The 55,610-nt window shown below is 66.6% G+C and carries 50 protein-coding genes, 1 tRNA gene and 10 pseudogenes (2 of these 61 running past the window's edge); 33 read left to right on the top strand and 28 right to left on the bottom strand.

Annotated features, from left to right (window positions below):
* Positions 1–1,135 carry the 5' portion of a TIGR03862 family flavoprotein gene (locus K6K41_RS03270; protein ID WP_261403886.1) on the bottom strand. 128 nt of this gene lie to the left of the window's left edge, so the window shows 1,135 of its 1,263 coding nt (coding positions 1–1,135); the start codon lies at positions 1,133–1,135; its stop codon lies beyond the left edge, outside the window.
* A 201-nt stretch (positions 1,136–1,336) separates the two neighbouring features.
* Here K6K41_RS03270 and K6K41_RS03265 point away from each other — a divergent pair.
* A pseudogene (locus K6K41_RS03265) lies at positions 1,337–3,483 on the top strand (GGDEF/EAL domain-containing response regulator).
* 265 nt (positions 3,484–3,748) lie between these two features.
* Complete coding sequence (locus tag K6K41_RS03255; RefSeq protein WP_261403884.1) at positions 3,749–6,052, top strand: hybrid sensor histidine kinase/response regulator; 2,304 nt, start codon at positions 3,749–3,751, stop codon at positions 6,050–6,052.
* Between the two features lie 60 nt (positions 6,053–6,112).
* On the opposite strand, the gene K6K41_RS03250 is transcribed toward K6K41_RS03255, so the two are convergent.
* The gene (locus K6K41_RS03250; RefSeq protein WP_315855132.1) at positions 6,113–7,132 is read right to left on the bottom strand and encodes a crotonase/enoyl-CoA hydratase family protein; all 1,020 of its coding nucleotides are present in this window, start codon (positions 7,130–7,132) and stop codon (positions 6,113–6,115) included.
* Positions 7,133–7,451: 319 nt separating this feature from the next.
* On the opposite strand from K6K41_RS03250, the gene K6K41_RS29240 reads away from it, so the two are divergent.
* Together K6K41_RS29240 and K6K41_RS29235 are read left to right on the top strand one after the other, a co-directional pair.
* Positions 7,452–8,045, top strand: coding sequence for a hypothetical protein (locus K6K41_RS29240; RefSeq protein ID WP_315855131.1), 594 nt, complete (start codon positions 7,452–7,454; stop codon positions 8,043–8,045).
* Positions 8,046–8,050: 5 nt separating this feature from the next.
* Entirely contained in the window at positions 8,051–8,719 is a 669-nt protein-coding gene (locus K6K41_RS29235; RefSeq protein ID WP_315855130.1) for a phytanoyl-CoA dioxygenase family protein, read from the top strand.
* A 71-nt stretch (positions 8,720–8,790) separates the two neighbouring features.
* On the opposite strand, the gene K6K41_RS03240 is transcribed toward K6K41_RS29235, so the two are convergent.
* Positions 8,791–9,381: a TetR/AcrR family transcriptional regulator gene (locus K6K41_RS03240; RefSeq protein ID WP_261403883.1), complete on the bottom strand. Its 591-nt coding sequence runs from the start codon at positions 9,379–9,381 to the stop codon at positions 8,791–8,793.
* Between the two features lie 122 nt (positions 9,382–9,503).
* Between K6K41_RS03240 and K6K41_RS03235 the strand changes: the two genes are divergently transcribed.
* A complete protein-coding gene (locus tag K6K41_RS03235) occupies positions 9,504–10,721 on the top strand; it encodes an MFS transporter (RefSeq protein ID WP_261403882.1) in 1,218 nt (405 codons plus the stop codon).
* A 25-nt stretch (positions 10,722–10,746) separates the two neighbouring features.
* On the opposite strand, the gene K6K41_RS03230 is transcribed toward K6K41_RS03235, so the two are convergent.
* Positions 10,747–11,166 (bottom strand): VOC family protein, encoded by a 420-nt coding sequence (locus K6K41_RS03230; RefSeq protein ID WP_261403881.1) that lies wholly within the window; start codon positions 11,164–11,166, stop codon positions 10,747–10,749.
* A gap of 38 nt (positions 11,167–11,204) precedes the next feature.
* On the opposite strand from K6K41_RS03230, the gene K6K41_RS03225 reads away from it, so the two are divergent.
* The 5 genes and pseudogenes from K6K41_RS03225 (at position 11,205) to K6K41_RS03205 (ending at position 14,810) form a co-directional block, all read left to right on the top strand.
* The gene (locus K6K41_RS03225) at positions 11,205–11,966 is read left to right on the top strand and encodes an SIR2 family NAD-dependent protein deacylase (RefSeq protein WP_261403880.1); all 762 of its coding nucleotides are present in this window, start codon (positions 11,205–11,207) and stop codon (positions 11,964–11,966) included.
* A 178-nt stretch (positions 11,967–12,144) separates the two neighbouring features.
* A pseudogene (locus tag K6K41_RS03220) lies at positions 12,145–12,737 on the top strand (cold-shock protein).
* Between the two features lie 11 nt (positions 12,738–12,748).
* Positions 12,749–13,225: a DUF192 domain-containing protein gene (locus K6K41_RS03215; protein ID WP_261403879.1), complete on the top strand. Its 477-nt coding sequence runs from the start codon at positions 12,749–12,751 to the stop codon at positions 13,223–13,225.
* 7 nt (positions 13,226–13,232) lie between these two features.
* On the top strand, positions 13,233–13,634 hold the full coding sequence (locus K6K41_RS03210; RefSeq protein ID WP_261403878.1) for a DUF2177 family protein: 402 nt from the start codon (positions 13,233–13,235) through the stop codon (positions 13,632–13,634).
* A 747-nt stretch (positions 13,635–14,381) separates the two neighbouring features.
* On the top strand, positions 14,382–14,810 hold the full coding sequence (locus tag K6K41_RS03205; protein WP_261403877.1) for a GlcG/HbpS family heme-binding protein: 429 nt from the start codon (positions 14,382–14,384) through the stop codon (positions 14,808–14,810).
* Positions 14,811–14,864: 54 nt separating this feature from the next.
* Here the strand turns inward: K6K41_RS03205 and K6K41_RS03200 are convergent.
* The 7 genes from K6K41_RS03200 to K6K41_RS03170 form a co-directional block, all read right to left on the bottom strand.
* Positions 14,865–14,941: transfer RNA gene (locus K6K41_RS03200), tRNA-Arg, on the bottom strand.
* Positions 14,919–16,115 (bottom strand): tyrosine-type recombinase/integrase, encoded by a 1,197-nt coding sequence (locus tag K6K41_RS03195; protein ID WP_261403876.1) that lies wholly within the window; start codon positions 16,113–16,115, stop codon positions 14,919–14,921. Before K6K41_RS03195 ends, K6K41_RS03200 begins: the two co-directional genes overlap by 23 nt.
* 698 nt (positions 16,116–16,813) lie before the next feature.
* Complete coding sequence (locus K6K41_RS03190) at positions 16,814–17,278, bottom strand: hypothetical protein (protein WP_261403875.1); 465 nt, start codon at positions 17,276–17,278, stop codon at positions 16,814–16,816.
* A 107-nt stretch (positions 17,279–17,385) separates the two neighbouring features.
* Entirely contained in the window at positions 17,386–17,625 is a 240-nt protein-coding gene (locus tag K6K41_RS03185; RefSeq protein WP_261403874.1) for a hypothetical protein, read from the bottom strand.
* Positions 17,626–17,657: 32 nt separating this feature from the next.
* Positions 17,658–18,506 (bottom strand): hypothetical protein, encoded by an 849-nt coding sequence (locus K6K41_RS03180; RefSeq protein ID WP_261403873.1) that lies wholly within the window; start codon positions 18,504–18,506, stop codon positions 17,658–17,660.
* Positions 18,507–19,096: 590 nt separating this feature from the next.
* Positions 19,097–19,333: a hypothetical protein gene (locus K6K41_RS03175; protein ID WP_261403872.1), complete on the bottom strand. Its 237-nt coding sequence runs from the start codon at positions 19,331–19,333 to the stop codon at positions 19,097–19,099.
* Positions 19,334–19,550: 217 nt separating this feature from the next.
* The gene (locus K6K41_RS03170; protein WP_261403871.1) at positions 19,551–20,399 is read right to left on the bottom strand and encodes a hypothetical protein; all 849 of its coding nucleotides are present in this window, start codon (positions 20,397–20,399) and stop codon (positions 19,551–19,553) included.
* Between the two features lie 551 nt (positions 20,400–20,950).
* On the opposite strand from K6K41_RS03170, the gene K6K41_RS03165 reads away from it, so the two are divergent.
* Complete coding sequence (locus tag K6K41_RS03165) at positions 20,951–21,373, top strand: hypothetical protein (protein WP_261403870.1); 423 nt, start codon at positions 20,951–20,953, stop codon at positions 21,371–21,373.
* Positions 21,374–21,396: 23 nt separating this feature from the next.
* Here K6K41_RS03165 and K6K41_RS30140 read toward each other — a convergent pair whose 3' ends face one another.
* Positions 21,397–21,756, bottom strand: coding sequence for a hypothetical protein (locus K6K41_RS30140; protein WP_378146608.1), 360 nt, complete (start codon positions 21,754–21,756; stop codon positions 21,397–21,399).
* On the opposite strand from K6K41_RS30140, the pseudogene K6K41_RS03160 reads away from it, so the two are divergent.
* A pseudogene (locus tag K6K41_RS03160) lies at positions 21,689–21,850 on the top strand (ATP-binding protein); the annotation flags it as partial. The gene K6K41_RS30140 and the pseudogene K6K41_RS03160 overlap by 68 nt on opposite strands.
* A gap of 144 nt (positions 21,851–21,994) precedes the next feature.
* A complete protein-coding gene (locus K6K41_RS03155; protein WP_261403869.1) occupies positions 21,995–22,429 on the top strand; it encodes a DUF1612 and helix-turn-helix domain-containing protein in 435 nt (144 codons plus the stop codon).
* A gap of 8 nt (positions 22,430–22,437) precedes the next feature.
* Here K6K41_RS03155 and K6K41_RS03150 read toward each other — a convergent pair whose 3' ends face one another.
* The 5 genes from K6K41_RS03150 to K6K41_RS03130 all read right to left on the bottom strand — a co-directional run bounded on the left by K6K41_RS03150 (position 22,438) and on the right by K6K41_RS03130 (position 24,706).
* Positions 22,438–22,605 carry a hypothetical protein gene (locus K6K41_RS03150; protein ID WP_261403868.1) on the bottom strand — a complete coding sequence of 56 codons (168 nt, stop codon included), beginning with the start codon at positions 22,603–22,605 and terminating at the stop codon, positions 22,438–22,440.
* Entirely contained in the window at positions 22,590–22,820 is a 231-nt protein-coding gene (locus K6K41_RS03145; RefSeq protein ID WP_261403867.1) for a hypothetical protein, read from the bottom strand. The genes K6K41_RS03150 and K6K41_RS03145 overlap by 16 nt, the downstream gene beginning before the upstream one ends.
* Before the next feature lie 49 nt (positions 22,821–22,869).
* Complete coding sequence (locus tag K6K41_RS03140) at positions 22,870–23,910, bottom strand: HigA family addiction module antitoxin (protein WP_261405623.1); 1,041 nt, start codon at positions 23,908–23,910, stop codon at positions 22,870–22,872.
* An 84-nt stretch (positions 23,911–23,994) separates the two neighbouring features.
* Positions 23,995–24,309 carry a hypothetical protein gene (locus K6K41_RS03135; RefSeq protein ID WP_261403866.1) on the bottom strand — a complete coding sequence of 105 codons (315 nt, stop codon included), beginning with the start codon at positions 24,307–24,309 and terminating at the stop codon, positions 23,995–23,997.
* Between the two features lie 214 nt (positions 24,310–24,523).
* Positions 24,524–24,706, bottom strand: a complete 183-nt coding sequence (locus K6K41_RS03130) for a hypothetical protein (protein WP_261403865.1) — start codon at positions 24,704–24,706, stop codon at positions 24,524–24,526.
* 29 nt (positions 24,707–24,735) lie between these two features.
* Between K6K41_RS03130 and K6K41_RS03125 the strand changes: the two genes are divergently transcribed.
* From K6K41_RS03125 to K6K41_RS03090, 8 genes and pseudogenes are all read left to right on the top strand, one after another.
* Positions 24,736–25,710, top strand: a complete 975-nt coding sequence (locus tag K6K41_RS03125; RefSeq protein ID WP_261403864.1) for a multiubiquitin domain-containing protein — start codon at positions 24,736–24,738, stop codon at positions 25,708–25,710.
* Positions 25,668–26,378 carry a HesA/MoeB/ThiF family protein gene (locus tag K6K41_RS03120; protein ID WP_261403863.1) on the top strand — a complete coding sequence of 237 codons (711 nt, stop codon included), beginning with the start codon at positions 25,668–25,670 and terminating at the stop codon, positions 26,376–26,378. Before K6K41_RS03125 ends, K6K41_RS03120 begins: the two co-directional genes overlap by 43 nt.
* Positions 26,339–26,830: a ThiF family adenylyltransferase gene (locus K6K41_RS03115; RefSeq protein WP_261403862.1), complete on the top strand. Its 492-nt coding sequence runs from the start codon at positions 26,339–26,341 to the stop codon at positions 26,828–26,830. Before K6K41_RS03120 ends, K6K41_RS03115 begins: the two co-directional genes overlap by 40 nt.
* Before the next feature lie 40 nt (positions 26,831–26,870).
* Positions 26,871–27,056, top strand: a pseudogene (locus K6K41_RS30925) (hypothetical protein); the annotation flags it as partial.
* Between the two features lie 258 nt (positions 27,057–27,314).
* The gene (locus K6K41_RS03105; protein ID WP_261403860.1) at positions 27,315–27,701 is read left to right on the top strand and encodes a hypothetical protein; all 387 of its coding nucleotides are present in this window, start codon (positions 27,315–27,317) and stop codon (positions 27,699–27,701) included.
* A gap of 36 nt (positions 27,702–27,737) precedes the next feature.
* On the top strand, positions 27,738–27,932 hold the full coding sequence (locus K6K41_RS03100) for a hypothetical protein (RefSeq protein ID WP_261403859.1): 195 nt from the start codon (positions 27,738–27,740) through the stop codon (positions 27,930–27,932).
* Between the two features lie 332 nt (positions 27,933–28,264).
* Positions 28,265–29,170 (top strand): DNA-processing protein DprA, encoded by a 906-nt coding sequence (locus K6K41_RS03095; RefSeq protein ID WP_261403858.1) that lies wholly within the window; start codon positions 28,265–28,267, stop codon positions 29,168–29,170.
* Positions 29,142–29,813: a hypothetical protein gene (locus K6K41_RS03090; protein WP_261403857.1), complete on the top strand. Its 672-nt coding sequence runs from the start codon at positions 29,142–29,144 to the stop codon at positions 29,811–29,813. Before K6K41_RS03095 ends, K6K41_RS03090 begins: the two co-directional genes overlap by 29 nt.
* 50 nt (positions 29,814–29,863) lie before the next feature.
* On the opposite strand, the pseudogene K6K41_RS03085 reads toward K6K41_RS03090, so the two are convergent.
* A pseudogene (locus K6K41_RS03085) lies at positions 29,864–30,580 on the bottom strand (SOS response-associated peptidase); the annotation flags it as partial.
* Positions 30,581–30,846: 266 nt separating this feature from the next.
* Between K6K41_RS03085 and K6K41_RS03080 the strand changes: the two are divergent.
* A complete protein-coding gene (locus tag K6K41_RS03080; protein WP_261403856.1) occupies positions 30,847–31,032 on the top strand; it encodes a hypothetical protein in 186 nt (61 codons plus the stop codon).
* Positions 31,033–31,071: 39 nt separating this feature from the next.
* On the opposite strand, the pseudogene K6K41_RS03075 reads toward K6K41_RS03080, so the two are convergent.
* The 3 pseudogenes from K6K41_RS03075 to K6K41_RS03065 all read right to left on the bottom strand — a co-directional run bounded on the left by K6K41_RS03075 (position 31,072) and on the right by K6K41_RS03065 (position 36,516).
* Positions 31,072–34,335 (bottom strand): annotated as a pseudogene (locus K6K41_RS03075) (error-prone DNA polymerase).
* Positions 34,332–35,851 (bottom strand): annotated as a pseudogene (locus tag K6K41_RS03070) (Y-family DNA polymerase). Before K6K41_RS03070 ends, K6K41_RS03075 begins: the two co-directional pseudogenes overlap by 4 nt.
* A pseudogene (locus tag K6K41_RS03065) lies at positions 35,766–36,516 on the bottom strand (ImuA family protein). The pseudogenes K6K41_RS03070 and K6K41_RS03065 overlap by 86 nt, the downstream one beginning before the upstream one ends.
* Before the next feature lie 176 nt (positions 36,517–36,692).
* Between K6K41_RS03065 and K6K41_RS03060 the strand changes: the two are divergent.
* Both K6K41_RS03060 and K6K41_RS03055 read left to right on the top strand, forming a co-directional pair.
* A complete protein-coding gene (locus tag K6K41_RS03060) occupies positions 36,693–37,043 on the top strand; it encodes an HNH endonuclease (RefSeq protein WP_261403855.1) in 351 nt (116 codons plus the stop codon).
* A gap of 94 nt (positions 37,044–37,137) precedes the next feature.
* Positions 37,138–38,399, top strand: a pseudogene (locus K6K41_RS03055) (DUF763 domain-containing protein).
* A gap of 82 nt (positions 38,400–38,481) precedes the next feature.
* On the opposite strand, the gene K6K41_RS03050 reads toward K6K41_RS03055, so the two are convergent.
* Positions 38,482–39,369, bottom strand: coding sequence for a LysR family transcriptional regulator (locus tag K6K41_RS03050; RefSeq protein WP_261403854.1), 888 nt, complete (start codon positions 39,367–39,369; stop codon positions 38,482–38,484).
* Between the two features lie 142 nt (positions 39,370–39,511).
* Here K6K41_RS03050 and K6K41_RS03045 point away from each other — a divergent pair, with 142 nt between their 5' ends.
* Positions 39,512–40,609, top strand: coding sequence for an NADH:flavin oxidoreductase (locus K6K41_RS03045; protein ID WP_261403853.1), 1,098 nt, complete (start codon positions 39,512–39,514; stop codon positions 40,607–40,609).
* A gap of 32 nt (positions 40,610–40,641) precedes the next feature.
* Complete coding sequence (locus K6K41_RS03040) at positions 40,642–41,025, top strand: RidA family protein (RefSeq protein WP_261403852.1); 384 nt, start codon at positions 40,642–40,644, stop codon at positions 41,023–41,025.
* Between the two features lie 65 nt (positions 41,026–41,090).
* Here the strand turns inward: K6K41_RS03040 and K6K41_RS03035 are convergent, their stop codons facing one another.
* Positions 41,091–41,858 carry an SDR family NAD(P)-dependent oxidoreductase gene (locus K6K41_RS03035; protein WP_261403851.1) on the bottom strand — a complete coding sequence of 256 codons (768 nt, stop codon included), beginning with the start codon at positions 41,856–41,858 and terminating at the stop codon, positions 41,091–41,093.
* Positions 41,859–42,019: 161 nt separating this feature from the next.
* The gene (locus K6K41_RS03030; RefSeq protein ID WP_261403850.1) at positions 42,020–42,571 is read right to left on the bottom strand and encodes an NADPH-dependent F420 reductase; all 552 of its coding nucleotides are present in this window, start codon (positions 42,569–42,571) and stop codon (positions 42,020–42,022) included.
* A gap of 92 nt (positions 42,572–42,663) precedes the next feature.
* Here K6K41_RS03030 and K6K41_RS30135 point away from each other — a divergent pair, with 92 nt between their 5' ends.
* The 4 genes from K6K41_RS30135 (at position 42,664) to K6K41_RS30130 (ending at position 45,606) form a co-directional block, all read left to right on the top strand.
* The gene (locus K6K41_RS30135; protein WP_428978563.1) at positions 42,664–42,924 is read left to right on the top strand and encodes a helix-turn-helix domain-containing protein; all 261 of its coding nucleotides are present in this window, start codon (positions 42,664–42,666) and stop codon (positions 42,922–42,924) included.
* Positions 42,866–43,576 (top strand): substrate binding domain-containing protein, encoded by a 711-nt coding sequence (locus K6K41_RS03025; RefSeq protein WP_261403849.1) that lies wholly within the window; start codon positions 42,866–42,868, stop codon positions 43,574–43,576. Before K6K41_RS30135 ends, K6K41_RS03025 begins: the two co-directional genes overlap by 59 nt.
* 152 nt (positions 43,577–43,728) lie before the next feature.
* Complete coding sequence (locus K6K41_RS03020; RefSeq protein WP_261403848.1) at positions 43,729–44,532, top strand: NADPH-dependent F420 reductase; 804 nt, start codon at positions 43,729–43,731, stop codon at positions 44,530–44,532.
* A gap of 78 nt (positions 44,533–44,610) precedes the next feature.
* Positions 44,611–45,606: a LysR family transcriptional regulator gene (locus K6K41_RS30130; protein ID WP_428978562.1), complete on the top strand. Its 996-nt coding sequence runs from the start codon at positions 44,611–44,613 to the stop codon at positions 45,604–45,606.
* Positions 45,607–45,940: 334 nt separating this feature from the next.
* On the opposite strand, the gene K6K41_RS03005 is transcribed toward K6K41_RS30130, so the two are convergent.
* Positions 45,941–46,345, bottom strand: a complete 405-nt coding sequence (locus K6K41_RS03005; protein ID WP_261403847.1) for an SDR family oxidoreductase — start codon at positions 46,343–46,345, stop codon at positions 45,941–45,943.
* Between the two features lie 262 nt (positions 46,346–46,607).
* A pseudogene (locus K6K41_RS03000) lies at positions 46,608–48,028 on the bottom strand (amidase).
* 102 nt (positions 48,029–48,130) lie between these two features.
* On the opposite strand from K6K41_RS03000, the gene K6K41_RS02995 reads away from it, so the two are divergent.
* Together K6K41_RS02995 and K6K41_RS02990 are read left to right on the top strand one after the other, a co-directional pair.
* Positions 48,131–48,694, top strand: a complete 564-nt coding sequence (locus tag K6K41_RS02995; protein ID WP_261403846.1) for a TetR/AcrR family transcriptional regulator — start codon at positions 48,131–48,133, stop codon at positions 48,692–48,694.
* A gap of 288 nt (positions 48,695–48,982) precedes the next feature.
* Positions 48,983–50,059 (top strand): PD-(D/E)XK nuclease family protein, encoded by a 1,077-nt coding sequence (locus tag K6K41_RS02990; protein WP_261403845.1) that lies wholly within the window; start codon positions 48,983–48,985, stop codon positions 50,057–50,059.
* Positions 50,060–50,602: 543 nt separating this feature from the next.
* Here the strand turns inward: K6K41_RS02990 and K6K41_RS02985 are convergent.
* Together K6K41_RS02985 and K6K41_RS02980 are read right to left on the bottom strand one after the other, a co-directional pair.
* Positions 50,603–53,785, bottom strand: a complete 3,183-nt coding sequence (locus tag K6K41_RS02985; protein ID WP_261403844.1) for an AAA family ATPase — start codon at positions 53,783–53,785, stop codon at positions 50,603–50,605.
* Positions 53,782–54,921 carry an exonuclease SbcCD subunit D gene (locus K6K41_RS02980; RefSeq protein ID WP_261403843.1) on the bottom strand — a complete coding sequence of 380 codons (1,140 nt, stop codon included), beginning with the start codon at positions 54,919–54,921 and terminating at the stop codon, positions 53,782–53,784. Before K6K41_RS02980 ends, K6K41_RS02985 begins: the two co-directional genes overlap by 4 nt.
* Before the next feature lie 79 nt (positions 54,922–55,000).
* On the opposite strand from K6K41_RS02980, the gene K6K41_RS02975 reads away from it, so the two are divergent.
* Positions 55,001–55,610 carry the 5' portion of a WYL domain-containing protein gene (locus K6K41_RS02975; protein ID WP_261403842.1) on the top strand. Its footprint extends 200 nt past the window's final position, so the window shows 610 of its 810 coding nt (coding positions 1–610); it begins with the start codon at positions 55,001–55,003; its stop codon lies off the right edge, out of view.

The following is a 55,610-nucleotide window of genomic DNA, read 5'->3' as shown; positions in this document are numbered from 1 at the left end:
CGACAAACAGGCCGGGCCGGGCGCGCGACATGAAGGACGCGTCGAGCCCGTCGAAGCCGACCCCGCCCGCCGTCGAGATCGCGCGGTCGATCGGTTTCGGCGCGCGGAACCGCAGCGTCGTCGCCTTGATGGCGTGGGCGAGCGCTTCCGGATCGGATCGCGGCGGGCCGGCTTCGCGCAGCAGCGCGATCGCGACCTGCGAAAGGCCCACGGCCTTTGCGAGATGCGTCGAGAGCGAGCGCTTGCCGCGAGGTTGGGCGAGTTTGCGCGCCAGCGCGGCGGCGTCGAGGTCGGGGCGGAGGTCGAGCGCCGCCTCCACCCCCTCATCCGCCGCGCCGCGCGCGATCGCGTCCCTCAGCCGGGCCGAGAGCGCGTAGATCATTCCGCCCTCGAGGCCGTCCGCCGCCGCCACCGCCTCGCCGCGGACCGTCACGCCCTCGAAAGTCAGCGCGGCGCGCTTGATCGGCGCTCCGGCGAAACGGCCCGCGAAAGCCGGAGACCAATCGACGATAAAGCCGCAATTTGCAGGCCTTAGCGGGGAGACCGGCAGGCCGGCGCGTCCGAGCTCCTCGGCCCACGTCCCATCGGAGCCGAGCCGCGGCCAGCTCGCGCCGCCGAGCGCCAGCACCACCGCGTCGCCCGCCGCCTCGCGCGCGCCCTCCGCCGTCTCGAAGCGCGCCGCGCCGGCCTCGGAAAATCCCGTCCAGAGATGGCGCGGATGGATCCGCACCCCCTGTCGGGCGAGGCGCCCGAGCCAGGCGCGCAGCAGCGGGGAGGCCTTGAAAACGCTCGGAAAAACGCGCCCGCTGGTGCCGACGAAGGTGTCGACCCCGAGCTCCGAGCTCCAGGCGCGCAGCGCCTCCGGCGGGAAGGCGCGGATCGCCGCGCCAAGCGCCTCCCCGGCTGCGCCATAGCGACAGAGAAAGCCCTCAAGCGGTTCGGAATGCGTAAGATTCAGCCCGCCGCGGCCTGCGAGCAGGAACTTGCGGGCGGGCGAGGCCATGCGCTCGAAGACGTCGACCGCGCATCCGGCCGCCGCCGCGCGTTCAGCCGCGGCGAGGCCCGCGGGCCCTGCGCCGACGATGACCACTTTTGGTTGAGCGGCCGCTGGGGCTAATCTTATCGCGTCAGACATGCGCTGCTGAATAATAAGCTTTTAGACGATTGAAACCTTAAATCAGACTCACGTCTCGCCATTCTCCGGGATTTTCGTTTCCTTAAGCCGCGCTTGCTACACCTTCGGGAAAGGATCGGGCCAGTCGCGGCCGGTCGAAAGAGCGCCTTTGTTTCGCACGTCATCGGACTGCCGCGACGAACCGAAGTTCCGTGAGAGCACATGGCGCTCATCTGCATTCTCGACGATCGAGTCACCAACCGGAACATTTTCGCGCGGCTCGCGGCCACGATCGAACCGGACGTGGACGTGCGCGCTTTCGGCAATCCGCTCGAGGCGCTCGCCTGGATGGCGGACAACACGCCCGATCTCGTCGTCACAGACTTCAAGATGCCGGACATCGACGGCGCGGAGTTCACGCGCCGGTTCCGCCAGCTCGCCGGCTGCGACGACGTCCCGGTGGTGGTGCTCACGGTCTATGAGGAGAGGTCCTTCCGCCTGAGCGCGCTCGAGGCCGGCGCGACCGACTTCCTTCAGAGCCCCGTCGACCACCACGAGTTCCTCACCCGCGCCCGCAACCTCCTCAAGATGCGCCGCCAGCAGCTCTTGATCGCGAGCCGGGCGATGACGCTGGAGCACGAACTGAGGACCAGCGAGCAGTCGCGCGCCCAGGCGCTGCGCGACTCGACGGAGCGCCTCGCCCAGGTGATCGACACCGTGCCCGCGATGATCAGCGCGGCCGACCGGCAGGGGCGCTGCATCTTCGTCAACGCGCATCAGGCCGCGGTCAAGGGCGTCGAGGCCGCTGACCTTCTCGGGCGCACCGCCGTCGATCTCTTCGGCGAGGAGCAGGGCGTCCGCAGCGCCGCGCTCGACCGCCTGATCTGCGAGAGCGGCACGGGTCTTCCGAGCTTCGAGGAGGAGATCACGGGCCTCGACGGCGAGACCCGCTACGTGCTCACCACCAAGGCGCCGCTGCGCGACGCGAACGGCGAGATCGTCGCGGTGCTCACCACCTCGCTCGACATCACCGACCGCCGCCGCGCCGAGCGGCATCTGCGCCACCTCGCCCATCACGACACGCTGACAGACCTGCCGAACCGCGCGCTGCTGCACGAGCGCGTGCGCCACGAGATCGCCCAGGCGCGGCGTTCTGACCGCAAGTTCGCGCTGCATCTGTTCGACCTCGATCGCTTCAAGGGCATCAACGACGTCCTTGGCCATCATTTCGGCGACCGCCTGCTGCGCGCCGTCGCCGACCGTCTTCGCGCGACCGTGCGCGAGAGCGACACGGTGGCGCGCCTCGGCGGCGACGAGTTCGCGATCCTGCAGTCGAACGTCGCGACCCCCGAGGACACGGCCGAGCTCGCGCGTCGCATCCGCGAGGCGCTTTCGGCGCCCTTCCGCTTCGACGGCGAGGAGGTGCTGACCTCGGCCTCGATCGGCATCGCGATCTTCCCGGACAACGGCTTCGACGTCGACGACCTGCTGAAGAACGCGGACCTTGCGATGTATCGGGCCAAGGCCGACGGCCGCGACGGCTTCCGCGCCTTCGCCGCCGACATGGACACCAACGCCCGCGCGATCACGGTGCTCGAGAGCGATCTGCGCCGGGCGCTGTCGCGCAACGAGTTCGAGCTGCATTACCAGCCGCAGGTCGCGCTTTCGACCGGCCAGATCGTCGGCGCCGAGGCGCTCATCCGCTGGCGGCGCGAGAACGGCGACCTCGTCTCTCCGGGCGAGTTCCTGCCGCGCGCGGAAGAGAACGGCCTCATCGTGCCGATCAACAACTGGGTGCTGCGCGAGGCCTGCCAGCAGGCCGCCGCCTGGAGCTCGGAAGGCCTTCCGCGCCTGCGCGTCGCCGTCAATCTGTCGGGGATGCAGTTCATCAAGACCGACGTCGAGGCGCTCGTGCTCGAAGCTCTCGAAGAAAGCGGCTCGCGCCCGATCGCCTGGAGCTCGAGCTGACCGAGACGATCCTGCTCCAGGACACCGGCGCGGTCGTGCGCCAGCTCGAGGCGCTGCGGGCCCGCGGCATCACCTTCTCGATCGACGATTTCGGCACGGGCTATTCGTCGCTCGCCTATGTGAAGCACTTCCCAGTCGATCGCCTCAAGATCGACAAGAGCTTCATCGCCAACCTCAAGAACGACGCCAACGACGCCGCGATCGTGCGCGCGATCGTCAGCCTCGGGCACAGCCTCGATCTCGACGTCATCGCCGAGGGCGTCGAGACCGCCGCGCAGGTCGCGCATCTGCGCTCGGAAGGTTGCGACGAGGTCCAGGGCTTCTATTTCGGGCGCCCGATGCGCTCGGACATGTTCGTCGATCTCGTTCGCCGCGAGATGCTGCTGGTGCGCTCCGCATGAACCGTGAAACGCTCGGGCGCATCGCGCGCCTCGACGACGTCCGCCGGACGCTTTCGAACCGGCCGGACGGCGAGCACGAGATCGTGCTCAACCGGTTGACGATCTCGACGCTGCTGCTGCTCTACCTCATCGGCGCGGCCGCCTATGACGGCGCGCCGCTCGGCGCAGCCTTCACCACGGCGCTGGTGTTCGCGGTCGGCGGCTGGATGTTCTTCGCCCACATGATGCTCCGCCCGGCGTCTCCCGCTGGCGGCGCTCGCTCGCGATGGTGTTCGACCTCACGGCGCTCTCGGTCGGCATGCATCTCGGCGGAGAGGTCACGGCGATCCTCTACCCCGCCTATCTCTGGATCATCTTCGGCAACGGCTTCCGCTTCGGCATCCCCGCGCTGCTCGCGGGGTCTGCGATCGGCATCGCGGGCTTCTCCGCCATGGTGGCCTCGACGCCCTATTGGCTCGAGCACATCCGTCTCTCCTACGGCCTGCTGCTCGGCCTGCTGGCGTTGCCGGCCTACGCCGCTACGCTCATCAAGAAGCTCGAGCGCGCCCGCATCGCGGCCGAAGAGGCGAGCCGCGCCAAGAGCCTGTTCCTCGCCAGCGTCAGCCACGAGCTGCGGACCCCGCTCAACGCCGTCATCGGCATGACCGACCTGCTCGACCAGACCGAGCTCGACGCCGAGCAGCGCGACATGGCGCGAACCGCCGGCGCCTCCGGCCGTTCGCTGCTCGGCCTGATCGACGACCTCCTGAACTTCAGCCGCCTTGAAGCCGGCAAGATGCCGATCAACCTCGTCGACTTCGACCTCGCCGAAGCGCTTGCGACCGTGCGCGGCATGCTGACGGCGCAGGCGCGCGAAAAGAGGCTGAGGCTGGCGCTTCACGTGACGCCGCGCACGCCTTTGATGCTGCGCGGCGACGCGCGCCATGTGCGGGACGTGCTGGTCAACCTCATCGGCAACGCGGTGAAGTTCACCGAAGCCGGCGGCGTCGCGATCTGCGTCGATCGCGTCGGCGGCACGGCGGCCGCGCCGCGGCTGCGCTTCGAGGTGGCGGACACCGGCATCGGCATCGCGCCCGAAGCCCGCGCGCCCGCATCTTCGAGAGCTTCACCCAGGCCGACGAGACCATCATCAAACAGCCATGGCGGAACCGGTCTCGGGCTTGCGATCTGCCGCCAGCTCGTCGAGCTCCATGGGGGACGCATCGGGGTCGACAGCGAGCAGGGCGTCGGAAGCACCTTCTGGTTCGAGCTCGATCTCGAATCGGCGGCGACGGCTCCGGCCCGGCCCGCAGGCGACGTTCATGTCGTGGCGCTCGCAGCCGACGAGGAGCGCGCCGAGGCGCTGGCGGGCCGCCTCCTCGCGCTCGGCTATGCGGCCGAGGCGGCTTTCGACCTCCGCGGCGCGCTGCGGCTGCTCGCGAGCGATCCGGCAGGCGCCGGGCGCCGGGCCGTCGCGATCGACGCGCGCGGCGGGCGCGCGTCCGGCGAGGACATCGCTTTCGCGCTGCGCGCCGCCGACGACAGCGGCGCCGTCGAGATCGCGCTGATCGATCCGAACGCCCCCGAGGGGCTGCCGGAGCCGGAGATCCGCCATGCGGTGGCGGCCTGCGCGGCCGATCCTGACGATATGGCGCTCGCCGCGATGATGAAGATCGCGAGCGTCGGCGCGGTCGGCCGCGCGGCGGCGGTGGCGAAGGCCGCGCCCGCCGGGGAGGTGGGTCGCCGCCTGTCGATCCTCGTCGCCGAGGACAACCGCACCAACCAGAAGGTCATCACCAAGATCCTGGAGCGGGCCGGCCACGAGGTCTCGATCGCGGCGAACGGCGAGCTCGCGCTTGACGCGCTCACCGAGCGCGCCTTCGACCTCGTGCTGATGGACGTCAACATGCCGGCGCTCGACGGGGTCGAGTGCACCAAGCTCTACCGCTTCGCCTCGATCGGGAAGCCGCGCGTTCCGATCGTCGCGCTCACGGCCGACGCCACCCCGGAGGCGCGCGAGCGTTGCCTCGAGGCCGGCATGGACGCCTGCCTGACGAAGCCGATCGAGCCCGAGAGGCTGCTCGGTCTGATCGCCGAGATGTGCGGGGCCGGCGGCGCCGGCGAGGCGGTGGCGGCGGCGGAGAAGGCGGCGGTCGAGGCGGGCGTGGTCGACGACGAGATCGTAGCCAACATCGCCCGGCACCCGAACTATCGCCCGGCCACGCGCGCGGTCGTCGACCGCAACACGATCGCCGAGCTCGAAACGCTTGGCGGGGAGGACTTCGTGGCCGACCTCGTGGACGAGTTCATCGGCGACGCCGCCTCCGTGCTGCGCAGCCTGCATGAAGCGGTCGACGGACGCGAAGCCTCGACGTTCCGCGAGCAGGCCCATGCGCTTCGCAGCGGCGCGGCCAATATCGGCGCGCGCGGCATGTACGAGATCTGCCTGTCCTACCGCAACGCCGACGCCCACGACCTCGCCATCAACGGCGCGGAGCACATGCGTCGGCTGGAGAGCGAATTCGACCGCGTGCGCAAGACCTTGCGCCAGCGTTTTCCGGAACGCTCGGAAGGCCCCAAAAGGGCGTGAGGCGCCGGGACCGCGAGATCCCGACGCCTCGCTGAGGCCCGGCAGGGCTCAATCGGTCGTTCAGAGAGCGCCGGCGGCGCGGCGCACGTCGTCGCTCATCACGGAGCTCGCGATCAGGCGCTTGTCCTGCGCGGAGGTCAGGCGCTCCATCTTGCGCAGGTCCTGCTCCTCGAGGTTCAGCGCGGCGTCGACCCAGATCTCGGTGATGTCGAGCAGCTCCTGATAAGGGATCGGAGCGGCGCGGCGGCCGGCGCGGAACAGCGCCGAAAGCCCGTTGTGGCGGCGCTGGTTGCGGGTCAGCAGCCGATGGGTCTCGGCGACGCCCTGGCCCGGCTCGGCGAGCACCTGCACGAGGCCGAGGGCGTGGAGCTCTTCGGCCGTGTAGAGCTTGCCGCTTGCGATGAAGCGCTCGGCCTGGGCCCCGCCGAGGCGGCGCGCCAGAAGGCTGTAGGCGCCCATTCCGGGGAAGAGGTTGAAGAGGATCTCGGGCAGGCCGAACTTCGAGCCGCGCTCGGCCACGATGACGTCGCAGGACAGCGCCGCCTCAAAGCCCCCGCCAAGCGCGTCGCCCTGGACGAGCGCCACGGTGATCACCGGCTTGTCGAAGGCGATCTGGTTCTCGTGCAGCACGTCGATGCAGGCGCGAGCGTAGGTGGCGAGGCCCTCCCGGTCGCGGTTGCGGATCCAGCCTGCGAAGAGGCCGAGGTCGCCGCCGAGATTGTAGATGCCCGGAAGGCGCGAGGCGAACACTGCGTGCTTGATCGGCGCCGGCGCGTCCGCGGAAGCGGTGTCGAAGGCTTCGCGGATCAGCCGCTGGTGGGCCGAGAGATCCCGCAGCAGGCCGGGCGTGAAGCTCGGCGCGCCGATCGGGTTCATCCAGCACCACGACGTCTCGAGCGCGGCGTCGTGTTCGATCTCGATCTCGGCGTAGGTCTCGAGCGCGAGCCGCTCTCCCGCCGTGGTCTCGGCGTCGGCTTCCGCGCGCCGAGCCGGCGGCGCGAAGGCCGCCTGCAGACGCCGCCTCGCCTCGCTGAGCCGCATGAAAGGCGTCGCCTCCGGCATCGTCATCGTAATCGACATGCGACCGCTCCGATCGGAGCCGCCACCCGCCGCTCCGGTTGGAAATAAGAATTAATTGTTTGTTTACCATTGGCAAGTGGACGATTTTTGCCGGTAAGAAACGGCCTCGACGTTAACTCTGATTTGTCGAGGAAATAGATTCTGGCGCGCCAGGGAGAGTTTGTCTCAAACTGAGATGTGCCAGTTTATTGTAGTTAATTTTTTTATGGACTGAGAAAAAGACCTGAAAAGATTCGGGCGCGTTGCGTCGATCTGGCTAAGCCCTTGATTGCACTATTGTCTAAGGCGCGTGGTTCATTCAGCCTAAGAGCGCTCAGTCTTGCCGGCCGAGATCTCCCGGCTCGAAATGATCGACCCGCTGTCTTTCTCGGCCGTCGAGGCGGTGTGCAGATACGTAGTCAGGCCCTCAGGTGCGACCGTCCGTCACATTCTCGTCAGCGGTTCTGACAAGGCGTGGACGCGGGCCGCGACACGGGCGACGTGGCGCGCTAGTGGTGGCGCAAAGGGCGGCGCGCTCGGATGCGCCTGCCGAAAGGGAGCCGCCAAGATGACGACAGCGTTGCGCTGGTTGCTGGCCCCGGTCTGGGCCGCGCAGATCTTCACGGGCGCCAAGTCGTTCTGCGACAATCGCATTCTTGGCGACGTCAGGCTCAATGAGCGCGGGCTCCATGTCTGGCGCGTGCGGCTCGCGAATCGCATGGCGGAGGCGCGCCGCGCCAAGCTCGCCTCACGGCTTTCGCCCGAGGACCGGGCGGAGTTCGCCGCGAACGGCTTTATTCTGAAGCGCAACTTCCTGCCCGAAGATCAGTTTCGCGCGCTCGTCGACGAGATCGGCCGCACAGAAGCCCCGGTCCGCGAGATGAAGCAGGCGACGCCATCACCCGCCGGATCGCGCTCGATCCGCAAATCCTGAAGAAGATGCCGGCGACCGACAAAGCGGTGAACGGCGACGCCTTCCAGAACCTCGTGCGCTACGTCTCGACCTATGACGCCGAGCCGATCGTCTATGTGCAGACGGTGTTCGCGCAGGTCGACAGGTCCGCGACCGACCCGCAGACCTCGGTGCACGCCGACACGTTCCATCCGACCATGAAGGCGTGGCTGTTCCTCCATGACGTCGAGGAGGATCTCGGGCCGTTCGTCTACGTTCCCGGCTCCCACCGCCCCACCAAGCGGCGGCTCGCCTGGGAGCGGCGAATGAGCGTCAACGCCTCGAAGCTCGACCGGCTGTCCTCGCGCGGCTCGTTCCGCGTCACCGCGCGGGACCTGAAGCGCATGGCCTTGCCCGCGCCGCAGAAATTTGCGGTGCCGGCCAACACGCTCGTCGTCGCCGACACCTCCGGCTTCCACGCTCGCGGCGCGAGCGTTCGGCCCTCGACGCGCGTCGAGATCTGGGCCTACGCGCGGCGCAACCCGTTCCTGCCCTTCGTCGGGCTCGACCCGTGGGCGCTCTCGCCGCTGAAGGGCCGGCAGGCGCCGATCTTCTGGGCGCTGCTGGACCGGCTGGAGAAATTCGGCCTCGGCAAGAGCCCGTGGCGCGCGGCCGGCACCGTGACCGCCGCCACGCCGCCCTCCGTCAAGGCGTGAGGGCAGGGGCGGCGCTCTTCTCTCGAGGCGCCGATTTGGAGCGGGGCTGCGGGCAGCGGCTCCGCCAGGCGTCAGTCGGCTCTTCTCAGCCCGTCCAGCATGGCGCGTAGCGCCGCGACCGCCTTGGCGGACACGCCCTCCGGGTTCTTGGCGTTCGCGATCCACTGGGCGGCGTCGCTGGTCGCGCCGTTGAGGAGCCGCGCGGCCGCTTCCGGATCGACGTCGGACAGGACGCCGGCGGCGCGGCAGGCCTCGACTTGCCCGGTGACGAAGGCGATGCAGGCGCTGGCGTTCGGCCAGCTCGACGGATCGCCGAGCACCGCCGGACCGTCGCGAAACATGATCCGCTGGACCTCGGGCTCGAGCGCCATCTGGACATAGGCGACGCAGCTTTCGACGAGCGCCTCCCAGGGCGAGGCCGCTCGGCTTGCGAGGGCGTCGAGCCGCTCGGTGATCTCGTCGTCGATCTGCATCGCGACGGCCTCGAACAGGCCGGTCTTGCCGCCGAAGTGATGGTAGAGCGCGCCGCGCGTCAGCCCGGCGCTCGCGGTGAAGTCGTCCATCGAAGCCTCGGCGTAGCCCTGCTCGGCGAAGGCGTGTCGGCCGGCCGCCAGCAGCTTCGCGCGGGTCTCCGCGATCATTTCCTTGCGGGTCTTCGACATCACGCCCTCGACGGAACTCACATACGCCATGCACGCCAATTGACATACGCAATGTATGTCCCTACGTCTTCGCGCATACGGCTCGTATGTAAGAGCTCTGCGCCAACGAGACGAGGATTCTCATGCTCACCGCCTATGGCGAGATATTTCAAGCGCCTGGCGCGAAAGGCTTCGCGGCCGCCGGCTTCGTGGCGCGTTTGCCGGTCGCCATGGCGCCGATCGGGATCGTGACGATGCTGTCGCAAACCCACGGGGCCTATTGGCTCGCCGGCGCGGTCGCCGCCACCTTCGCGCTCGCCAACGCGCTCATCGCGCCTCAGATCTCGCGGCTCGTCGACAAAGCGGGGCAGACCCCCGTGGTCGCGCCGGCCACCGTGGTGTCGGTCGCAGCCTTTGCGATGCTGGTCGCGGCGGCGCATTTCCGCTGGCCGGTCTGGACGCTGTTCGCCGCAAGCCTGTTCGCGGCCGCGATGCCGAGCGTCCCGGCGCTCGTGCGGGCGCGCTGGACGGCGCTGTTCCGCGACCGGCCGGCGCTCGCCACGGCCTTCGCGTTCGAATCTGCGGCGGACGAATTGGTCTACATCGCGGGCGCCTCGCTTTCCGTGGCGATCAGCGTCGCGCTGTTTCCAGAAGCAGGCGTCGCCGTCGCGGCGGTCATGCTTGCGCTCGGGGTCACGGCCTTGCTTCTCCAGCGCTCCACGGAGCCCCGGCCGGCGCCCGTGCGCGGCGGACGTTCGACCTCGGCCATCCGGCTGCAGTCCGTGCAGGTCGTCACGCTCATCTTGATCTTCATGGGCGTCATCTTCGCCGCCACCGAGGTCGGCGTGGTGGCGCTGACGAAGGCGTTCGGCGCGCCCGGGGCGGCGAGCGCCGTGATCGGCGTCTATGCGGTCGGATCGTTCGTGGTGGGCGTGGCGCTCGGCGCGGCGCGCCCCGAGATGGCGCTCCACCGCCAGATCGTGCTCGCGACGGCGATCGTCGCGCTGACCCAGCCGCCGCTTTTGTTCGCAGGCGGCGTCGCGCAACTCGCCGTCTTCGTGTTCCTGAGCGGCGTCGCGGTGTCGCCGACCTTCATCACAGCCTTCGGCATCGTGGCGGGTCGCGTTCCGGCCCACATGCTGACCGAGGGCGTCACCTGGGTGATGACGGGCCTCGGCGTCGGCATGGCGTCGGGCGCTTTCCTCGGCGGTTGGGCCATCGACCTCTGGGGGTCGCATGGCGCCTTCGCGGTGTCGACGTTCGGCGGCCTCGCGGCGGTCCTGACGACGGCGCTCGGGCGGCGGATCCTCGCGGAGGACGATCGCCCGAGCGCCGCCGGCGCGGCGCAGTGCGCGGCCTGAGCCGCGTCGGCTCAGGCCGTCGAGCTCACCACTTGCCGGTGTTCTCCATCGACGTCCACGGCTCGGCCGGCTCCTTGGCCGAGCCCTTCTGGAGCAGCTCGATCGAGATGTTGTCGGGCGAGCGGATGAAGGCCATGCGCCCGTCGCGCGGCGGGCGGTTGATGACGACGCCGGCCTTCATGAGGCGGTCGCACGTCGCATAGATGTCGTCGACCTCATAGGCGAGGTGGCCGAAATTGCGGCCCTCGCCATAGGCCTCGGGATCCCAGTTGTAGGTCAGCTCGACCTGGGCCTCGCGCTGGCCGGGCGGGGCGAGAAAGATCAGCGTGAAGCGGCCCTTCTCGTTTTCCGTGCGCCGCACCTCTTCAAGCCCGAGCTTGGCGCAATAGAAATCCAGCGAGGCGTCGACGTCGCTTACGCGGACCATGGTGTGCAGATATTTCATCGTCGCCTCCGGCGCTTGAGCAGTCGCGGGATGCAAGTATGAGCCAGGACGACGATCGCAAGGACGACGACCGCAAGATCGCGGCGCTCGACGCGCTTATCCGCGGCGCGCGCTCAGCGGTCGTCTTCACGGGCGCTGGCGTCTCGACCGGCTCCGGAATCCCCGATTTTCGAAGCCCCGGCGGGCTTTGGTCTAAGAATCGCCCGATCGATTTCGACGATTTTTATTCTTCCCTCGAGATGCGCCGCGAGGCGTGGCGGCGCAAATTCACGATGGACGACGCGACCCGCGGCGCGGCCCCCAACGCCGCCCACCGGGCGATCGCGCGCTTCGTGCGGGAGGGCAGGGCCTCGGTCGTCGTCACGCAGAACATCGACGGCCTGCACGAGGCCTCGGGCGTTCCGCGCGACCGGCTGATCGAGCTGCACGGCAACGGCACCTACGCCGCCTGCCTTGACTGCCGCGCCCGCCACGAACTCACCGAGGTGCGCGCGGTCTTCGAGGCGAGCGGCGACCCGCCAGACTGCCGCGTCTGCGGCGGGCTCGTGAAATCCGCCACGATTTCGTTCGGCCAGGCGATGCCGGTCGAGGCGATGATGCGGGCCGAGGCCGCGGCGCGCGAGGCCGATCTCTTCCTCGTGCTCGGGTCGTCGCTCGTGGTCTATCCCGCGGCGGCGCTTCCCGTCGCGGCCAAGCGCGCGGGCGCGGCCCTCGTCATCGCGAACCGCGAACCGACCGATCTCGACCCCTACGCCGACCTGTTGCTCAGAGGCGACCTCGTCGAGATTTTCGGTCCCTAGCGATCGCTTCGATGTCCAGATTGATTTCATTCAAGCCCTCGTCGGTCGACCCGAACGAGATGGTCGCGGACTTCCGGCCGCCATCCTTTCCGTTTGCGGTTCTCGATGATATCGTTTCAGTCGAACGAGTCGGACGCGGCTCCCTTCCGTCGGTGTAAGTTGCGGGCAGGCGGTTCGTATGAGTGAAGAGCGGGCGAAGGGCGCGGCGTCTCTGACAGAGACGAGGCCAGGACATGCGGCGGAGGTCGACCCTGTCGATCTCTACGAGGTGTCCGGCGTGATCAAATGGTTCGACGTCGCCAAGGGCTATGGCTTCATCGTGCCGGACGACGGGGGACCCGACGTCCTGCTGCACGTCACCTGCATGCGCCGCGACGGCTTCCAGACCGCCAACGAGGGCGCCCGCATCGTCTGCGAGGCGCAGCTGCGTCCCAAGGGCGCGCAGGCCTTCCGGGTGCTGTCGCTTGACGATTCCACCGCCCGCCATCCGGGCGAGCTTCCGCCGGCCCGCACCATGTCTCGGTGACGCCGACGAGCGGGCTCGAGCTCGTTGAGGTGAAGTGGTTCAACCGCCTGCGCGGCTTCGGCTTCCTGACCCGCGGCGACGGATCCGAGGACATCTTCGTCCACATGGAGACGCTGCGCCGCTTCGGCATCATGGAGCTCAGGCCCGGCCAGAAGGTGTTCGCGCGCTTCGGCAACGGGCCCAAGGGCCTGATGGCGGCGGAGGTCCGGCCGGACGGACCCGGCGGCGGGCCGTCGTCGCACTGAGCGCCGCGCAGATGCGCGCAGCCGCAGTCGCCTCCCTCACTCTCGCACGTCTCGCGGCGTTCGCCGTCGTGATGACGGTCGCGCTCGTCTCCGCCGCGCTTGCGGCGGCGAAGCTCGAGCCGCTGACCTTCGAGACAGCCGGTGGGGCGAAGACTTTCCAGATCGAGGTCGCCGACACGCCGAAGCAGCGCGAGGTCGGGCTGATGTATCGCCGCTCGTTGCCCGAGGACCACGGCATGCTGTTCGATTTCGGGCAGCCGCAGGAAATCTCGATGTGGATGCAGAACACCTATGTGTCGCTCGACATGGTGTTCGTGGGCGCGGACGGACGCGTCCTGCGCGTCGCCGAGGACACCGAGCCGCTTTCGACCCGCATCGTCTCCTCGCAGGGGCCGGCGCGCTACGTGGTCGAGCTGCTCGCGGGCTCCGCGAAGCGCATCGGGCTGAAGCCGGGTGACAGAGTGGTCCATCCGCGCATCGGCGCGTAATGGCCTCATGAAGATTTATCTCGTCGCCTACGCGGCTGCGGCCGCGGCGTTCCTGGCCGCCGACGCGATCTGGCTCGGCTTCGTGGCGCGCGAGTTCTACCGCGTCCAGCTCGGCGAGCTCATGGCGCCGGACCCGAACCTCGTCGCGGCCGCGGCCTTCTATCTGCTCTACGTCGTCGGCGTGGTGTATTTCGCGATCTCGCCCGCGCTTGCGAGCGGCCAATGGACCACGGCGCTTGTCTCCGGCGCGTTGTTCGGGCTCGTGGCTTACGGAACCTACGATCTTACGAACCTCGCGGTGACGCGGGGCTTTCCGATGACGATGGCGATCGTCGACATGACGTGGGGCGCGATCCTCACCGCCTTCGCCGCCACCGTCGGCTTTTTCGCCGCGAAGGCGTTCGGCTGACGGCGTCGCCGGCTTGGCGACCCGGCTCGCCTAAGCAGACGCTTCGTAACCTTGCGCCAAGAATGGACCCCCCGGGACGAGCCCGACGGACTGGTCCGGCCGTCCGTCCTCGCCCGTGGCGTCGCCGCTCTCCGGGAACAAAAAAGCCCGCCTTTGAGGGCGGGCTTGCTTGGAGTGGAGGGCCGGCGTCAGCCGATCATCTGAATGATGATCTCGCGCATTCGGCGCGTGAGATGGCGCTCGGTTCCGGCTTCCAGGCCTTGGTCCGCTTTGCGGCGACCGCCGTGCGGATCTGGTTCGGCGCCTGCCGCGCGACGGCGGGGCGGGCGTGGGTATGCTTCTTCATCGTTTCCTTAAGGCCTTGGCGGGACTTCGCTGTCGCAGCGAGAGCGGCGCGCAAGGCGGCAATGCGAGTGTTGAGATCCGACTGCCTGCGGCGCGATCCGTATCGGCGGCGCCGCCACCGGCCTGTCGGTGTTTGTCATATAGGACGCCATCAAGGCCGATTGAAGGCCCGGCTCGAAACGGCGACCTCCAAGCGACCGCCCCGCCGCCATGACATGACGCCGGACCGGTTGCGCTGCGACAGGGGCGACGAAGGCCAGCGGCCTGGCGCGCTCGCATGATCGAGCGGCGAGCCGAGGGGGAGCATCAGCTTCGCGGCGGAGTATAACGGGTCGCAGGCGCGTCTTCCCATCGCGTGCGGCGCTCGCGAACGCTTGGAAAAAAAAAAAGGGCTCGAACCGCATGACGGAAGCCGCATTCACCCGCCCGAGGCTGGCGCTCACCCACGCCGCGGCGCTGCGCATGATCGCCGCAGCCTCCCAGAAGGCCGAGGAGATCGGCGCGCCGCAAAACGTCTCGATCGTCGACGAGGGCGGAAACCTGATCGCTTTTCTGCGCACCGACGGCGCCAAGCTGCTGTCGCGCGAGACCTCTCTGGCCAAGGCGGTCACGGCGGCTTCGCACCGGCAACCGACGGGGCGGTTCAACGCGGAGATGGAGCCACGGCTCGCGAGCGCCACCGGCGGCCGCCTGACCAATCTCGCGGGCGGCTTGCCGATCCTGTTCGACGGGCAATGCGTCGGCGGGATCGGGGTCGGCTCGGGCTTGCCGGATCAGGACGTCGAGGTCGCGCGCGCAGGCCTCGCGGCGATCGGGGCGGACGCGGTCTGACGGCCAGGGGGAGGCCCGACCGTCGAACCGCGCGCTGAAATCTCGAGAAGGTCTTGGCGACCCCGGCTGGATTCGAACCAGCGACCATCAGCTTAGAAGGCTGGTGCTCTATCCAACTAAGCTACGGGGCCGTTTGAGTTTTTTGACCGCCGGAGCACCCTCGGTGGGACTCTGGTGGGAATTCTTGCGGCGCTCATGGTCGGCGCGACGGGCCCCTTCGTCCTCGGCCTGACGGGCCAGGGCGGCGCGGACGTCGTCGTCATTGATGTGCGCGTACTTCATCGTGGTCGTGATCGACTTATGGCCCAGGACCTTCTGGACCGCCTTCAGATTGCCCGTAGACCGCAGGAGCCGGGTCGCGCTGGTGTGGCGCTCGTCGTGCCGCCGGAAGTCCGCGACCTTGGCCTTGGAGCAGACCCGGCGGTGGTAGGTCAACCACCCGGCCGCCGTGATCGGATAGCGCATTCCGGCCTCAATCTCGCGTCCAGTGCGCGGCTCGCGGCGCGTCTTCTGGGCGGTATAGAGGAATACGGCGTCCTGCTCAGGATCGCGCGTGATCCAGAGCCGACGGAGCAGCTTCTCGACCTCGGGATGCATCGGGATCGAGTGCGGGTCGTCGCCCTTTTGAGTCACGTGGATCTTCTGGGTTCCGAAGTCGACCTGGTCCCAGGCGAGCAGGCACTCGGACGACCGCAGGCCGGTCTTCTGGGCGAACCGACGCAGGTCCGTGAACTCGGGAAGCTCGACGGCCTCGAGGCGAGCCTCCTCGTCGAAGGTCAACTCGCGGACGCGCTCCTTCGGCTCCTTCAGGATGTGAGAGCTCCAGCGCAACTCCTTGAGCGGGATCTCCCAGTCGAGCGACGCCCGCTTGAGCACCCGCCGGAGCGGCATCGTCAGCGAGCGGTTGACGGTGGAGGCAGACACCAGGCCGAGCGTGGGGCGGCCGTGGCGGAACTCACCCCGGCGCCGGGCGACCAGGCCGGCGACCATCTCGTTGGTGATCTGGGAGAGCTGGGTCGCCGCGCCGATCCACTCGACTAAGCGAGCGAGGTTCGCCTCCAGGTCCGGCTCGCTGGCGTGTTGGCCGACCTCGATCCAGTAGCGATCGACGGCCGCGTCGATCGACATGGTCGGCGTCGGATCGGCGGACGCAGCCTCGGACTTTACGCGCTGCTTTTCGCGGCGCTCGAAGGCCTCTGCCGCTCGGCGATCAGAGCATTCCGTCGAGCCAGAAAACCGACGACCTTTCCAGACGAAGTCGTAGCTGTAGTGGTCCGCGCTGGGGGTCTTCTTGTAGACGGACACGGCGCGCTCTGGTGCTGGTTCTGGAGAAAGCAGGTGACGTCGGACAGGCGGAAAGCATGCCGGCGCTTAACGGCTCCGACCCCGACATTGACGCTTGTAATGTTCCCGGCCGCAAGATGCCGGCGCAGGGTCTTCCCCGACATGCCAAGCAGTCTGGCGGTGTCGTCGAGCGGCCGCAGGGGCCGATAGGAGAAGGCCTCAACGAGGGCCTGAGGAATCGGAACTTGGACGCTCATGCGAATCAGCATGGCGCATCCGAAATCCATTGCAAGCCCATGATTTCACTATCGGATTTGCCCCATAGATTTGACGGACTTTCCCTCGAACTTCCCCATGCCCATGTGGAAATCGATGGGGAAGTTCGTCAAAATTGTGGGGGAGTTCGGGGGCCCAGACGAGCAATCCTTGCCCGTTAACCCAGTTCCGAGGTCGCTCCTGCAGCTTTTGCGATACAATCCTGTCCCCAGAGGCCGTTTTTGTAGCCTATGGTGGTGGTCGAGCATGGTTCGGAGGCCGAGAATGGACCCGAAAACGATTTCCCCCACAGAGCTCTCAACCCGAAACTCTCAACGGCTTGAGGCTGAAATGCGAGAGCGCGGGCTGCTGAAGGAGCCGGATCCGGAGCCAGCCGACGGCGGCTACACGTCCGAGAACATCGCTGTGCTGGCGGGGCTGGATCAGGGCAGGCGCCGGCCGCGCTAACGCAGGCCCAGCCTTCGCTGCCGGTTGTAGACCGTCCGCTCGCCGACGCCGGCCCTAAGCGCGATCTCGCCCCTTGGCGTTCGAGCGCGAGTGAGCCGCTCGACAATCTCGTCCAGCTCCAGCTGACGCTCATTGGCCGCCGATCCTGGCTTCCCGCCGCGTCCGCCAGGACGTCGGAACATGTGCGGCCGCGCCGGCAGGCCCATCGCCTCGACGCGCATACGGACGATGGTAGAGGTCGTCCGGTCGGCCTGGACGATCTCCCTCACCGGGACGTCGGTCTCCCACATCTGCCGGATCTCGTCGTCCGAGAGGTGCGACGCCGGCATCGCGGCCGCCATGATCGTGCGGCGCTGGCGGCGATCCCGGGACGGCAGGCCGAGCGCTGCGGCACGCTCTTTGACCTTGGGGATCGACCGATCGTCGGCGATCGAAATCTCCAGCAGAGGCCAGGGCCGCACCCAGGCGGCGCGAAAATCGTCGTTACTCAGACGTTTTGTCAACATTACTAAGTGTATGTTTCACAAGGTGTTTCACGGCCCATAGGTCAGATTAATCTACGGATGACCTACTGATAGGTCACGCTGGATTTGAGGCCCTTTGGGCCCGCTGCAGCGCCGAGCACACGGCCGCGGGCGAGACGCAGTGCTGGAGCGCTATCGCGGCCTGGCTCCGCCTTCCCATCGCGTCGGATGCTCCGCTCGAGGAGGCCGTCCTTGACCAGATAGCGCTGGATCGCGTTCTCGGTGACGCCGAAGATCTTCGCGATCTTGGACTTGGTGGATCCCGCGCGGAAAAGCTGCGCCATCCGGGTGCGGTCGACGCGATGCCAGGCGTTCACTACGTCAGCCTCCGCTTGTCGGATCGCTCCGCGCTCAAGCGCGCGATCAGGCCCTTGTCATTCGGGTTCGACTCGAAACCCGGCCTCATCCACTCCGGCTCGCCGTCGTCCTCGGCCGGCGCAGGCGTCGACGGCGCCAGCGGCACGATCACGCCCCTCGGCTCGGTCAGCGGGCGCGGCGGCTTCGGCAGTCCGATCCTGAGCGGGTTGACCCACGGATCCTCGCAAGCGCCCTCGTCAGCCAGAGCGACCTCGCCCGGTTCCATCAGCGCCTCCTCGTCGGAGATTACCGGCTCCGCATAGGCGTCGGGGATGACGTCCGCGTCTTCACTGGTCTCGGTCTCCGCCTCGACGGAGCCGACGGCGGCGAGGAGCTTCTCGAGCTCGTCCTGGGTTTGCCTCGGGCGCTGGGGCGCTGCGGTCGCGGCGGCCGCCTGCACGATCGCGTCGGTCGTCACCGCCCGCGGCTGGGTGGCCGGCGGGCGCATAACGCCGGGGCGGCGGACGGCGATGACGGGCGGCTTCAGAGCCTCAGGTGCGGGCTCGGGCTCGGAGGCCTTCACAGGTTCCGGCTCGGGAGCAGGCGCCGGGGCGGCCGTCGCGCGCAGCCGCGCCTTAAGTAAAGAGTACGTCTCGCTGTGGCCGACGCCGAGGTCGATCTGGGCCAGCACGCCCGGTACCGCCTCGAGGGCTGCCACCAGCGCCGCGGCGAATGCCTCGTAGTCGATCGCCTCCCGCGCGGGCGCGGACGCTGCAGGAGCGGCTTCCGGCTTCTCAGCCTGGACGGGCGCGGGGGCCGGAGAAGTGGTCTCAGCGGGCGGAATGAAAGCAGGAGGGCGACGCAGCATCTCGAATCCAAGTGGATCAACTGTTGATCCATTCAGGATTCCACAAATCCGCGATCCGGCAAGTGCCCATGAAGGATTGAGTCGGCGTCTGAGCGCCGCTCGACATGGATTTCGGGTCCGCATGCCACCCAATGAGCGCCGGCCGGCAGGCCGATGACGGCCAATTCTTGGCTATTCGACGCCTATTCGTGGATTGTGCATTGCTGGGAGATGGATTCGGATGGGCATAGAAGGCGCCTGGAGGCGCTCTGGAGGGTCCAATGCGTGTCAGTTGGTGGAATTGGGTTTGGCCAAAACGGGCCATGAAATCGAACCCAGCGAGCTCTCAGGCCTATCCTCGTCCGGAGTCGGTGACCGGTTGGGAGCGCCGATCGCCGGCTCAGGCGGCCGTCTCGGTCACCCGTCCGGCGGCCCGGCCGACTCATAGTGCCGCACCGACGATCAGCGAGATCATCGCGGCCGACCTCGCGAGGCTTGAGGCGATAGGGCGGCCGGCGGAGAAGCCAGTGCGGCCGATGACGAAGCGCCGGGCAGCAGAGGTCAGCGCGAAGTCAGACGCAGAGATCGTGGCGGCGATCCTACGCAGGTGATCAAGCGCGGCCGGCGGCCTGGTTGCGGATGATGGCTTCGAGCCGCCGAATGTACTCTGCTTGGCTTTCGACGGTCGACTGGGCCGCCTCCCAGGCCTGATAGTTGTGGGCGCTGATCCTGAGCGCCTCGTCACGCTGCGCGCAGGCCTGATCGACGACCTGCTGAGCCAAGGCGCGCTCGCGGCGCATCCGATCGCCGGCGCCGAGCAGAAAACCGGTCTCTTCGTAGCTGAGCATCTCACGCCCTCCATGCCCGGGAATCCGGGCCGACTCCCCAACCTACATCTCGACCTGTGAGCGTCGGCTTTCGGCGATCGCTAAAATGCGTCCGATCTGTCGATTCCGCTCCAGACGCGCCAAGGGCCGCAACCAGTGATTGGCGCGGCCCCCGAAAACCCCAAGAGCGGTGGGGTGCCGTATTTCCGACAGGAAATACACCTTTTTGTTGTGTCCGTCAAACGCCGGCCCTGGTCGCCCGCTCGCGGCGCAGCCGGGCCTTCCTGTCTCCCATCACCGCCGAATGCGTCTTTTCCCTGCGGCTCTTGGCTGTCGAGATCTCCACCGCCAGCCCGACGAGCTTGACGCCGCGCTTGATCGACACCCTTTCGAAGCGCCAGTTCCGCCACAGCGAGGGGGCGTTGAGCTCGTCCAGCGCCCGGCTCAGGTGCTTGGCTGCGAACACCGCGAACGACCCCGGCGCGGTGATCTCCGCCATCTCCCCGGTGATCTCGATCTCGTTCATGGGGTCCGTCATCCCAGGCCGGCTCAGCCCAACGAAACCAACGGCTTTCATCGCCAGCAGCACCGACGTCTTCTGGCCGAGCTGCTGCCACCAGATGCGCGGAACCTCCACCCGGGGGCCGTCCAGAAGTCGGCCAAACGCCGGATCGAGCACCACCTCGATGATCCCCGGCCGCCTCTTTCCGACCGGCCCGCCATAGCCCGGGGTGACCGTGATCGAGATGAACAGCCGCTTCCCGTGGAGCTCCGGATTGGACGGCGCATAGACCTCGCTGCCTTCGACCACCTCCTGCATGGCCGCCTGGAGACTGCGGACCTCGCGCCCCGAGGCGTCCATCAGATCGGCCGTGAAAGCGCTCCAGTTCTTGGGGACGGCGCGCCTCATCACCGCGATCAGGGACCATGCGCGGTGGGCGGCCGGACCGCTCAGGCCGAGCAGAGCGATCTCCCGCGCGGCAAACTCGGGGAACGAAATCACGGAGCCGTCGAAGGGCTGCGACGGCTTCAGATGGCCCAGCGGCGACGGGGACTTTTCGGGTGCGAACATGGCGTCTCTCAGCATGCAAGATGATGCCGATTATATGGTCATGGCGACGAATAACACAACGTCTGTTGAATGGCTTGTGTGGATTCATGGGAACCGAATCGCGCCTAATAGATGTCGTATTCTTTAGAGCGGATTTCCGGGCCCTGGCGGGCCCTCCCCATGGGGGCTGTCAGACAGCTGCGCGGAGGTCTGGAGGCCTGTCGCTTCGCTGGCTGGCGCCAGCTTCGCTCGGGCCTGGGTGGCGGGCTGTCAGCCGTTCGTTGCGGATGGCGCCTTGAGCCGTAGGCTGACTGGAAGCCTTTCGGCTTAGGACAGAAAGAGAAGAATGTCGGGAAGAGGGTTTGGGCTGGAGGGGGGTCGGGACGATCCCTGCGAGGGTCGCTGGCTCTGGAGAGGTCGGCTTCGCCTGGATGAGAGAGCGGCTGACAAGCAGCATGGATGGCTGACCATGCGGGACGCTGACGCTGCCATGAGACCACGACCGCATACGCCGTCACGTCACGACGTCCGTTGTGTCTTTCGTTCCGCGCCTACAGACTCCTGGCAACCGCCGGAGACCACGGATCATGTCCCGCCCGAAAAACGCCGAACCCGCCCGCGACAGCCTCAAGGCCTATCGCCAGCGCGCCGCGGCCCGATCACAGGCCTACCGCGACCGCGCGAAAGTTCTGAAGCGGCCGAACCCGACGCAGGTCGACCGCGCCATCATCATCGCGCTGCAGACGATCTGGGCGGAGACATACGCCGAAGCCCGCCGCGAGGGCCTGGACAAGCGCGAGGCCCTGCAGAGGCCCGTGTCGCTCGCCAGGATCGGTTCCGCGGCCGTCAGCCATCTCACGCGGCTCGAGCGCGCCGACCCACAGGAAGCGACCGCAATGGTCTCCAGGAGGCTCCGTCCAGAGCGCCGGAAAGAGCCGTTCGCCGGCGGTCTCAAAAGCGGCGACGCCCCCGTTACTCCCTCGCTTGCCGTCACAAACCGCGTTACGTGACGCGTCACGCCGAAAGAGGTCGATCAAACGGCCCTGGCGCTTGTGCGATTCATCGCGGGATGCAAGAATCCCTTCGCTCTCATCAGGGGCGCATTGGCTTCGTCTGTAGCCGCCACAACAGACCCGAAAGGCCCGCCAGCGTCCAATCCGCTCGGCGGGCCTTCTCTTTTCAGCTTGATGAAGTCGGGGCCGCGCTGATCCATCATTTGGATGGCGACCAGCGACATCCAGATCACTGCCCCGACGCCCGATGCGGCGATCGCGGAGTTTGTGCCCGAGTACGCCATCGGCTCCAGTTTCGCCTTCAGCGAATAGCCGCGCGTGTTCGGCGACGCCGAGATGACCACCGCGCTGCTCGATCGGCTCTCCCACCACTTCGACATCGTCGAGACCGGCAACGATAGTTGGCGCTTCGGGAACCGAGCCCAAGCGCCGCCCGAGACCGCGCTGACTGGACGTCGATCACGCCGATGCTAGCAACCCCGACCAGCTCCGCGCCGGCGCGATCGACGCCGCTTACCCAAGTTCGCGGAATGGCGCTCGGTCGTCGCGTCGGTCAGCGTCCTTCCGGCGACGCTCGCCGCTGCGGTCGCCTTCGACGCCTGAGACCAGATCGAGCCGTTGCAGGCCCAAGCCTGGCTCGGTCGCCTGCTGTGCGCCGATCTGTTGCGATCGCGCGCTAAAACCCGTGCGCACCTGACGTGCCTCGCCGCCGGCCTCAAAGCCGTTCCCCAGGAAAAACGCTGGAAGCGCGATCCCGTCATCCGGCTGGAAGTGGTCCTGCAGGGCCTGGCGGAAGCGGCGAACGCCGGGCTGAAAGAGCACGATCGCCTCTTCACGACATATGGCCGGCTCGACAGGCGCACGGATGGCCGACGGTCGAACTCGAAGCTGCCCCAGTTGCGGGACCTGGCGATTTCAAGCCCGATCGTCACGTCGTCGCTGATTTCGGCGCGCCTCGGCGTGACCCCGCGGGCCGCGTTGATGCTCGCTCAGGACCTCGGCTTGCGAGAGGCCACTGGTCGCAAGCGTTACAGGGCCTGGTCAGTCCCGTAAGGCGCCCGTCATCTGGCGGCGGCCGCAAGCGCCGCACCGACCAGCCGGCGTCGATCCGGCGTGGAGCGCTCGTCACGCAGCAATCGCCCGACCGGTTCGCCGCCATCCTCGCAGACCTGCAAGGCCAGAAATCCTCGGGCCGTGAGCCCAACGCGCTCGATCATGCGCGCGCCCATCTGACCAGCTCGAAGGCGATCAGGCCTGCAGCGCCGAGCCAGTGCAGCGAGGCCTCGACGAAGGCTTCGCGGGTCGCGCCCGAAGGGTCCGCGTCCGGCATCGCCGCATCCGCCATCTCGTCTATCTCGATGTCGATCGGGAACGGAAACGCCGCGTAGAGCCTTGCGAACAGCGACGACGCGACGTCGGCGAACAGATCGACGTTGTCGCTCATCGGACAGCCGCCCGGTCACATGGACGCCCGACTCTCGCCGGCGACTGCTTCAGGCCGCCCATTTGAAGCGCACCTTCAGGTGGTTCATCTGCCTGTAGGTCAGAACGCCGCGGTTCTGCAGCTGCCCGACGACGATACCGGCGGCGACGTCGTGCCGTTCGGCGAAGTCCAACACCTCTTCGTCCGTCCCTTCAAAGCCGGCGATGAACGTCTCAAGTAGCGTCTGTGGGACGAGAAAGTTCGTCGCCCACTTGTTGGCCTCCTCCTCTTCGGCGTCGCTGGCCGACCGATAGTCGGCGCTGTCCAAAAATACCGTCTTGCGGGAGTGAAGCAGCAGATGGGCGGCCTCGTGGAAGAAGGTGAACCAGAAATGGTCGTTGGCCATATGGCGCATCGACTGCTGGATCAGGGCCTTCCGCGGCGTGAGCCAGCGGGAGATTCCGCTCAGCCGGATGCCTTCGATCGGCTTGACGATGCAGAAGGCGACGCCCGCCGCCGCACAAAGCCGCTCGAGCTCAGGCAGCGCCGCGTCGATCGGGTCACGACTGAGCGCCCGCGCCTCTTTCAGGTTCTTCGTGAAGACGGATTTGTCGAAGTCGGCGCAGGCGATTCCGCCGGCTTTTCGTTCGCCGAGCCTCAGCCAGACGAGCAATGCTTCCTCGGTGCTCTTGAAGCTCGGCGAATGCCGGTAGGAGACCGCAGCCAGATCGCGGAACTTCTCCTTGCAGGACTCGACGCTGCCGCAACCGAAAAACGCCAGCAGCTGCCTGACGGCGTCGCCGTCGACGCCAGTTCCCCCCATCAGGCCCCGCTTGCGAAGCTCCGCCAGCGGAAAGCGTGACGCCCAACCGGTCGCGCCCGCCATGGATTCGATCTCCTCCGTCTTGGCGAGCTCAAGACGATACCGGGCCTCAAGACCGAGCCAGATGTCGGCGCTCATCCCGAGAACGCGTTCCAGCTGCAGCGCCGTCTCGGGCTCGACCGGCGCCTTGCCGGCGATGATCTCGACCATCAGCTTGGCGGAACGCCCGCATCGCCGGGCGAGCTCCCTGGCGGAGATGTCGAGCTCGTCGAGGAAGTCCGCGAGCACCGCCCCGGGCGAGACCAGCCGATCTGGCTGATAGGAAAGGTCGGCCGTCACGGCGCTCGCCTCTGAGGGTTTGGCCGGGCGACGTCAGACAATGTCGATCACCGTAATCTCCTCGATCTGGCTGAGCTTGAGCGCCGATCCGTCCACGACGTCAGACGCCGCGGTGAAGATCAGCCGCCGCCCGCCGGGCAGGTCGACCCCATAGAGGTTCGCAGAGCCGGGCTCCACGCGAAAGCCGATCGGCGGCTCGGCCGGAAGCGCCGCGAGATTGCGCGCGACCGCAAGCACGGCCATCCGCCCCGCGATCTTGCCCGCGAGCGTCTCCCCGAAGCGCTCTACCAGTCGCTCGTGGACGTTGAACAGCCTCTGAACTGAACGATTCGGGAACCCGATCTTCATGTAGGATCCAAAATCGTTACGCAATAGGTAACATTTTTCCTTGCACTCGAAGCGTGCCGACCCCACGTCAACGTGACGGGCGCGAGCCGGCCTCCGAACGGGGGGATCGAACTCAGCGTCGCCGTTTCAGGAGTGGGACGCATGTCGAACGACATTGAGCGGGCCGGCGGGATCAAGCTGGTCATTTTCGACGAGAATCTGAACAGCCGGAAGGTTAAGGCCGAGCGCCGGACTGAAAGGCCGCGACGTCGCCCTCCTCGCCGGCGCGCTGCCGCCGGACGAGTTCGCGGTGCTCTACCGAGGCGACAGCGGCGGCCTCGCCGACCTCGCCGAGGACGCCGAGCGCAAGGTCGACGACGGTGACGAGTTCTGGGTGATCGAGTCGGCCGACCTCCATCGCTTCGAGTGCGACGGTATCGACTTCGTGTGGCCCAAGGCGACTGTCCCGGGGACCGTGCTCTATGGCGTAACCCGGATCGACCCGGCGAAGCGCTCGCTCGTCTCGAGCGCCGCGACCAGCCCGACCTCCGGATCGAGACCACCGACACTGTCGATCTTGGCGCCGCAGGCTTCGAACGTTTCCGGAGCGAGCGCCGCCCCAAGACCCATCGCATCTATATCGGCGACGTCCCCTACGACGTGGCCGATGACGAGATGACGGGGGCCCAGATCGCCGCCCTCGGCGGCGTCCCCGCGGACTACCTGCTGTTCGAAGAACGTCCGGGCGACGACAAGCCGATCGACCTCGGCTCCACCGTCAAGATCCGCGACGGCCTGCGGTTCTATGGCCAGCCCGGGCGACCTTCGGATGAGCAAGGTCTTCGGCGCGCATTTCAGCCGGCTCCAGACGCCTTTCCGGGCGCCAGCTGGAGCGAAAGAGACGCCGGCTTCGTCGTGCACGTCCCAGGCGTGCCGACGGAGCCGCCGGGCGGTTGGAACATGGCCGCGACGGGCGTCTGGTTCGTCGCGGCGGCGAACTATCCGCAAGCCGCGCCAGACTGCTTCTTCGCCGACCGCGGACTGCGGCTCGCCGCCGGGACGCAGCCGACGAACACGTCGGTCGACAACCCCCAGCTCGGCTCGCCGCTGCTCTGGTTTTCCTGGCACGTCGCGCGGTGGCTCCGAACCGGACGACCTCCTGACCTACGTCAACGTCATCCGAGAGCGCTTGAGGCAGGCCCAATGATCCGGCGCATCGTGTTCCCCGACGGCTCGCTTGCGGCGCTCAAGGCGGCGCTGCTCGCCTACGCCCCGCTCGAGGCGGCGGCGATCATGACGGTCGCGCCTTCGGGGCGGAGGGGCTGCTGGTCAACGACGTCGAAGTGGCGCCGCCCGAGGCCTACATCGTCCAGTCTCCGGTGCGGCTCGAGCTCGCCCCGGCTTTTCACGTGCCGTTGCTGAAGCGGGCGCGCGACGAAGGCCTCGGGCTCATCTTCGCGCACACGCATCCCGGCGCGCGGGTCGTTGAATTTTCGAAGGTCGATGACGCCGGCGAGGCTGTTGTCATGCCTGCGCTGTTCTCGCGCGCGCCTCACGGCCCGCACGGCTCGCTGATCCTGAGCGAGCACGGCCACGCCGCTCGGGCGCGCTTGCGCGACGGCGCCACCATCGTCATTCCCGAGATCGTCGAAGTAGGCCGCTCGGTCAGGCGCTCCGGGCCTGCGCTCGACAGGGCGACCATCGATGCGATCGACGACCGCAACGTCCGCGCCCTCGGCGAGGCCGGTCAACGGTCCCTGCGCGCGCTGACGCTCGCCGTCGTCGGCGCCGGCGGCACAGGCTCTCTGGTCATCGAGCAGGCCGCGCACCTTGGAATCGGACGTCTCATTCTGATCGACGACGAGAGGATCGAGGACACCAACCGCAATCGCGTGGTCGGCGCGTCGCCGGGATCCGTCGGCGATCTCAAGGTCGATGTTGCGGCTGAGATGGTCAGGCGCATCACGGGGGGGCGGACCATCGTGGAGCCTTTCCCGCTCAACGTACTCGACGCGGAAGCGGGAAACTTCTGCTGCGCGCCGACTTCGTCATGTGCTGCACCGACAGTCACGGCAGTAGGGCCGTCGTGAACCAGATCGCGTACCAGCATCTGGTCCCGGCGATCGATCTCGGCGTGCAGGTCGACGCCGTCGACGGCCAGGTCCAGGCGATCGCAGGCCGCGTGCAAATGCTCGCGCCGGGACTGCCCTGCCTGCAGTGCGGCGGCGTTCTCGATCCCGCCGCCGTTCGAAGAGATTTCGAAAGCGCCCAGGAGCGAGCGGCTGATCCTTACAATGTGCCGGATACGCCTCAGCCGGCCGTGATCGCGCTGAATGGCGTTGTCGCATCATCCGCGATGACAATGCTCATGGCGGCCGTGGCCGGCCTGCCCATGCGATCCCGAGGACTGAATTACAACGGACGCGAGGGTGTCATCCGCAGCTTTGGCGGCGAGCCGGACGAGAGCTGCGTTGTGTGTTCGCGCGGGCTTGGCGCGTTCGCCGCAGGCGATCGGCAACCGATGGTCTGGCGGCGGCGCTGAAAGGAGCGACCCATGTTCTCCACGATCAAGCGCCTTGGTCATGGCTTTGGCGGCCCGCCCCGGCGCCGCCGCCAGCCGCGCCCGCTACATACGTCCGTTCCGCAATGTCGAGACCGTCGACACCCAAGCCGCCGCGACGATCGCCGTCGAAAAACGGGACGCGATCGCGCTCGTCGAGGGCGCCAAGGGTCTGAAATCGGTCGCGTTCCGCTGTCCATGCGGTTGTGGCGAAATCCGACGGGTCAACACATCCCCTTCAATCGCGCCGTGCTGGGGGTCAAAGTCTCGGGCGGGCGCGTCAGCCTTCACCCATCGGTGGATCTCACCTCAGGCTGCCGCGCTCATTTCGTGCTCAAAGACAACATGGCGATCATGTTGCCTTGATCGGCGCGACGCGCTGCGGAGACGCTCCCGGCGAACCAGGCTGGGGACCGCTCACTCGACCAGCGCTTCCAAAACGCGCGGAGCACGCCACTTTCGGCCCATGATCGATACGCTTTGCCAGAATATCTATGACGAAACGCGCTCATTCTACGCCTCGGTGAAGGATGAGCTCGCCGACGCCGCGCTTGGCTTCCGGATATTGTACGGGCCGCCCATGATCGGCGCGCCGCTTCTGTTCCTGGGCTATCAGCCCGGCGGCAAAAAGATCGAAGATGTTCAACACCACGAGAGTTGGCCGCAGGAAAGCGACTACGCCGTCAAGCCCTGGCCCTTGACGAGGCAGATCCGCTCTGTGTTCGGCCCAGAGAGAACGGCGCGCAGCACAGGCCTCAACGCCATCTTTTTCCGCGCCCCAAGCGTCAAGGCATGGATGAAGCTGCCGACGCCACTACGCCTCAAGCTCGAGACGTTCTCCGCCGAGCGATAGGAGGCCATCGTCCATGCTCTCAGGCCAAAGCGCATCGTGATCATTGGATCGGGCAACTTCGATCTTCTCACCAAAGGCGACGTGGCGCTCCGCGGCCGCAAGGGCGTCGCTCTGGCGAAGACGGGCGAGCTTTGGGGCGTCCCGGCGACCGGCACAGTCCATCTCAGTGGCTACCGGCTTTCAGCCAGCGACCGCGACCTGCTCCGCCAGCACTTCAGTCCCGCGCCATAGCGGACGACTGATCGGGGCCGGCCGGCCGGTGCGGGAAATGACGCCATGCGACCAAGCCGAGCACAAACCGCATGGCGTCGCGAGCCCCATCATCGCCGCAAACCCGACCCACTGCGACGTCGCGCTTCAGTCAACGGGCGGCGCCTCCACAAAAGGTCCGACGCCGATCCAGCAAAGCGACAACGCCCATTAAATCCTTGATAATTCTTATATATTTATAGTTTGTTCTTTATATGTTCCGGTGTAAGGTTTGTTGATGATTCGGGCAGACATTGATGTTCGTTGACGCCTTTGAGCCCGTCCGCGCTAGCTGCGCGGTCGCAGGACCCGAAATGACGCAATCTTCGTTCACGCTTCGCCAGCAACAGGAATGGCCGTTCGTCGCGCCGATCGACGCAGCCTTGGAGCTCGGCGCCTATGAGGCGCTCTGGGCGGGCGATCGCGCGAGCTTCAAGTCACTGGCGGAACGGTTCTCCAGTGGAGACGGCGTAAGGCCATCGGACCTCGTCCCCGAAAGTGAAGCGCGGGCTTATGCGGCTCGGGTCGTCGATAGGCTCCGAGCGCTGATCGGAAGCCGCTTCGACGTGCGCGTCTTTGGCGAGGCCGACTATCCCAACAAGCTCCGCGACGCCACCTATCCAATCGAGTTGCTCTATTTTCAAGGCAACTGGGATCTGGTGCATTCGCGCTCCGTCGCCGTGGTCGGCACGCGTAAACCGAGCGAAGACGGGATCGCGCGCGCCCGGCAGCTCGCCAAAAAGCTTGTCGCGGACGACTTCACCGTCGTCTCCGGGCTGGCGGAAGGCATCGACACCGCGGCGCATCAGGCCACGATCGCGGCAGGCGGATCGACCATCGCCGTCATCGGGACGCCTCTTGGGCATGTTTATCCAAAGGCGAACCGGGATCTGCAAAGCCAGATCGCAAAGAACCACCTTGTGATCAGCCAGGTGCCGCTCGAGCGCTACGAGGCCCAGAATCCGAAGGTGAACCGCTTCTTTTTTCCGGAGCGGAACAAGACGATGTCCGCGATCAGCGAGGCGACGATAATCGTCGAGGCCGGCGAGACCTCAGGCACTCTGATCCAGGCCCGCGAGGCGTTGAAGCAAGGCCGGAAACTGTTCATCCTCAACAGCTGCTTCGAGCGGGCGGATCTGACTTGGCCCGCGAAGTTCGAGCGTGAGGGAGCCGTGCGCGTCCGGAGCTACGATGACATCCGACACGAGCTGGTCGGGTAGAGCCCGCCGCATTGGAGATCTCGAGCGGCCGGATCATTATCTGCTTCGACCGGACGACGTCTGCTATTTCTTCGGCGATTATACGTCGAACGAGTCGTTCAGTTATAGCGAAACCAATCAGCTCATTCGAAATCTGAAGAAGCCGCCCTCGGTACGCGGGACGGCTCAATGGCCGCACAAGATGCGTGCGATAGAGCGCGCTGCGCGCGCAATCCGATTAAGCCTTCAGGACGACGCGCTCGACAGCATCACGATCGTGCCGATCCCGCCTTCCCGGCCGAAGTCATCTCCGGATCATGACGATCGCATGCTTCAGGTCGTGAAACGTATCGACCCCCGCTGCGACGTTCGTGAAATGCTGCTTTCGACCGCCGATCGAGAAGCGCGTCACGTTTCGGGAGCGCGCCGGGATACCGAAGAGCTTAAGGCAAGCCTCGAGATTGATAAGGGCCTCTGCGCAAAGGACGTGGGTCGCGTATTGCTCGTCGACGACGTGCTTACGACCGGCTGCAGCTTCACAGTCTGCAAGGACATGATCCATGCCTATTTCGGCGAGGTGTCCGTCGTCGGCATGTTCGTCGCGCGGCGCGTCCTGCCGAAGGTCGACTTCGAAAGCCTCTTCGGAGACGTCCAGCTTCCATGAAGCAGACGAAACCCGCGCCACGGGCTTCGCTCAGGGCCTTCGACATCACCGTCTCGCTTGGCGCCTCGCGCCACGACAGTGAGCGCATCGTCCGGAAGCGGGCGCTGTAACGCGCGCGCCTCATCCCAAGGCGCCTCCATCCAGATGTCGATCTCCTCGGCTGTTTGTGAGGATGACCGGCATGGCTTTCGGATGGATCGGAGCGACGACCGCGTTCGGCTCAGTCGTCAGGAAGCCATAGACGTCGACCTCCGGCTCCCAGCCCCTGGTCGCCTTACGGACCGACGACCAAGACGTCCACAGGCCAGCGAAGACGCAGAGCGGTCGATCTTCAGCCAACGCAAACCACGTCGGCGAGAATTTGCCGTCCACGCCGCGCTCGTATTCCGAGACGATGTCATCGGGACCACGCAGCGGTTCTCGACCGACAGCCAGCGCGTCCAGTGCTTGCTCACGACATTGCGGATGTTGGTCGTTCCCGCGTCGGGCTCCATCTTCAGCAGCTGGTCGAAGTCGACGTCCTTACCCTTGGCGCGCAGCTTGTCGGCGCGCTTGGAGGCGGCGTCGAACAACGCCTTTCGAGATGACGGCATGCCCCACCGAGCGAGCACGAGCTCGCGACCGCCTGCGCCGTTGCGCACGATCGGCGCTTCATAATCCGGGAAGATTCCCGTCATGGCCGGCAGGTTGCCGGTGCGGTCGACCATTGCGCGCGTCAGCTCACGGATCGCAGTCTGACCCTTTGTCAACGAGTAGAGGTTACACATCTGGACATCTCGGTGTCAGGGCCGGTCCTTGCGCGCTAGACCGCATTGGACCGCGGCCTGCCTCACAGCGCTAGCCTAGAAACCGTCATCGCGATCATCGTCGCATCGCGCGGGATCAAGCAGGAACTGGTCTATGAGAGCGACGCTGACATTCGTGCTCCTGCTGTCGCAACCTGTTACTGCTGAGCCAACGGACGACGTTCAGCTGCTGCGGCAGCTTGGCTATGTCGCGGGACAGGCCGTGGCCTGCGACATCGAAAGGCCCGATGTTTGCGGCGCAAGTCGCGACCGCGATGGCGGACGCGATGGGCCTCAGTGACGAAACCAGCCATAAGCTGATGGTCGACCAAGCGCTCAGCGCCGCTGCGCAGCCCTGCGCCGCCCCTGCAGGTCGACTGGAAGAGATCCGGTCCAACTGGAAAGCCATGCGGCGGCGCGCGGGTCTTGAATGACGGTCCCGGGCTGCATTCGAAACCGCGCCGGAACGCTTCTCATCGGAAGTCCCGCGTCTTCACTTTGATCGTGTCGAGGTGAAGATCGCGAATGTAGATGTCGCGCGTCTTGAGCCCCTTCGGCGGGGACCCACGAGGGCCCGGCGTCGAACCGTGATGCACCTCGTCGCCGCGTCCGTGCGGCAGCGGAAACTCGCCATCGCGTTCCCCGACGCTCGCGAGCTCCGCCGACAGGTTCGTAAGGCGCTGCGCGACCAGATGGACGACCTCGCCCTCACGCTGAACCCGGCCATAGACCGCGATCATGCCAGCCGAAAGGATCGTGCGGCGGTTCTTCTCGAACACGTTCGGCCAGACCACGAGGTTCGCGACCCCGCTCTCGTCCTCGAGCGTGATGAACATGACGCCTTTGGCGCTGCCCGGGCGCTGTCGGACCAGCACCACGCCCGCGATCTCGACCCAGCGCCGGTCTCGCGCCTCCATGGCCTCGAGGCAGGTCACCATTCGGCGCCGCTTCAGATCTTCTCGCAGAAACGCGACCGGATGGGTGCGGAGCGACAGGCTGACATGGCGGTAGTCCTCAACGACCTCGCCGCCAGCCGTCATCGGCCGCAGCGCGACGGCGGGCTCGGACACCTCCGGAACAATCTCGTACTCACGCGCCGACGCCGCAGCGAACAGCGGTAACGGCTCATCGCGCAGGCCCCGAATCGACCAGAGCGCCTCTCGCCGCGCAAGCCCGAAGGCTGGCCGGAACGCGTCCGCCTCTGCGATCTGGGTCAGGGGCCACGGGGACACCCGCGCGACGCCAGAGATCGTCCATCGAGGCAAAAGGACGAGCGCCGCGCGCCGCGACGATCGCGGCGGCATGAGCGTTCGACAGGCCCTTGGTCATCCGCAGGCCCAGCCTGACGGCGAAGCGGGTCTCATCGTCCGTCGCCTCGAGCGTGCAGTCCCAGCGCGAGGCATTGGCGCAGACGGGGCGGATCTCAACGCCATGGTCCCTGGCGTCCCGCACGATCTGGGCCGGCGCATAGAACCCCATCGGCTGGCTGTTCAGGAGCGCGGCGCAGAACACGTCCGGGTGCCAGCACTTCAGCCAGGCGGAGGCATAGGCGATCAGCGCGAACGACGCCGCGTGGCTCTCCGGGAAGCCGTATGAGCCGAAGCCCTCGAGCTGCTTGAAGGTGCGCCCGGCGAACTCCTGCTCGTAGCCGTTCGCCACCATGCCGGCGACAAGCTTCTCCCTGAACTTCGAGACGCCGCCGGTGAACTTGAAGGTCGCCATCGACTTGCGGAGCATGTCCGCTTCCCGGGCGTGAACCCTGCGCACTCGATCGCGACCCGCATGGCCTGCTCCTGGAACAGCGGCACGCCGAGCGTCTTGCCGAGCACCTTCTCGAGCTCGGGTCTGGGGAAGTGGACGGGCTCGAGCCCTTCTCGCCGTCGAAGATACGGATGGACCATGTCGCCCTGGATCGGCCCGGGGCGGACGATCGCGACCTGAACGACGAGGTCGTAGTAGGTCCGAGGCTTCAGCCGCGGCAGCATCGACATCTGCGCGCGGCTCTCGATCTGGAAGGTCCCGAGTGTGTCGGCCTTGCGGATCATCGCGTAGGTTCGCGGGTCCTCGGCCGGGATCGTCGCGAGGTCGAAATTCGCGCCCTTGTGCTCGGCCAAGAGGTCGAGGCCCTTCTTCATGCAGGTCAGCATGCCAAGCGCGAGCACGTCGACCTTCATGAACTTCAGGGCGTCGATGTCGTCCTTGTCCCACTCGATCACCTGGCGGTCGACCATCGCGGCCGGCTCGATCGGGACGAGGTCGTCGAGGCGGTCATGGGTCAGGACGAAACCGCCGGGATGCTGGCTGAGATGCCGCGGCGCCCCATGAGCTGGCGCGCGAGGTCGAGCGTCAGCCGCAGCCGACGGTCTGCGAGGTTGAGGTTCAGCTCCTCGACATGGCGCTGCTCGACGCCCTGTTCCGACCATGACCAAAGCTGGCCCGACAACGTCCCAATCAGGTCTTCTGGCAGCCCCAAGGCCTTACCGATGTCGCGGAGCGCGCCCTTGGCGCGATAGCGGATGACCGTCGAGCACAGCGCCGCGTGGTCGCGGCCGTAGGTCTCGAACACCCACTGCATGACGATCTCGCGCCGCTCGTGCTCGAAGTCGACGTCGATATCCGGCGGCTCGCGGCGCTCCTCGGAGACGAAGCGCTCGAACAGGAGGTCGTTGCGGCGGCCGGGATCGATCGAGGTGATGCCACACGAAGCAAACGGCCGAGTTCGCGGCCGAGCCTCGGCCCTGACAGAGGATGTCCTTTGAGCGGGCGAAGCGCACGATCGAGTTCACGGTGAGGAAATACGGCGCGTAGCTCAGCTTCTCGATCAGCGTCAGCTCGTGCTGGAGCGCCGCACGGACGCTGTCGGGCAGGCCTTCCGGATAGCGCTCGGCGGCGCCCTCCCAGGTCAGCTTGGCCAAGGTCTCCTGCGGGGTGAGCGTCGGGTCGTCGCGCTCCTCCGGGTACTGATAGGCAAGCTCGTCCAGGCTGAAGCGGCAGCGGTCGACGATCTGCAGCGAGCGCGCGACCGCCTCCGGGTAGCGCCTGAACAGCCGATGCATTTCCTCCGGCGGCTTCACATACCGATCGGCATGGCGTTCTCGGCGCTCGCCCAGCGCGTCGATCGTGACGTTGTGGCGGACGCAGGTGACGACATCCTGCAGCATCCTTCGCGAGGGCTCGTGGAGGACGTCGTTGGTCACGACCGTCGCTACGCGCATTCGCGTCGCAAGGTTCGAGAGCTCGTGAAGCCGAAGCTGGTCGTTGGGCCGGCGGCGCAGCGTCAGCGCCATGTAGGCCCGGTCGCCGAACGCGTCTCGAAGGCGACGCAGCCGCAGTCCGCACTCCTCGTCGGCCACGTCGGGGACGAGCACGGCGAGCAGGCCTTCGCCGTAAGCGACGAGATCAAGCCACTCGAGATGGCACTTCGCCTTGCCGCCGCGGCGCTTGCCAAGCGACAGCAGTCGGCAGAGCCGCGAGTAAGCCGCCCGGTCGGTCGGATAGACCAGCACCGACATGCCGTCGGCGAGATCCAGGCGGCAGCCCACGACGGCGCGCACGCCCGTGACCTTGGCGGCCTCGTGGGAGCGGACGATCCCCGCGAGCGAATTGCGGTCGACGACCGCGAGCGCCTCGATTCCACAGACCGAGGCTTGCGAGAACAGCTCCTCACAGGACGACGCGCCACGCAGGAACGAGAAGTGCGAGGTGACCTGGAGTTCAGCGTAGCGGTGGCCGGTCATCCAAACACGCCGTGCACGAACCAGCGGTGTGATCCAGTGGAAGAATCCTCGCCGTCGCCAGCCCGGTAGAGCCAGTAGCGCTCACCTGCGTCATCCTCGATCCGGAAGTAGTCCCGGACCGCGACCAGTTCGGCGTCCCGCGTCCACCACTCGCCGAACACCCGCTCCGGGCCGTCGGCGCGCCGCACCCGCCGGCGGATGCCGCGCCAGGTGAAGCTGACCCGGCGGATGATCGGGGAGCAGCGCGACCGTCTCGACCGGTTCGGGTCGAGAGGCAGTAGCCGCGACGGCCGCGGGCCAGTGGCCCGGCCAGCCCGCGCCAGTGTCCGCCGACATCGCGGGCACGCGGCACACCGAGCGTTCGGGCACGTCGCTCGCCACGGGTGCGAACCGGTAGATCGCCCGCTCGCCGACCCGGTTCATCAGCGTGTCGACCAAGTCGGAGACGTCCGCGACGGTCTCCTCGATCAGCGAGCTGACGGCCTGCTTGTGTCCGAAGGGCTCGGCGACGGTCGCGGCGAGCGTCATCATCTCGAAAATCCTGGCGCGATGGTCTCGATCTTGTCGCAGAGCAGCCGCGTCAGCCGCTTCACGTCACGGACGGGCATCGCCATGCCAACCTGGACCGCCTGCATGTCGTTGTCGACGCGGCGGCAGATGAGATCGAGCCGGCGCGCGCCGAGGCCGCGCTCCTCCAGTCGCTCGCAGAGCTGGACCACAAGCTTCTCGATGTAGCGCGCGATCGTCTCAGCAGCACCGATCGGTTCGGCGAATGCGCGGCTCACCTCAATCAGATCCGGCGGTCGGACCGGTTCGATCGGTTCGGCCAGGTCCCCGAGGGCTTGATCGATCCGGCGGCCGAGCTCTGGGCCGAAGCGCAAAGTCAGCGGCGCCCGGGGCTGCGCCAGAAGGTCGCCGACCCGGTCGAATCCAAGCGTCCGCAGCGCGGCCGCGGTCGGACCCTGAATCCGCAGGGATTCGAGCGGGAGGTCGGCGAGGACAGTCGGGCCATGCCCCGGGAGGCGACGGTGGAGGCTCGGGCGACGTACCGGGCAAGCGCGTGGGCCGCGCCCCAGGTGTCGGCGACGGCAGCGCGAGCTGCGACGCCCGACATCGCGAGCCTGCCGACCAGGCAGTACAGCATCGTGGCCTCGCCGCCGTGAAGATGATCAGCGCCGGTCGCCTCAATGACGAGCCCGTTTGGCGGATCGGGCGCGACGATCGGAGAAAACCGCAGCGCCCAGACCGCCAGCCGTTCAAGCGCCTCGGCGTCTTCTGCCGGGTTGGCGTCGTAAAGGATGAGGTCCTTCACTAGGACCTGGGCCTTGGTCGCCGCCATCCCGATCCGAAGGCCTGCGGCATACGCGGCCGCGTCCAAGGCCACGACGGCTCGCCTGTTGCCTTCGCGCCCAACGAGGACGAACGGCGTCTCAGCCGGCGGCGCTGCGTCGCCAGCCCTGCGCCGGAACCTGTCGGTGGACCAGGTCGGAAGGAAGAGCGAGACGACCCGTGCCATCGCACGCCTCCAGTTCGAAATCAGCGCTTTCGCCCGCCCGCGCCCGGATCAGTTCGACGAGCCATCGGTGTCTTCCGACGCCCGGCACTGGTAGCGGAGCTGACGGAATCACCGAGATCCGCCATCGGGTCGTCGCCGCCGTCGGCTGCCCGAAATCCATCGCCTCCGCCTGTCGTCGCCATCGACGAAGCGCGATGCCGATCGAGCCTGTCCCTTCGGCTGCAAGCTGGAGTCGGCGGGAGGCCGTCATCGCAAGGCGAGCGAGTTCGCCGATCACCGCGCCGAGGCCGCCATGGCGCAGGCCTTCCTCCATGCAGGCAAGCACGGTCTTGTCGTCGCCGGCCTCGACATAAATCACCCGGTCGGCGATGAGCCCGGCTTGAGCGATCGCCGGCGCGAACAGGTCGGGACGCGTGACGCACCACAGGACCTTTCCCTTGGTGCGAGCGGCGACGCCCGCGCTGAACAGGGCGGCCGCCGCCATCGATCGCGCCGTCGCCTCCGCCAGCGACCTCATGCAGCGCTCCGAAAGCGAGACCACCTCCGGGAAGGCGCGAGTCGACCTCGGCGATCCCGAACGGGAGCGCCGATCGTGCGCGCTTCGAGCGGCCTTCGATCCGCTCAATCTGGGCGCGCAACAAGTCAATGGCGGGCTGCGGCCGCACGCTTTTCGTCTCCCTCCGGAACCGGACGCGCTATTATGTTCGCTATCTGTTCTAATTCGGCTACGTCAGAGTCAAGACGCTATCTTTGGCTTGCCGCGTTCCGCGACCGGCACGCCATCAGACTCAGGGGAACGAGCCGTGGGACGAATTGTCCGCCAACCCAGTTACGCAGATCGATGAGCCGAGCGAAGCGGATCCAGGCGGCGCTCGAGGCGGAGGCGCACCGCGTCGTCGAGGAGCTGCCGCGATGCGCGCTGTGCGGGCGACGGATTCCTTCCTCCGCCAGGCAGTCGGAGCATCACCTCGTCCCAAAATCCCGCGGCGGCACGTTCGGGCCGACCGTCCTGCTTCACCAGATCTGCCACAACGTCATCCATGCGCTGTTCTCAGAGAAGGAGCTTGCTCGGCGTCTGTCAGACATCGAGGCGTTGAGGGCTGAACCTGAAGTCGCGACCTTCATCGCGTGGGTTCGGACCAAGCCGGACGACTTCCACGCGCCGACGCGCAGGGCGAAGGACAAGCGATAGGCGGCGTCGCTCACAGTGGACGCCCGGCCGGACGTGATGCGGCCAGGACGGTCGCGATCTAGAGTGCTGTTTGAGACCGTGGAGATCCGTTCTGATGGCGCGACGGGCCGGCAGCGCCGATCTTCCCTTGCATGGCGGGCACGTCCCGGCTTGGCTTGGCCAGCGTATGACCAAGCTCGGCGCGGTCATCACGGAAGCCATCGTGCACCACTACGGTCGCGACGAGTTTCTGCAACGTCTCGCTCAGCCTTCTGGTTCCAGAGCTTTGGCTCCGTGATGGGAATGGACTGGCATTCGTCCGGGGTGACGACCAGCGTCGTGGGCGCACTGAAGCGGAGTCTGACGCCGCTTGCGGGCGAGCTCGGGATTCATGTCTGCGGCGGCCGCGGAAAGCAGTCGCGCCTGACGCCAAGCGAGCTGCTCGCGGTCGGGGCGCGGGTCGGGATCGATGCTCCGGCGCTCGCAGCCAACAGCCGGCTGATCGTCAAGGTCGACAGCGCTGCCGTTCAAGACGGCTTCGATCTCTACCTGCACAGCTTCGTTGTGACAGACGATGGTCGCTGGACGGTGATCCAGCGGGGCATGAACGGCGATCTCCGGCAGGCGCGCCGGTATCATTGGCTGTCTGAGGGCCTTACGAGCTTTCTCGACGATTCGCACGCGGCGATCGACGGCGAGACCGGCGGCTCGATCCTGAACCTTGCGGACCGCCGCGCCACGGCTTCGCGGGACGCGCAGCTCGATCTCCTTCGCACCACATCGCCCGACAAAATCGCGACCGAGGCCTTGGCGCTCGAACCTCGCGCGGAAAAAGAGGCCATACCCACCGACCAGATGACGCTGCCGCACCTGTCTATGCCGGCGCATCACGAGGTCCGTGCGAGCGACGTGATTGCACGGCGTCTCCAGGGGGCGATCGCCGCCGCGGCGGAACGAGGCCCCGAGGACTTTGCGGATGTGCTCGCCACGCCCGGTGTCGGGGCGCGAACGGTGCGGGCGCTCGCTTTGGTGGCAGAGGTCGTCCATGGCGCGCCATGTCGGTTCAGCGACCCCGCTCGGTTCTCCTTCGCTCACGGCGGCAAGGACCGCCATCCGTTCCCGGTGCCTACGCGCGTCTACGACGAGACCATCGGAGTTTTGAAGTCTACAGTCTCGAAAGCGAAGCTCGGCAATGACGAGCGGCTGGAGGCGCTCACGCGGCTCGATCGGGAAGCACGACGCCTCGAGTCCGTCGTCAGCGGGCCCGCTATCGACGACGTGCTTCGGGAGGAACGCGGCCGGTCGCATGAGTATGGTGGTCGCAGTACGTTCGGCTGGGAGCCCGCGCCCGAGGAGCAGATCGTCGGCGCAGCTTGAGGCCGTAGGGCTCAGATGCGCCAACAACAAACTTCGAAGATCGTCCTGTAAGCCGACATTCTGTACGCCATATTCGTTGAGGTCATCCCGGCGACTTCGATAGCCGGACCTTCATCTCCTCGATGAGGCGCCGGACGCGAGCGGGCACGTGGCGGCGCGTTGGAAGTACGGCCCATATCGCGAGCGGTTCGGTCTCCGCGTCGTCGAGCGGCACAGCCACGAGACTTCCGTTAGCCAAGTCTTCGGCCACGTCCCAGAAGGTCAGCAGCGCAAAGCCCGCTCCCGCGCGGCAGGCGGCCCGGACCGCGTCGACGCTGCTCGCCGACAACCGCCCTGCGACCCGTTTCGCGACCCGCTCTCCGGCTCGGCTGAACACCCATGCGTCTATCGCGTGAAGGGTGAGGCACACATGGTCGTCGAGCTCGGCGAGCGTACGCGGCGCGCCGTGGGCCCGGACATGCCCGGGCGCAGCGCACAGTATCCGCGGATTGTCCGCGACCTTGATGGCGATCAGCCCGGATTCCTGCAGGGTCGCAACGCGTATCGCGACGTCGATGCCGGCAGCGACGATGTCCACGATGCCGTCGCTCAGGGTCAGGTCGACCTTGAGGAGCGGATTCTCCGCCATCAGCCACACGGCGAGCGGAACCACGATCGATCGGCCGATGAGGTTCGGGGCCGTGATCTTGAGGACGCCGCTCAAGCCCGCCTCCCGCCGTTCAGCGAAGGCCGAGGCCGCGGCCTCGCGCGCCTCCAGCATCGACTGCGCAAGCGGCAGGAACGTCTCGCCGTCGCCGGTCAGCGCGACCGAGCGGGTGGTGCGGTGGAACAGCCGGACGCCGAGTTCCTTTTCGAGCGCGGCAAGCCGCCGGCTGACCGCCATTGGCGACAGCCCTGCCTGACGGCCAGCGCCCGACAGGCTGCCGGTCGATGCGATCGAGCAGAACAACGCGACGTCGCCAAGATCCATATCTTATCACTGAACGATAAACTGATTCTCGTCGACCCGCGCTTCCGGGCGCCGCAACCCTTGGCTATCTCTGCCGCACGAACTTAAGCGTATCGAGCTTCTCTGAAAGGCGCGCCGAACCGAACGACAGGACGAGCGGACAATGTCCAACGACACTCTCTTCACGAAATTCGATATAAAGGAGATGACCCTCCGCAACCGGTTCGCGGTCGCCCCCATGACGCGCGTCAGCGCCACGGCGGACGGGTTCGCGACCGAGCGGATAGCCCGCTATTACGAGCGCTTCGCGCAGGGCGGGTTCGGCCTCGTCATCACGGAGGGGCTCTACACGGATCAGGCTCATGCGCAGGGCTACCTGCATCAGCCGGGCCTCGCCGACGAGGATCAGGCGCTCTCCTGGGCGCCCGTGGTCGAGGCTGTCCGACGCCACGGGGCGCGGCTCGTCGCGCAGCTCATGCATGCCGGCGCTCTGAGCCAGGGCAACCGCTTCCGCCCGACCACCATCGGACCGTCTGCGATCCAGCCTATGGGCGAGCAGATGGCGTTCTATCGCGGCCAGGGTCGCTACCCTGCGCCGTCCGAGATCACGGAAGAGCAGATCGCCGACGCGGTCGAAGGCTTCGCCGCCTCGGCGGCCCGGGCCGTTACAACGGCGGGCTTCGACGGGATCGAGATCCACGGCGCGAACGGCTATCTGCTCGACCAGTTCCTCACCGATCACACCAACCGGCGGACTGACCGCTGGGGCGGCGACACGCGGCGGCGGATGGAGCTGACGCTTGCGGTCTTCAGGGTCGTCCGGGAGCGCGTCGGCGGCGCGGTCCCGGTCGGGGTCCGGATCTCGCAGGGTAAGGTCAACGACTTCGCGCACAAATGGGCGGGCGGCGAGGCTGACGCCGAGGCGATCTTCGGCGCGCTTGGCGATGCGGGCGCCGACTACATCCACGTCACCGAGCACGAAGCCTGGCGCCCCGCGTTCGAGGGCGGCGACACGAGCCTTGCTGCCCTCGCAAGACGCTACGCGCCGAACGCCGCGATCATCGCGAACGGCGGCCTGAGCGATCTCGCACAGGCGGCGAAGGTCATCGGCGAGGCCGCGGACCTTGTCTCGCTCGGCAAGGGCGCGCTCGCCAACCCCGACCTTCCGAACCGGGCGCGCGAAGGGCGCGCCTTCGGCGCTTTCGACCCTGCGATCCTTGGACCCGTTGCTGACGTCAAGGATCGGGAACTCGCAGCCTAAGGCGGCTCAATCCTCAACCCATGGAGACGATCATGCTGGAACGCGTCATCACCGAAACCGATAACTACGCGCCCTACCTGCTGTCGCAGGGCATCCGCTTCGGCGACCTGCTTTTTATCTCGGGCCAGGCCGGCGCCGGAGACAACGGAAAGATCGTCGAGGGCGGCTTCCGTGCGCAGGGCGAGCAGGCCTTCGCGAACCTTCGACGCGCGCTCGAGGCCGGCGGATCGAGCCTCAAGGACGTGATCAAGGTGACGATCTTCGTCACCGACATGGGACAGTTCGCCGAGGTCGTCGAACTCAGGCGAAAGTTCTTTTCCGAGCCCTATCCGGCAGACACGATCGCCGAGGTCCGGGCGCTCTACGATCCGGCCGCGATGATCGAGATCGAAGCCATCGCGGCCGTCCGCGTGTAAACAATGCCGCCAAGCATCCGGCGGCGCAGCCTCCGAGAAGCTGGCCATTGGCTGCCTGAGCAGTCTTAAAGCCTGTAGCCGCCGCTGGCCTCGACCACCTGACCGGTGACCCAGCGGCCGTTGTCGGAGACGAGGAAGGCCACGACGGAGGCGATGTCGGACGTCTCGCCGAAGCGACGGAGCGCCGTGTCGCCCTCGATGGCCTTCACGATATCAGCGTTCTCGCGGACAGACGCGTTCATGTCGGTTCGCGTCCAACCCGGAGCCACGACGTTCACGGTGATGCCGCGCGGCCCGAGCTCCATCGCCAGCGCGTGGCTCAGTGTGTTGATGGCGGCTTTCGCCATCGAGTAGATCGGGACCATCGGCTGCGGCCGTGTGGCGAGCGCCGATGAGATGTTGATGATCCGTCCGGGGTCGCGGAGGCGGCTCAGCGCCGACTGCGCCATGAAGAAGGGCGCGCGGGCGTGGACAGCGATCATCGCGTCCCAGGCCTCGGGCGTGGCGTCGCTGAGGCCGCCCCACCCGGAGTTGCCTGCGTTGTTGACCAGGATGTCGAGCGCGGCGTTTCCGTTACGCTCGATGAGCTCGCGGTCGAGCCGGTCGAACAGCGCCGGGATTGAGCTCGCATCGGAGAGGTCCGCCTTGAGAGCGAAAGCGGCTCCGCCTGCTGCCTCGATGGCGGCGACTGCTTCATACGCGCCGTCCTTGCTGGCGTTGTAGGTCAACGCGACGGTCGCGCCGTCGCTGGCGAGACGCTCGGCGATCGCGCGGCCGATGCCACGCGAACCGCCGGTGACAAGAGCAGTCTTCCCGTTCAGTAACTTGGACATTCTGCTATTCCTTCTTCAGGCGACGCGTTCGCGCATGACCGGGCCAGGACTGGCCTCGATCACCGTCAGGGCGAGACGAATGAGGTCGGGATCGCCGCCATATTCGTGGTCGGCGACGTGGTGGAGGAAGACGCCAAGCTGCTCGATCTGCCGGGCGCCCTTCAGCGGGCCGGCGGCGAGCGGCCTGAAGCCGGCGTCCTCGACGAGCTTGCGCGTGATCTGCCCGGCGCCGCGTCATCGGTCGCGTAAGGCACGCCCGGCCGCGACGGTGCGGTCTCCCAGGCGGCCGCCTCGAGCACGGGAGCCGCCAGCGTGCTGAAGGCCTTCACGACGCGCGCCTTCGGCAGACGCTTCTGCAGATCCTCGGCCGTCGAGCTGTCGCGCATGAAATCGACGTCGTGGAAGTGCTTGAACTCGGGCGTGACGCCGAGCGGGTTCATCGTTTCGATGACAACCTTGCCGTCGAGCGCGTCGCCGACAGCGTCGACGATCGCCGAAACTCGCGGCCAGTAAACCGAGAACAGGACGACCTCGCCGAACTCGGCCGCCTCGCGGATCGAGCCGAGGCGAGCCTTGTCGCCAAGCTCCGCCAGAATCGGTTCGAGCTTCCGATCCTCGCCGTCTTTGGCGAGCACAAGATCATGTCCTGCGGCCGCCCAAGCCCTTGCGAGGCGAGCGCCGATGTTCCCCGTGTTGAGAATGCCGATTTTCATATGTGTCTCCGGGCCAGTTCGATTGGCGTGGCGGAGAGCTATGATGTCGCGATCAGTGGATAAACCGGCTGGCCAGCACCACCTTGTCGCCCATGGAAGCGACAATCGATCCCGCTCAGCTCAGGGCCTTTGTGGCCGTCGTCCGGTCCGGTTCCTTCACACGAGCGGCCGGGGCGCTCAGCACCCGCAAGTCCCATCTCAGCCGCCTGGTGATCAGGCTCGAAGCGCGGCTCGATGCGCAGCTTTTGCATCGGACCACGCGATCCGTCACCGTCACCGAGCTCGGCCCAGGAGGTGTTCGAGCGCGCGGTCTCCATCCTCGCCGCCCTGGAGGACACCGATCGCTTTGCTGAGAGCGCCAAGGGCGAGCCGCAAGGCGTGCTGCGCCTGACCTGCGGCGAGGAATTCGGACTTTGCGTCGTGAACCGCTGGATTGCCGGTTTTCTGGACGCTCACCCCCGGGTGCGGGTCGAGGCCGACTACACCAACCGCATCGTCGACATCGTCAGCGAGGGCTACGATCTCGCAATCCGGGTCGGCGCCCTGGGCGACGGCGATCTCACCGCAGCCAAGCTCGGCGAGGCCGATTACGCCCTGTTCGCAAGCCCTGGTTATCTTAAAGGTCGCGACGTGCTGAAATCACCGCGAGATCTCGGCGCCCACGACACTGTGGTGTTCGCGCCTCCCGGACGAAGCGCCGAGCTCGAACTGAGCCGCGGGGCCGACAGCGAGATCGTTCGCCTTGTTCCGCGCCTCCTGGTCAACAACAATCTTGCCGCCCGTGACGCGGTTGCGGCCGGCATCGGCATCGGGATGCTGCCGCGCTTCCAGGCCGCGCGGCTCCTGACCGAAGGCCGCATCCAGGAGGTGCTTCCCGGCTGGTCGAAGCCACCGGCCCCAGTCCACGCCGTTTTCTCGTCGACCCGCTATCCGACGCCGAAGGTCCGGGCATTCGTCGACCATGCGAAGAAGACCTTCGTGTCGACGCTCTCAGCACTGGCCTGACTACCGGGTGGATACTGTTGCTTATAACGGCAACGGTCTGTTGCATCTGACATCACTGTCATCCTTTGAAGGCAGTCCATAGCTCTGGGTCCGGACGCGCCCGCTAGAGAAGTCGGCGGCGCGCCGTGAACAGCTTATGGAAGGATCATCACGTGACAGGCACAATCGGAATCATCGGCTCCGGCCTCGTAGGAAAAGCCGTCGCGCGGCTTGCCGTCAGGGCGGGATACAAGGTCGTGGTGAGCAACTCGCGCGGCGCCGGAACGCTGTCGGGCCTCGTCGCGGAGCTCGGCCCGCTTGCCCGCGCGGGCTCTGTAGAAGAGGCGATCGCGGCCGGGGACGTCGTTACGGTCTCGGTTCCACTCGCCGCCTTCGAGGCGCTGCCATCCGACGGGTTCGCCGGGAAGGTCGTGCTCGACCAGACAAACTACTATCCGGGCATGGGCGAATTCCGCCGCGCCGATCTCGACAGCGGGGAACTGACCTCAAGCGAGCTCATGCAGCGCCGCCTTCGCGGGGCCCGGCTCGTGAAGGGGCTGCACAACCTCAGCTGGATCCACATGGAGAGCAACGCCCGGCCCAAGGGCGACGCCGACCGGACAACCCTGCCGATCGCGGGCGACGACGCGGCGGCCAAGCAGGCCGTGACCAAGTTCGTCGAGGCAATCGGCTATGACGTCGTCGACGCCGGCTCGCTCGCCGAAAGCTGGCGCATTGAGCCAAACACGGCGATCTACTTTTGGCGCTACGCTCCGAAGGTCCCAGAAGGCGTGACGGGCGACGAGGCCAAGCGGATCTATCAGCAGCGGGGCGAACCTGTGTCCCACGATCAGGCTCGGACGCTGATCCGAGAGGCCGTGCGCCCGTCGCCGATCGGCGGGACGCTCGAAGGCATGCCGCAGGTCCACATCGATCTGTTCCTCGAGCAGGCGAGCCCCGACACCGTTAGGCAGTGACCTGCTCGCGCCGGACGCTGTGCGCGGGCGTCCGGCGCGCGATTGCACTATCGCGTGGCAGATGAAAGAATGTTGTCCATGACGACAACAATCAGCTTCTCTGAAATGCAGGCCTTCGTCGCGGTGGTGACGGAGGAGTCGTTCACCGCTGCCGCCGAACGTCTGGAGACCGACAAGGCGCGGGTCAGCCGGATCGTCCAGCGCATCGAGGAGAAGCTCGGCGCGAGGCTTCTGAACAGGTCGACCCGGCGGCTCAGCGTGACCGAAGTCGGCCGGGACTACTTCGAGCGCGTCTCCTCGATCCTTGCGGCCGCGGAAGCCGCCGAGGCAGCAGTGGCGCAGCAGTCCCGGGAGCCGAAGGGCCGCCTGAAGATCACCGCGACGCCGGAGTTCGGAACGACACGGGTCGACGACTGGATCGCCACCTATCTGCGCACATGGCCGAAGGTCACCGTCGAGACGGTCTACTCGATCCGCGCCGTCGACATCATCCACGAGGGGATCGACGTGGCCATCCGGATCGGAGCGCTGCAGGATTCCGAGCTCTCGGCGCGCAAGCTCGGCGACATCACCTACGGCCTCTATGCCTCGCCCGGCTACCTGAAGGACGCTGCGGCTCTGCGCACGGTCGACGACCTGAAGCGCCATGACCTGATCATGAAGACGGCAAGCGGCCGCGCCGTCTGGACGCTGGCCAATGGCGACGTCACGGAGAAGGTCTCGCAGACGCCGCGATGCGCTCGACAACATGATCGCGCTGAAAAACCTTGCCGTGTCGGGACTGGGGGTGGCTCAGCTTCCTCGCTTTATGGCCGCGCCACATGTCGCCGACGGGACCCTGGCTCACGTCCTGCCAGGATGGGCGAACGCGCCGATGCCGGTCCACGCCGTATTCGCCTCAACGCGATACATGGACCCGAAAGTGCGAGGCTTCGTCGATCTGTGCCGAGAGGCTTTCGAGGGCTGCTCTGGAAACGAAGGCTGACCTGTTCAGGGACGGCCTTTATAGCGCGGCTCACATCAGCACTAGGGCTTCCTCAAGCAGATTTGGAATTCCCGCAACCGCGGCGATAGCGAAATCGCCAGTGCTCCACTGACATCAGGCATCGCGATGTGGTTGTCTCGATACCATAGACGCAGGCGCGACTGCGCAAACGCCGAGCACTAGAAGCAACAAGGCGGTCGCCTAGGCTGCATCAGTTGCGCTCAACGAAGCGCTCACTTCGCCCACTGGGCTGATTGCGCACATCTTCGTTGAACAACCGAAGGGGCCTGGACAGATACTCACAAGCGCCGTTCCATCAGGCCGCTCGCGGATGGCGACTTCAGTCCAGCGCTTCGACGGCGTCCCGGATCGACGTGTTTCCACCCGTCACTTCCAAGATGCGTCGTCTGATCCGTGGGGCATCTAGCAGCCCGACGACCGTCGCGGCGACATCATCCCGCGCGATCGTTTCGTGGATTTTCGCGACGCCGAGATCGACCGGCCAGCGCCCGGCTCGTCCGTCAGCGCGGAGGGCCGCAGGATCACCCAATCGAGGCCGGTCTCGACCAGCTGCGTTTCCGCTTTCTTCTTCTCGACCATGTAGTGCTCGAACGAGGCGTCCATGCGCCGTTCGCGCCAAGCTTCGGGAAACACCGAAACGAGGAGAAAGCGGCGAACGCCGGCGCGTTCTGCTGCCGCGGCGAGCTTCTCCGGCCCGTCGCCGTCTACCCGTGTGGTGGCCTCGTCGCTTTCCTTGCCGCCAGCGCCGGCGCTGAATACGACGGCGTCGGCGCCGCGCATAGCCTCGGCCAGAACGTCGATCGACATGGCGACCAGATCGCCCGGCGGTCGCTATGCCGCGCGCAGCGAGCGCGCGCGCCTGCTCGGGCCGGCGCACGAGGCCGACGGCTTCGTGACCCGCTTCGGTCAGCTTTTCCGCGATACGGCGACCTACGCCGCCGCCGCGATCCCAATGATGAAGACCTTCATGTCCGCCTTCCTTTCTGTGCGGCGCAACAGCGTCGCCTTGAGACGGCTTGACTGCGACGATAGGGTTGAAGAAACGGCGTCGTGGCGAGCATCTCGGCGGTCACCGCGACGACCCCAACAGATTGGGCCGTGGGCCTCGAACGGGGCTGACCTCTTCGAGCAGTGACGCGAGATGAAGGATGGTAGGCTCCGCGTGCCAACCGCCGATGATCTGGACGTTGATCGGCATGCCGTCCGTGCTCGTGCCGAACCGCATCGACAGGCCCGGCAGGCCGGTGACGTTGAGCGGCACGGTCGCGGCCTGAAGATAGGTCGCGTCCACCGTTTGGCCGTCGATGACGAACTGCTCGACGCCATGCCGGTGCGCAGGGATCGGAAGCACCTGCGTGATTAGCGCGTCGTAGTCCCTGAAATAGGCCGCGTAGCCGTCGCGCAGCCGCTCCGCCGCCTGCTCCGCCTCGATGTAGTCGTCCATCGACGTATCGGGCAGCGACAGCATAGTCTTGGCCATCTTGTAGAGTTCGTCCTCGCGGCGTCCGGCCGTCGCCGCCCTGAAGGCCGGCTTCATCTCCATGACGTGGAGGCGGTTGAACACGTCGAGCGCAAAGTCCCGCTCCAGCGCCGGGAGGCCGACCGGCTCCACGAGAACGCCGAGGCCTTTGAGCGCATCCGCTGCGGCCTCGACCGTGGCCGCCACCTCCGGGTCGACCGGCCCGAGGCCGGGCCCGACCATCCACCCCACGCGGAGCGGTCGATCGGGCGAGCGACCGGGCCCGGCGCTGAAGGCCGCGCTGCTCACAAACGCGTCGAGGCCGTCGGGGCCGGCCAGTTGCGAGACGGCGAGCGCGAGGTCGCGGACGCTGCGGGCCATCGGGCCGACATGCCAGAAGCGGCGCGGCGCGCGAGGCCAGATTCCCGTCATGGGCACGAGCCCGTGCGTGGCCTTCAGCGAGACGATGCCCGTCTGGGCGGCTGGCCCACGCACCGAAATCGCGAGGTCCGTGCCGAGGCCTAGCGGAGACATGCCGGCGGCGATCGCCGCGGACTCGCCGCCGCTCGACCCGCCCGGCGTGCGTTCGAGATCCCAAGGGTTGTTGGTGCGGCCGGAAAGCAGGTTGTCGCTCTCGATCCAGTAGGAGAATTCAGGAAGGTTGGTCTTCGCCAGCAGGACGCCGCCGGCGTTCTTCAAGCGCGCGACGCTGGTCGCGTCCGTCTCCGGCGTGCGGCCCTCGAAGATCGGCGAGCCCCGCTGGGTCGGCACGCCGGCTGTGTCGATTGAGTCCTTCACAGTGAAGGGCACACCGTGGAGCGGGCCGAGCGTTTGGCCGGCGAGGACCGAGGCCTCGGCGACCTTCGCGGCTTCGAGCGCCCCGTCCGCGACCGTGACGATCGCGTTTATCTTTCCGTCGACCGCTTCGATTCTGTCGAGATGGGCGCGGACGACCTCAACCGGGAGACCTCGCGGGCGCGAATGAGTTCGGCGAGCCGCGTCGCGTCGGAGAACAGGATGTCATCGATCATAATTACTTCCCTACCTAACGTTAGGTAGTCATTATTTGGGCAGTGATTTTTACTCCGTCAAGCCCTATCTAACGATCGTTAGGTTTTTAGGGGCAGGCAGCGGTGACCACGAATTCCCGTGAGGCGATCTTGGCGGCGGCGACGCTGAGCGCGCAGGCGCACGGCTATCTCGGCATGAACTTTCGCGACCTGGCGGCCGAGGTCGGGATCAAGGCTGCGAGCATCTATCACCACTTTCCGAGCAAAGCTGAGCTCGGCGCGGCAGTAGGACGGCGCTATTGGGAAGACGCCGCAGTTGTCCTTGAAGCGATTTCGGACGAAGCCCCTGACCCGGTCGAGGCTCTACGCCGCTACCCCGCGACGTTCCGCCTGGCGCTCCAGAGCGGCAACCGGATCTGCTTGTTTAGCTTTATGGCGGCCGAGTTCGACGACCTGCCCGACGTCGTGAAAACGGAGGTGCTCGCATTCGCCGACGTCAACGTGGCCTGGTTGACGCGACACGTGTCCGCCGCGGGGCTTGCCCCTGCCGGGGACAGCGAAGCGAGGGCTCGGGCGATCTATGCCGCCATCGCGGGCGCCCAGCTCGTCGCGCGCAGCCGTTCGGACGTCTCGGTCTACGATGCCCTGATCGACGGCTATCGCGCCGCCGGTCTGCTTCCCGGCTAGTTTCGAGGCGCGAGCGAGAACAGAACAAGACGATCTGGATTCGTTCTGCAGGGTCGAACCAAGAACGGTTTCGCCCAAACAAATCCTTCGCGATCGTAAACGAGCTCGACCGCCTCGCGCCAGAAGCTGACCTTCAGTGTTTTCCGAAAACGGACGCGCTTCGGGTCAACCCCGCTAGAGTGCGGCGGCTATAGAAAACGACTCTGGCTAAGACGACGGTTTGGCGCAGTAGGCTCGTAGAAGCTTCACTGTGCAATCGCTAATGCAAAGCTGCCCGGGAGGAGCAACGTGAGAGTCGATGAGTGGATCCCCACCCTAACCCACGCCACCGAGCGCGACGTGGATCTCTTGCTGGTGGAAGAGCTCGCCTCATCCCTCGATTTCACTACCTGGGTCGCGGGACATGTCGGAATGGTGGGTTCGATCGCGGCGTGGGACGTAAAACACAGCCGGCGTCGCACGCGGTCGCGTCGCGAGATCGATATCTTCATTGAGATCCAAAATCGGGACGGGACGAGTTCGGCCATCCTGATCGAGAACAAGCTCGACGCCACAGAACAACCTGATCAAGCGGAGAGTTACCGCCAGGAGCTCGCCGCGTTGGCGTCGGACTATAGCCGTGCGGCTATGGTTCTAGTTTGTCCAGCGGCCTACGCAGCACAGCACCTAGACTTTAGCGGGAAGTTCGATCTAGTGCTGAGCTACGAGGAGATCGCGGCATTCTTTCGAGAGCTCCGTGCGGAGACTGGCAGCGAGCTGGCACTTAGATATGACTTCCGGGCAGCCATTCTTGACCAGGCAATCTACAAGTACCGACGCGGCTACACCCCAATTCCCGATCCTGTCGTCGGCGATTTCAATGCTCGATACGTGTTGCTGCTAGCGGATCTCGCGCCCGAGATCGAGCCCGGCCCCAGCATGCGAAAGCCAGCCAATCCCCGCGAAAGCACGTCAATGATCTACGATCAGGCGGTGTCACTGTCCGCTATTCCGGACGGGATTCGTCCGCGACGCTTCGCACACGAGCTTGGTCGTGGATCGGAACAGCGCGCGAACTACGTGGCGGTGACATTTGCGGGATGGGGAGCTGCCTTGCCGGCCATTGGCGCTCGTCTGGAGGCCGACACGTCGGAGATTGGCGCTTTCTTCGAGGCTAAACGTCCGACGAAAGTGCGCCCACGTCCGGGGCTAGTCATGGCGCTGCCTTGCGAGCCCGTCGACAACCAGTGCAGCTTCGACGCGCAACGCGACGCTCTGGCGCGTGGCATTGCTACTGCTACGACGCTTCGTCGCTGGCTGCTAGAGAACCAAGACAAGCTGACGGCCTGGAGGAAGCTCGTTGGCGATCAACTCGGTGCCATATAGCGGGTATGAACGCCGTCGTCCTCCGTCACCGGAACTAACAGGCGGGCGAACGTATGAAGTTTGCTCATTTCCCAGCCGGTGACGCTCAGCCGTGATGCGCCATTAGCGCCCCTTAGCTAGCAAGCCGAAAGCGGACCTGCTTTCGAAATCCAGATGCTGGGCAGCGCCCCGTAGTTCGTCATATCGAGCCCAATGAAATACATCTGCCCCGAAGCGGGGCGATCTGCCTCCGCAGCGACTGTGCGTCAGTTCTCTACCCGGCCGACCTGCATCGGGCCCTTCCGAACCCGCCTCTGGCCGCCCGAAGACGGACCGACCGACTCCTGGACGAGATGTTATTCCTTCTGTCCTGCCAACGGCGGTGCATCTCCCGCGTGGCCATCAAACAGATCAGGGGTCTGTTGGTCGCGCCGACGGCTGAGACCTTCGCCGAGGCTGAAGCACGGGTGTTTCACACCCCCAAGTCCTCGACCGCCCTCGAAGTGCGCGAGCCCTGCGTTCGGCATCCGGTAGATCAGGATCCTGGCTCCGCACGTCGGGCATTTACGGGTCCGCGGCGGACGAGATTGAGAACGATCGTCGCGAACCCATGAAGCGCGAACCCGGTGGAGCTTTCCGCGACGCGAGAGCCGAAGGTGCGACCGGCGCTGGGCCATCACGCTCTCCTCCTCGTTCAATCGTACTCCCCGCGCCGCTCTTCGTGACGTAAAAGCCGTGAGGGATCGCCTCCTGGACGAGCGGGACATGAGAGATCAGACCGACGGCTCGATTGACGCTCGTCAGATTGCTCAGGACCCGCAGCACAACATCGAGCGTGCCGGCCCCGTTCTCGGCGTCGAGACTGCCAAACCCCTCGTCGATGAAGACCGTGTCGAGCCGCACTTTTCCGCTGGCGCTTTCGACGACGTCGGCCAGCCCGAGCGCGAGGGCGAGAGCAGCGATGAAGGTCTCGCCGCCGGACAGGGTCGAAGCCGATCGGGACTTCCCGGTATAGGCGTCGAACACTTGGATCCCGAGGCCCTTGCGCCCGCGTCCGCCGCCTTCGGCCTCTCGTTCGAGCTTGTACCGGCCGTCCGTCATCGGACCGGCCCGCAGGTTCGCTGCGTCGAGGACCGCGTCGAACATCGCGCCGATCGCATAGGTCTCAAGATCGAGCCTTTGAGAGTTGCCGGCGTCGAACTGCGACGCGAGGAGCCGAAGCGGTCCTGTCGCCGCTTCCGCTTCGTCAAGTTGACGCAAGACGTCCGAGAGGTCGCTCAGCAGCCTTTCCAGGTGGCCAAGCCTCGCCTGCGCTTCGGCACGCTCCTCCGTGGCGACGCGAAGCCCCTGCGCAGTGACGGCATGAACCTGTTCGATTTCGGCCAGGATCGGCCGCTCGCGGCCTTCGACGGCGGCCTGGCGCTGGCGCAAGTGCTCCTGCGCGCCGGCGAGCTTCGCACGGTGCCCGTCGACCATTTCGCGGTCCACATCGATCTGAGCGATCAACGGCTTGAGACTCTCGAACGCCTCGACCGTCAAACCGACCTCTTCCAGCCTGGCGTCGAACGCGCCCTGAGCCGCCGCCTGACGCTCTCTGGCGCGAACAAGCGCGGCGTCTGCGGCCTCGAGGTCCTTCTCGCTCGACAACGACGCTTCGCGTGACATTCGCTCCGCCGTCTCGGCCTGGGCGCGCGCCTCGGTGCGCGCATGGAGCGAGCCGCCGGTCGCCACGAGCGCCGCGGCGATCGCCTCGGCGTTCTGCAAATGCCCGGGGACGCCGGTGAGCATCTGTTCGAGACGCGCCAACGAGGTCGCGGCGAGAGTAGAAGCGAGCGCCGCAGCGTCGCGAAGACGGTCGCGTTCGGCTTCGGCCGCCGAGATCTTCGTCTCGAACGCATCGAGCGCCCCCGCAAGCACACCGAGCTCGGCCGGCGCGCCAAGATCATCGAGTTCACCCTGGCGCCGGGCGACGAGGTCGCGCAGTTCGCCAATCCCGCGATCTGGACGATCAAGTTCGTCGAGCGCGCGGCGACGCTCGGTCAACACGCCGAGCGCACCGCCATGAGCGTTCACCGCCTCGCGCGCAGCCTGATCCTTCTCGCCCCAGCGGGACTTCGCGCCGCGAAAGGCGGCGTCGAGGCCAGCTTGCTCGGCCTGGCCTGTGGCAGGAGACGGGTGATCGGTCCCGCCGCAGACCGGACAGGGCTCCCCCGTCGCCAATTTGCTGGCCAGATGAAGCGCCTGCATTTCAGACAGGCGCGCCTCCGCCGCGTCGAAGGCCTCTTTGGCGGCCTCCACCTCGGCGAGGGCGGCGTCCCGCGCATGTTCCAGCCGCGTCACCGTTTGACCCGCCATTTGATGGTCGGCTTCCGCCTTGACGTAGCTATCGGCCGCCTTCAAAGCCCCGCGCGCCGAGGCCAGCTCGCCGTCGAGCCCGCGGCGCCGCTCTTCGGTTTCCTGAGCGAGCCGCAGCGTCTCTTTCGCGCGGACACGCTGCTCCAGCAATGCCGTGCGGGCGACCTCGGCGGCCACGCGCACCGCGGCGATCTCGGTTTCCGAGGTCTTGGCGTCGTCCGCCGCACGCTTGGCGCTCGAAGCGTCGGCGATCGACTTTTCATGGCGCCGCAAGTCGTCGAGGTCGCGCCGCAACCCCTGGACCTCCGGGTCACGGGCGCGCTCGCGATCAAAAGCCTGAGCCGCAGCGTCTCTCATCGATGCGGCGTGCTCGGATCTCTGCCGGGCAGCATCGCGCGCAGCCTCCGCGGAGCCCTTATCTTTAGCGGCGGCGGCCTTGGCCTCTTCGCGATCAAGAGCGCCACGCGCCGCTTCGACCCGAACGATCCGGGCCGCCAGCGCGTCCATCTCAGTCTTGTCTTGCAGCAAGACCTTCAGCGTCGCGTGGGCGGCGGCGACCTCTGCAAAGCGGCCGTCGAGATCTTTCGCCGCGTCCAAAGTCGCGGCCGACGCCCTTTCTTCTTTCTGACGAGCGGCCTCGATCTCGGCGCGCTTCGCATGGATCTCGCCGGCGTCTGTAACGCCTAATCTGAGCGCGTCGGTGCTCTCGAAGCCTTCGATCTTGAGACGAGCCGCACACGCTTCGCGTTGCGCGCGAACGTCCCGCTCCGCTTCGTCGGCGTCAGTCTTGAACCGCGCCGTCAGCCGCCGAAACAGCGAAACATCGAAGAGATCGCGCAGGATCTCCATCCGGTCCTTCGTGTTCGCCGCGAGAAAGGTTTCGAACTTGCCCTGCGGCAACAGGACGATCTGCCGAAACTGACGCGGGCCATAACCGAGGAGTTCGGTGACCGCCGCGAAGACCACTCCGGTCTTCTTCTCCGCGATGACCGTACCGCGGGCGCCCGCGTCGATCTCAGCGAAGGTTAGACCGGTGACGTCGAAAAGGTGGGCTTCGTGGGCCTCCCAGGTCTCGCCGTCGCCGCGCCGCTTTGGGCGTGGCTGGTCTGGGCTGCGGATGATCATGTAGCGGCGCTCGAGATCGAAGATGAACTCGACGACCGTTGCGTCTGTCAGCGACGCGTGATCCGAACGCAGCGACGCCGTCGCCTGCTCCTCCTTCGTCGCCGATCCGAACAAGGCGAAGGTGATCGCGCTGAAAATCGTCGACTTGCCGGCGCCGGTCTGCCCGTAGATGCCGAACAGGCCAGCGGCGACCGCGTCCCCGAAATCGACGACTTCGCGGCCCGCGTAGGGGCCAAACGCCTGCATGACGAGTCGAACTGGCCTCATGCCGCGTCCTCCTTCTGGCCAAGGTCCTGAAGGCGCGCGATGACGATTTCGCGCTCCCGATCGCTCATCGGCTCGTCACGGACGAGTTGGAGAAAACCGCCTACGACGTCGATCGGCTCGGCTGCAGCGACTGGTCGCGTGAAGGTCCCCGCGCGCTTCAGCTGCCGCTCGTCGCGCTCGTAAACGAGCGCGCAGGCATTCGGGAAAACCTCGCGCAAACGCTTCATCGCGTCGATCACCGGCGCTTCGTCCGTCAGCACCGCCTTCACGATGTCAGTCGAGGAATCGGCAAGCAGAAGCTCCGCGTGCCGCCCCTTGAGCACGCGGACGCCACGAACCGGCGTGAACGGAATAAGGGTGGTGTCGGCCCTGTCGGCGCGGAGGTCGACCAGCACCATCGACTTCTGCGCCCCAGCCTCGTCAAAGCCGAACGCCAAGGGGGACCCAGAGTAGCGGATGTGCGGCAGGCCGACCGACTGCGGACGATGAAGATGACCAAGCGCGACGTACGCGGCCCCGTCGAAGATCTCATGCGAGACCGTCTCGATCCCGCCGACCTTCGCAAGCGGCCGTTCGGTCTCGCCGCTGGTTCCGCCGGCGACGAACGCATGCGCCGTGATCACCCAGCGCGCGCCCTCCGGTACATTGCGCCGCGCGGCCGCGACCTGGGCCGACAGAACATGCTCGGGCGTCTCGAGTGCCGTGTTGCCGAAGCACGCCCGCGCCGCATGCTCATAGCTGAACGGAAGAGCGGAGAATGCGACGAGGCCGTGTTCGTCTTTGACGAGAAGCGGCCGCTCGTCAGCCTCGACCGGTCCTCTGATCAGCGCCCTGGAGATATCCGGCATCACCGCCATCGACCCGATGCGATCTCCGGAATCGTGATTGCCGGCGATCATCACCACGGCGGCCGCCGTCTCGCGCGTCACACGCTGGAGAAAGCGATTGAACTGTCGGACGGCTGTTTCGGACGGCGCTGCGCGATCGAAGACGTCGCCGGCAATGACAAGCACATCGACGGACTGGGTTCCGACGACGTCGATGATCTGATCCAGAACGGCGGCGTGGTCCTCGTCGAGCGCGAGCCCAACGAACTGGCGACCGAGGTGAAGGTCAGCGGTATGGAGAATCCGCATGCCGTCTCTTCCATATATTTTTTATTCGTGTATTTTTTAGATGCACCTCCGAACGAGAGTCAAGCCAGTCCGATCCACTATGACGTTCGACGATCTCAAACATGCACAGCGCGAGCGCCTGACCTTTCTGGACCGATGTCTGCTATGGCGCGGCGTCGCTAATCGCCGGGATTTGATCGATCGGTTCAAAATCTCGGAGCCGCAGGCGGCGATCGACTTTAAAGCCTATCTCGCGCTCAACCGCGCTTCGCCGCCGACCTACGACGCCGCGCGCAAGACCTATGTCGCTGCGCGCCCGCATCAGCCGATCACGCCGTGCAGCGTCGATGAGGCGTTCGATATCCTTCGTGACGACCTGGTCGCTGACGTCCCGTCGGCGCTGCCACGACCCGCCCGCACGGCCGATCCGACGGTCCTGTCACGTCTGCATCAGGCGATCCGCGGCCGGTGCGCCATACATATCGCCTACACGTCGATGACATCTGGTCCGGACGCGGGAAGATGGATCGCGCCGACCCGTTTCATGTCGGACGGCCAGGCGATCTACCTCCGGGCTTACAGTTTCCGGCATGAAGAGCACCGGACCTATCTGCCGATACGGATCTCGCCCAAGAGCGACTTCCTGACCAAACCCTTGGCCGAACCGCTCCCGCCCGATGACGACTGGAACACCAAGGCCACGATCTGGC

It is taken from the genome of Chenggangzhangella methanolivorans (genome assembly GCF_019797865.1).
GTDB lineage: Bacteria > Pseudomonadota > Alphaproteobacteria > Rhizobiales > Methylopilaceae > Methylopila > Methylopila methanolivorans.
The sequence above is the reverse complement of the archived record's forward strand: the minus strand, read 5'-3'. Positions and strand labels throughout refer to the sequence as shown.

Coding starts and splice junctions, on each gene's coding strand:
- K6K41_RS03255 (WP_261403884.1), top strand. CDS start 3,749: ATGGTGTTCGACCTCACGGCGCTCTCGGTCGGCATGCATCTCGGCGGA.
- K6K41_RS03250 (WP_315855132.1), bottom strand. CDS start 7,132: ATGTCGATTACGATGACGATGCCGGAGGCGACGCCTTTCATGCGGCTC.
- K6K41_RS29235 (WP_315855130.1), top strand. CDS start 8,051: ATGCCGGCGACCGACAAAGCGGTGAACGGCGACGCCTTCCAGAACCTC.
- K6K41_RS03240 (WP_261403883.1), bottom strand. CDS start 9,381: ATGTCGAAGACCCGCAAGGAAATGATCGCGGAGACCCGCGCGAAGCTG.
- K6K41_RS03235 (WP_261403882.1), top strand. CDS start 9,504: ATGCTCACCGCCTATGGCGAGATATTTCAAGCGCCTGGCGCGAAAGGC.
- K6K41_RS03230 (WP_261403881.1), bottom strand. CDS start 11,166: ATGAAATATCTGCACACCATGGTCCGCGTAAGCGACGTCGACGCCTCG.
- K6K41_RS03225 (WP_261403880.1), top strand. CDS start 11,205: ATGAGCCAGGACGACGATCGCAAGGACGACGACCGCAAGATCGCGGCG.
- K6K41_RS03215 (WP_261403879.1), top strand. CDS start 12,749: ATGCGCGCAGCCGCAGTCGCCTCCCTCACTCTCGCACGTCTCGCGGCG.
- K6K41_RS03210 (WP_261403878.1), top strand. CDS start 13,233: ATGAAGATTTATCTCGTCGCCTACGCGGCTGCGGCCGCGGCGTTCCTG.
- K6K41_RS03205 (WP_261403877.1), top strand. CDS start 14,382: ATGACGGAAGCCGCATTCACCCGCCCGAGGCTGGCGCTCACCCACGCC.
- K6K41_RS03185 (WP_261403874.1), bottom strand. CDS start 17,625: ATGGCGCAGCTTTTCCGCGCGGGATCCACCAAGTCCAAGATCGCGAAG.
- K6K41_RS03180 (WP_261403873.1), bottom strand. CDS start 18,506: ATGCTGCGTCGCCCTCCTGCTTTCATTCCGCCCGCTGAGACCACTTCT.
- K6K41_RS03175 (WP_261403872.1), bottom strand. CDS start 19,333: ATGCTCAGCTACGAAGAGACCGGTTTTCTGCTCGGCGCCGGCGATCGG.
- K6K41_RS03170 (WP_261403871.1), bottom strand. CDS start 20,399: ATGCTGAGAGACGCCATGTTCGCACCCGAAAAGTCCCCGTCGCCGCTG.
- K6K41_RS03165 (WP_261403870.1), top strand. CDS start 20,951: ATGTCCCGCCCGAAAAACGCCGAACCCGCCCGCGACAGCCTCAAGGCC.
- K6K41_RS30140 (WP_378146608.1), bottom strand. CDS start 21,756: ATGTCGAAGTGGTGGGAGAGCCGATCGAGCAGCGCGGTGGTCATCTCG.
- K6K41_RS03150 (WP_261403868.1), bottom strand. CDS start 22,605: ATGGGCGCGCGCATGATCGAGCGCGTTGGGCTCACGGCCCGAGGATTT.
- K6K41_RS03145 (WP_261403867.1), bottom strand. CDS start 22,820: ATGAGCGACAACGTCGATCTGTTCGCCGACGTCGCGTCGTCGCTGTTC.
- K6K41_RS03135 (WP_261403866.1), bottom strand. CDS start 24,309: ATGAAGATCGGGTTCCCGAATCGTTCAGTTCAGAGGCTGTTCAACGTC.
- K6K41_RS03130 (WP_261403865.1), bottom strand. CDS start 24,706: ATGGAGGTCGGCCGACTCGATCACCCAGAACTCGTCACCGTCGTCGAC.
- K6K41_RS03115 (WP_261403862.1), top strand. CDS start 26,339: ATGTGCTGCACCGACAGTCACGGCAGTAGGGCCGTCGTGAACCAGATC.
- K6K41_RS03105 (WP_261403860.1), top strand. CDS start 27,315: ATGATCGATACGCTTTGCCAGAATATCTATGACGAAACGCGCTCATTC.
- K6K41_RS03095 (WP_261403858.1), top strand. CDS start 28,265: ATGACGCAATCTTCGTTCACGCTTCGCCAGCAACAGGAATGGCCGTTC.
- K6K41_RS03090 (WP_261403857.1), top strand. CDS start 29,142: ATGACATCCGACACGAGCTGGTCGGGTAGAGCCCGCCGCATTGGAGAT.
- K6K41_RS03080 (WP_261403856.1), top strand. CDS start 30,847: ATGTTTGCGGCGCAAGTCGCGACCGCGATGGCGGACGCGATGGGCCTC.
- K6K41_RS03060 (WP_261403855.1), top strand. CDS start 36,693: ATGAGCCGAGCGAAGCGGATCCAGGCGGCGCTCGAGGCGGAGGCGCAC.
- K6K41_RS03050 (WP_261403854.1), bottom strand. CDS start 39,369: ATGGATCTTGGCGACGTCGCGTTGTTCTGCTCGATCGCATCGACCGGC.
- K6K41_RS03045 (WP_261403853.1), top strand. CDS start 39,512: ATGTCCAACGACACTCTCTTCACGAAATTCGATATAAAGGAGATGACC.
- K6K41_RS03040 (WP_261403852.1), top strand. CDS start 40,642: ATGCTGGAACGCGTCATCACCGAAACCGATAACTACGCGCCCTACCTG.
- K6K41_RS03035 (WP_261403851.1), bottom strand. CDS start 41,858: ATGTCCAAGTTACTGAACGGGAAGACTGCTCTTGTCACCGGCGGTTCG.
- K6K41_RS03030 (WP_261403850.1), bottom strand. CDS start 42,571: ATGAAAATCGGCATTCTCAACACGGGGAACATCGGCGCTCGCCTCGCA.
- K6K41_RS30135 (WP_428978563.1), top strand. CDS start 42,664: ATGGAAGCGACAATCGATCCCGCTCAGCTCAGGGCCTTTGTGGCCGTC.
- K6K41_RS30130 (WP_428978562.1), top strand. CDS start 44,611: ATGACGACAACAATCAGCTTCTCTGAAATGCAGGCCTTCGTCGCGGTG.
- K6K41_RS03005 (WP_261403847.1), bottom strand. CDS start 46,345: ATGTCGATCGACGTTCTGGCCGAGGCTATGCGCGGCGCCGACGCCGTC.
- K6K41_RS02985 (WP_261403844.1), bottom strand. CDS start 53,785: ATGAGGCCAGTTCGACTCGTCATGCAGGCGTTTGGCCCCTACGCGGGC.
- K6K41_RS02980 (WP_261403843.1), bottom strand. CDS start 54,921: ATGCGGATTCTCCATACCGCTGACCTTCACCTCGGTCGCCAGTTCGTT.